Source organism: Longimicrobium sp. (genome assembly GCF_036399935.1).
Lineage (GTDB): Bacteria > Gemmatimonadota > Gemmatimonadetes > Longimicrobiales > Longimicrobiaceae > Longimicrobium.
This window is the reverse complement of the sequence record NZ_DASWMD010000028.1, coordinates 1-56,104: the sequence shown is the minus strand read 5'-3', so window position 1 is coordinate 56,104 and position 56,104 is coordinate 1. Positions and strand designations below refer to the sequence as shown.

Sequence of the window (56,104 nt, the reverse complement as noted above, 5' to 3'; positions counted from 1 at the left end):
CCCATCGTGTACTTCACCAGGTTCCAGCTTTCCTGGTACCCGTTCCATCCCAGGAACCCCTTCACCTTGTTCACCGGGTCCTGCCCCACCAGCGCACGCTGGCACTCGTGGTGTGCATCCGCGTCCCACGTGGCGCAGAAGCGGCCCGTGTCCACGATCCACGGGTGGTCGGGAAGGTGCTCGGCGATGAAGTAGCGGTCGGGGAACTCGGCGCGCAGCCGGTCCATCACGACCCTCAGGTGGTTGCCGTCGATCTGCGTGGTCACGTCGAAGCGCAGCCCGTCCGCCGCGTACTCCTCCAGGTACATCCGGGCGTTCTGGTAGAAGTAGTCCTGCACCTCGGGCTTGTGCCACGCGGGCCCGCGCCCCCAGTGCGTCATCATCCCGCCCTCGAAGTAGATGCCGCCCCCCGGCACCTCGTTGCCGTCCACGACCTCGACGTTGGCGTAGCCGTCGTACTGCCAGAGCACGCTGTCGCCCGGGCCCGCGTGGTTGTAGACGACGTCGAAGATCACGGCCAGCCCCTGCTGGTGCGCCGCGTCGACGAACTGCTTCAGCCCCGCGGGATGCCCGTACGACGACTCGGGCGCAAAGAAGGACGCGGGGTTGTACCCCCACGACCGGTCTGCCTGGAACTCCTGGATGGGGAGCGGCTGGATGCAGTCGAATCCCAGGCCGCGGATGTACGGCAGCTTGCCCTCCACCTCGGCGAGCCCGGGCCGGTCCGTGTTGAGCCCGTCGCCGCGGCCGGCGAAGGTGCCCACGTGCAGCTGGTAGATGATGAAGTTCTCGAACCGGGGCGGAGAAAACTCCGCCCACGGATACGACGTGTTGTCCACGACGATGGAGGCGTTCGGAACCGTGGGATCGTCCCTCGTCAATTGCGAGCTGATCACGTCGCGAGCGGCGGGATCCAGGCGCTCCATCACCTCGCCCCCGGGCCCCACGATGCGAAAGCGGTACAGCTGTCCCGGCTGCACCCCCGCCACCGTGCCGCTCCAGTAGCCGTCCGTCTGCTCCAGGTCCTGCTCCATCGCGTTCGGGCCGTCCGTCCACGCCGACGGACCCTCCTGAACCAGCACGCGCACGCCCTGCGCGTTGGGCGCCCACACGCGGAAGAAGCAGCCGTCCGGAAGGGGCCAGGCGCCGATGCGTTCCTGCAGCTCCATGATGGGTCCGTCGCTCGAAAGGTGAACCGGTGAGATGAAGATGCGTGCGGGGGACGGCCGGGCGGCCGCGTCAGGAACCGCCGGCCGGGAGGGTGAGGGTGAACACGCTTCCCTCCCCCGGCGTGCTGCGGGCCACCAGGTCGCCGCCCATGCCGCGCGCCAGGTCGCGGCTGATGGCCAGCCCCAGCCCCGTGCCCTCGCCGGGTGTGTTCAGCCCGCGGCCCACCTGCACGAAGGGTTCGAAGATGGCCTCCAGCTTGTCTTCGGGGATGCCGATGCCCGTGTCGGCGACGGTGATCTCCGCCACCGAATCGCCGCGGGTGCGCGCGCCGATGGTGATGCGCCCGCCCTCCGGCGTGAAGCGCACCGCGTTGGAAACCACGTTCAGCAGGATCTGCCGCAGCTTCTCGGGGTCGGCGCGCACGACCACGCCGGCATCGCACTCCGTCACCAGCGAATGGCGCTTGGCATGGGCCTGCGGCAGCACCAGCGACTCCACCTCGGCCACGGCGCCGGGCGCGTCCACGTCGCCGATGTCGTAGTGGACGGTGCCCGTTTCCAGCTTGGCGTAGTTCAGCACCTCGTTGATGAGCCCCAGCAGGTGCTGCTGGCTGCGGCGGATGCGCTCCAGGTCCGTCGCCTGCTCCGGCGTCACCGCCCCGCGGATGCCCATCGCCAGCAGCTCGGTGTAGCCGCCGATGGCGTTCAGCGGCGTGCGCAGCTCGTGGCTCATCACGGCCAGGAACTCGCTCTTCGCCCGGTTGGCGGCCTCGGCCTCGGCGCGGGCGCGCTCGGCGTCGCGAAAGAGGCGCGCGTTGTCGACGGCGATGGCCGCCCGGTGCGCCAGGTCTTCGGCCACGCGCAGGTCCGCCTCGTCGTAGCCGCGCCCCGACTCGGTCATGCACAGGGTGAGCACGCCCAGGGTGCGCCCCCGCGCCACCAGCGGCACGGTGATGACGGCGGAGAACTGCAGCAGCCTCATCATGGCCAGGTGCTCCGCGTCCCGGGCCCCGGCCACCAGCATCTCGTCGCTGATGCGGGGCACCATCACGGGCGTGCCGGTCCTCAGCACCGCCGCGCTCCCCTGCTCGCCGGACCAGTCGGTGGGGTACAGCGAGGTGAACTCCTCCGCCAGGGCCAGCTTCGCGGCGTCGCGGTGGAAGATGGCGACGCGCTCCATCTCCGGCGGCCCCTCCGTGCCGGGGTTGGCCAGGATGTCCACCGCGCACCAGTCTCCCAGCGCCGGCACCGCGGCCTGGGCGACGGCGCGCAGGGTGGTCGCGTAGTCCAGCGAGGCCGACAGCGCGCGGCTGGCCTCGGCCAGCAGCGACGCGGCCTCTTCCCGGCGCCTGCGCTCGGTGACGTCCTGGAACACCAGCGACACGCCGTCGGGCGCGGGGTAGATGCGCGCCTCCACCCACCGGCCGATCACCGGACTGAACCCCTCCACCTGGGTGGGTTCGCCCGTCCGGACGGTCTGGTGGATGCCCGCGTACATGGGAGAGCGGTGGGCGTCGGCGAACAGCTCGTCCATCCGGCGCCCCATCACCTCCGCCGCCGTCTTGCCCAGCAGCTGCTCGGCCTGCGGGTTCACGTAGGTGAAGCGCAGCTCGCGGTCGAACGCGGCGAACGGGTCCTGGATGGTTTCCAGGAGCGCGGCCAGCCGCTCGGCGTTGTGAAGCTCCGCCGCGTGAAGGCGGGCGCGCTCCAGCGCCAGGCCGCACTGCTCGCCCAGCGTCGCCAAAAAGGTGCGCGTGGCCTCGTCGAACTGCTGCTGCGCGCGAAAGCTGAACGACAGCGCGGCGACGGCGCGCTCGCCACTGGACACGGGAACGGCCGCGAACGCCTGATACCCGATGCGCACCAGGTCTTCGCTGGCCTTGGGAAAGCGTGCGCGCCACGCATCGGGCGAGTCGATGAGGATGGTTTCGCGCCGCAGCACCGTTTCCGACAGCGGGCGTCCCGGCTCCAGCGGAAAGGTCCGATAGCGCTCCGCCAGCTCCTTGCCGTACCCCGCCGTCCTCACGATCTCGAACTGCCGGCCCTCGGCACGCAGCATGGCAAGCGACGCGGCGTCGGCGCCGGTGGCGGCCAGCCCGCCCTCCAGGATCACGTCGGCCACCGCCTCGGGGCTCACCGCCTGGTTCAGCAGCGCGGTCAGCCGCTGCAGCCGGCGGGCCTGGTCCAGCGTGCGCTCGCGCTCCCGGGCTTCCTCGGCCAGGCGCACGCTCGCCGTCTTCAGCTCGTCGGCCGAGGCTTCCAGCTCCGCCGCCTGCTCTTCGGCGATGCGGCGGGCGACGACCAGGTCGGTGATGTCGACGCCGTGCCCCAGGATGCCGTCCACGCGCCCGTCTGCGTCGCGCAGCGGCTGGTAGACGAAGTTGAAGAACCGCTCCTCGACCGGGCCGTCTGGCGTGATGCGAATCTGCATGGGCAGCTCGATGCCCACGAAGGGCTCGCCGCTGCGGTACACCTCGTCCAGCACGGCGAGAAAGCCCGCCTCCGCCACCTCGGGAACGGCGTCGCGCACGGGCCTGCCCACGATGTCGCGATGGCCCAGCAGGCGCAGGTAGGGCGGGTTGGCGAGCTCGAAGACGTGGTCCGGCCCGCGGACCACGACGATCAGCGCCGGGGCGTTGGCAAAGATCTCCGTCAGGCGCTCGTCATCCACCGCGCGAAAAGGCACCGATACGGGCTCGGCGGCGTCCGCTTCGGTGCCCGGAGTGGAGTCGTGGGAATCGGCCAACGGGATCTCCGGTGCGTCGCGTCGCGTGCGTGAGCCGGTGTGGCTGCACTACGATAGCGCGGAGGTACGCTCAACTTCAATGCTTGTGGCGTGGCAGGCGCCCGGAATCCGGCCGCCGTTACAAGGAGAAGCCCCGCGTCCGGATCCAGGCGCTACGCGGGCCAGGCTTCGGGGTCGTCCAGGACCTCGTATCCGCCGCGCTTCCACGACTGGTCCACCGGCTCGTCGAACCAGACCGGCCGGCCGGCGGACGCCACGTATCCCAGGAGGTCGTTGGCGGGGGTGATGATCATCCCGATGCGCTCGCCGTCGCCAAGGCTCGTGAACAGCTCGCGCGGCACGGCGAAGTCCATCTCACGCGCCGCCTGGCCCTGGACCGTTGCGGCGGCTGGGGCGAGCTCCACCCGCGCATCCACGCCCACGACCAGCATCCACTTGGCGAAGTGGGCGATCTCCACACGATTGCCGGCGTGAGGGCTTCCCTCGTTGGCGTCCCACACCTTTCGCCACATCCGCCGCCCCACCACGCGGCCGATGAACACCTGCGGATTCGCCGTGGCGGCGGGGCGAACGACGACGGCGTAGAACAGCCCCGCGAGCAGGGCCAGGGCCACCGCGATGGGCGGCGAGAAAGGGAGCGCCACCAGCGCCGCGAGCGCGGCCACCAGGGTGGTGCGCCGGTAGCCGGGCACCACGGCAGCCACGCGGGCGCGCGCCTCTGCGGCGATGCTGCTCCACGGCGCGTCGGGGAGCCCGGCGAAGGCGTCCGCCGGGGCCGGCGGGGAGGGCGGATTCATCGCGTCATCGCACGGCGAAATCGCGGCGGACGACCTCGGCGTAGGTCGTCAGCGGGATGGACGGGAAGCGGCGGCCTCGCGCGGCGCCATCGAACGACATGTCGCGCGTGTCCATCACCACGCCCGCCTGCACCTGCCGGGCGAACCCGGGGTTGACCGGCTTCATCAGCACCGAGAGCACGCGCATCATCGGCAGGGGAACGTGGCGCACGGTGCCGCGCGTGCCCGTCTCGCGCTGCGCGATCTCCACGACCTGCCGGAAGGTCAGGTTCTCCGGCCCGCCCACGTCCACCGTCACGCCGTACAGGGACGGGTCGGTGATGGCCAGCTCCACGAACCGCGCCACGTCGTGGATCGAGACGAAGTTGATGGGGTTGCGGCCGCGTCCGAAGATGGTCGTCTTGCCGGTCTTCAGCAGCGGCTCGGCGACCATCCTGGCCCACATCTCCATGAACGCGCTGGCCCGGATGATGGTCCACGCGAGTCCGCTGGCCTTCAGCTCCTCCTCCGCGCGGTGCTTCATCCGGTACAGGCTCATGGGATGGTCCGGCGCCGCGCCCAGGGCCGAGAGCATGACGACGTGCCCGGCGCCCGCGCCCTTTGCGGCCTGCACCAGGTTGCGGTTGCCCAGCCAGTCCACCGCCTCCGGGCTCGTTTTCGTGGAATCCACGAAGCCGTGGACGGCCGAGACGACGGTGCTCACGCCGTCCATGGGGCGCGCCAGCGACCCGGGATCGCGCACGTCGCCCGCGGCCACCTCCACGCCGTCGCGCAACAGGTGCCGCGCCCGGGCCGGGTCGCGCGTCAGCACGCGAACCCGGGCGCCCCGGGCCCGCAGCAGGGGCACCAGGTGGCTCCCAAGCGTGCCGGTTCCCCCGGCGGCCAGGATCGTCCCGTTCATCCGTGCCCCTATGTGGCAGATGGTGTCGCAGAAACGAGCACTGGAGCACAAGGTCGTGCGCGGGCGGGCCGCTGTCCAGCCTCCCGTCGCCGGGCGTATCTTTCCGGGGCGGGTGGGGCGCGGCCCGAAAACCGCCGGCCCTACCGTGCCCCGCGGAGGCGGGACGACTCGACACATCTTCGGGACGAACGATGGAATTTCGGTACGCGGAAGAATCGGACGCGGCTTTCCTGGCCGACATCAACCGCCAGCTGATCGAGGACGAGTGGGACGGCGGAGGGATGTCGCTGCAGCGGCTGGAGGAGCGCATGCTCCGCTGGATCCGCGAAGACGACTACACGGCCGTGCTCTTCCTGGAAGAGGGCGCCACCGTGGCCTATTCCATGGTGAGCGTGGACGAAGACTCGGCGTACATCCGCCACTTCTTCGTGCTCAAGGAGCACCGGGGGAAGGGCGTGGGGCGGCGGGCCATCCAGGTGCTGCTGTCGCGGGTGATCCCCCCGTACGCCCGCGTTACGCTGGACGTGCTGGCCAGCAACCACACCGGCCATGGGTTCTGGCAGTCGCAGGGGTTCCGCGACTACGCCATCCGCATGGAGCTGCTTCCGCGCGAGACGGCGGAGGGCGCGGAGAGCCCGGCCGCGGACTGACGCCCCGGAAGCGGACAGGCGGCCCACCTCTTGCCGCTTCGGAGCCCACTGAAGTACGCGGGTTCCCCGAGACGGTGGAGGTGGCGATGGCAATGGTTCCGTGCCGCGAATGCGGCGGAAGCGTCAGCAGCGAGGCGGCGTTGTGCCCCCACTGCGGAATCCGTGAGCCGGCCGGTGCCGTCGCCGGCCGTCAGGGGCACGACCGGGCGCACGCCGGCCCCGTGCAGGACCCCCGCGACCACGCGCCGGTGCGCCGGCGCGGTGGAAAGACCGGGTGGATGGTCGCCTTCCTGCTCCTGCTGGTGCTCCTGTCGCTGTTCGCCCTCTGGTACACCGACATCGTCAACTTCACCTGACGAGCCGCGGAAGCGCCGCCCGCCCGGCGCTTCCGCCGTCCCTGCACATCCCCCACCTGGAGAATCGATGCGCCGAGCGATGATGGTGCTGTGTTGTGCCACGCTCGCGGGATGCCGGGCCACGGCGCCCGCGCCCGCCGGCCCTCAGGACGCGTTCTGGGCGGCGCTCCAGGGGCTGTGCGGGCGCGCATACGGCGGACGGATGGCCGTAGGCTCCGCGCCCGGCGACACGGCGTTCGCGGGCAAGCCGATGGTGATGCACGTGCGCCGGTGCTCGGAAACCGAGGTGCAGGTTCCCTTTCATGTGGGCGACGACCACTCGCGGACGTGGATCATCACCCGCACCGCCGCCGGGCTGCGGCTGAAGCACGACCACCGCCACGCCGACGGCAGCGAAGACCGCATCACGCAGTACGGCGGCGACACCCGTGGCTCCGGCACGGCATCCACGCAGGAGTTCCATGCCGACGCGCACACCGCCACCCTCATTCCCGCGGCCGTCACCAACGTGTGGACGGTGGAGGTGGTGCCGGGCGCGCGCTTCGCCTACGCCCTGCGTCGCGAAGGCACCGACCGCCGCTTCCGCGTGGAGTTCGACCTCACCCGCCCCGTCCCGCCGCCCCCCGCGCCGTGGGGCCACTCCGACGGCGACCCGGGCCCTGCTGCCGTGTCGGCCCTCCAGCCCGCCGCGCCGAACTGGATCGGGCTTGGCTACTCCGTCCGCCAGGAAGTAAGCGCGCTCGGAGACTTTCGCCATGTGGTCGTCGACACCGTGGCACCGGGTTCTCCAGCCGAACAGGCCGGGTTGGGCAAAGGTGACGTGATCGTCGCCGTGGACGGGCTACCCGGCATCGAGCGAGTGCCGCTCTTCCGAGACGCGTACCCCGGCCGGCGCTACGAGCTTCGCGTGAGGCGCGCGGGCGGTGCCGAAGCCGCGACAGTTCTCGTGGCCGCGCCGCCGCCGTCACCGTGACGAGACGGCAGCGGCTCGTCCCTGCCAAGGTGTACACCGCCTCCGGTCACAGGGCGCGCCACCCCGCCTGAACTCCCGCCACAGCCGGCAGTCCACGAAGGTGGACATCGTGTGGTCGTTGCAGCGAATTCATTCGCCCGAGGTGGCTGCGGCGAACGATGCGGTCACGGCCCTGCGACGGGAAGCTGGATCTCGCGCCATCGCTCCCGGCGCCGCTCCGTGAGCGCCGAGACCCCGCCGGTGATCGCACCCACCTCCGCGGCGACGAGCGTCGAGAACCACACCAGGTTCGCGCCGGACTCCGACTGCAGGTACAGCCCGAACAACGCTCCGGCGACGGCGCCGACCGCGGCGCCCTGCACTCCGCGCTCGAGCACCAGCTTGGTGAGCGGAGGCCGCCCCAGCCCTTCCTCCACGCGAAGGATGTCCCGCACGGGAATGCGGAACAGCACCGCCGTCGCGGGCGACTGCAGGATGACGGTATCCGGCGAGACCGTGACGAGGTTGCCCGCGAACCGCCCGCCCGGCGTTTCCACCCGCAGCAGAACGCCCGCCTGCCGGTCTCGCGACGGCTGCGCCTGGGCTTCGGCACAGACCAGGGACAGCAGGATGGCGGCGGCCATGCGGAAGGTCCAGCGCGCCAGCATCCGACGACGATCGATCGTAGACGACTGCATGCAGGCCACGTATCCCGAGTTCCAAAGCACCGGAGCGGCTGGACGCATCGCGAGAATCCTACCGCGCCGGCGGCACGGCTCGTTCGGAGTGATGCGTCCCCATGCAGGCTCATGGAAATCAGCGACCTGCTGGACGCCCTCAGAGCCTCTCGCAGGGGAGGGCGCGCATCATCATCTCTTCCTGGCGGTACTGCTCCGCCAAGCGCGTTCCGAAGGCGGACCACCACTCCCGGTCCAGCTTTTCCGCCATCACCTCGACCGTCACCACGTCGTCGCGCGCCAGGTCGCCCTCGTCGTCCTTCCACGCGCCGGCCGCGGGCGCGCGCAGGTGAGCCGTCACCCCGCCGAACCGCTCCGTCAACTCCACGCGCAGCGCGTCGAGCCACGCCCGGGGAAACGGGTTGCCGTCGTTGTCGCGCAGCGGAACCAGGATCTGGACCAGGTGCATGGGCGAACTCGGGTGAAATGAGAACGGGGCCCGCATCCACTGGGCCCCGTCCACGATGCGCGAATCGCGCGGCTACTCGCGGATCCGCAGCGACACCGGCGACGAGAGCCCCACCTCGGCGGTGGACCGCACGCGGTTGATCACCTGCTGAAACCAGCTGGGGCTGCGGCGCGCGCCGCCGTTCTCCATCACCATCCGCGCAAGCTCGATCACGTCGGCGTTGCGCATGCGGATGCAGCCGTGGCTTTCGGCCTGGCCCAGCGAATCCTCCTGGTGCGTGCCGTGGATGTAGTAGTCCGGCGCGCGAAAGAAGATCTTCACCCGGCCCATGGGGTTGCGCGGGTCGCCCGGCGCGCGCGCGCGCCGGTTGCGCGCCCAGGCGGCATCGGGCGGAACCCACCGCGGGTTCCAGATCAGCCGCCGGACGTTGAACGCGCCGCGCGGCGTGGGGTGCTCGGGCTTTCCGATCGCCACCGGGTACGTCCGCTCCACCTCGTCGCCGCGCATCACGTACAGCTCGCGCTCGGACAGGTCCACGATCAGTGAGAACGGGCCTGAAGGGGTCCTGCGCTCCTCCGTCTCCGCCCGCGCCGACGTGCTGTCCTCCTGCGCCGCTCCCGCGGGCGCGGCGATCAGGGCAGCCGCCATCGCCAGCGCCAGCGACATTCCCCGGACTCGTGCTCTCAGCATAGATAGCGCTTCTGCAACGGGTTACGAGACACCTTCCGCGCCGCCCCAAGGGAAGGATCGTGCCAAACATCTGAAATTCTCCGCATCGGCCACCATCGTGCCCTCTTCCCCGGCCCTGCCCCGGCCCGTATCCTTCCGCCCCAATCACGCCGATGATCCGCCGGACTCCATCGTTTGGGCCCACGATTCCATGCGCTACGCGCTGATCTCCGACATCCACGCCAACCTCCCCGCGCTGCAGGCCGTCCTCGCGTCCATCGCCGCCCGCGGGGAGGTGGACGCGACGTATCACCTGGGCGACCTCGTGGGATACGCGCCGTGGCCGAACGAGACCGTCGACGCCATCCGTACGGCCGGGATCGCGGGCGTGGCGGGAAACTACGACTCCACCGTGGCGGCGGATTACAAGCACTGCGGCTGCAAGTACGAAGACGCGCGGCAGGAGGAGCTTTCGCACCTGAGCTACGGGTGGACGCGCGAGTACGCGTCGCGGGAGACCAAGGCGTTCCTCGCCGCGCTCCCGTTTCGCCTGGACCTGCGGCCCCATGGCGGCCACGCGCCGGGGCCCCGGGTGATCCTGGTGCACGGCACGCCCACGCTCAACACGCTGTACTGGACGGAGGACCGCCCGGACGACTTCTGCCTGAAGATGGCGGCGCAGGCGGGCGCATCCGCCGGTGACATGATCTGTTTCGGCCACACGCACGTGCCCTGGCACCGCGAGGTGGGCGGCATCCACTTCGTGAACACCGGCTCGGTGGGGCGCCCCAAGGACGGCGACTGGCGCGCGGGCTACGTGGTGCTGACGGTGGATGGCGCGGTGGGCGTGGAGGTGGTGCGCGTGGAGTACGACGTGGAGCGGGCGATGGAGGGCATCCGCCGGAGCGAGCTGCCCGACGACTTTGCCGAATACCTGCGCCGGGGCGGATCGCCGCGGCCCAACACCAACACCGGAGGCGACACGTGACGGACCTGTACAGGCGCGCCGGCGCCGAGGCGCTGGGCACATTCTTTCTCGTCCTGATCGGCCCCGGGGCGGTGATGGTGAATGCGCGCACCGAAGCGCTGGGCCACCCCGGCGTCGCGCTGGCCTTCGCCTTCGTGGTGACCGCGATGGTGTACTCGCTGGGGCACCTTTCGGGTGCGCACATCAACCCGGCGGTAACCATCGGGCTGGCGTCGCGCGGGCGGTTCCCCGCGCGCGAGGTGCTGCCCTACGTGGTGGCGCAGTGCGCGGGCGCCACCCTGGCATCGTTCGCCTCGCGCGCGGCGCTGGGCAGCGTGGGCGACGTGGGCGCCAGCCTTCCCTCGCTGCCGCACGGGGCGGCGTTCGGCGTGGAGTTCCTGCTGTCGTTCGCGCTGATGTTCGTGATCATGGGCGTGGCCACGGACGAGCGCGGCACGGGGGGCGCGGCCGGGCTGGCGATCGGCGTGACGATCGGCTTCTGCGCCATGGTGGGCGGCCCGCTGACGGGGGCGTCGATGAACCCCGCCCGGACGCTGGGGCCGGCGCTGGCGGGAGGGGTATGGGAGGGGCACTGGATCTACTGGATCGCGCCGATCGCGGGGATGCTCGCCGCGGCGTGGGTGTACGATGTGCTCCGCCCGGCGGGGCGCGCGGGCGTGGTGCCGACGGGTGTGCCCCTGGGCACCGAGGGACCGATCGACCAGGGACGGCGCGTGTAGTCGCCCGGATCGATGTCGACGAACGGAAGAGGCGCGGGGGGATGGCTCCCTCCGCGCCTCTTCGCCTTCCCGAGCCGCCTGATCAGATCTCGCCCGCGTCCGAGAGCGCGTGGTGGTCCTTGTACATGCAACGGTCCTGCACCACGCGGATGCCGGCCTCCTGCAGCCGCGCCGCGGCCTCGTCGTTCCGGATGCCGAGCTGCAGCCACACGGCCTTGGGCTTGAGCGCCAGGAGTTCGTCCACGTGCTTCGCCACCTGGTCGGAGCCGCGGAACACCTGCACCAGGTCCGGCGCGGCGGGCAGGTCGCCCAGGCTGGCGACCGCGCCCGGGGAGCCGTCCCGGGCCAGCCTGGGGTTCACGGGAGTGATCTGGTAGCCGTGCGCCGCCAGGTACATCGGCACTCCGTGCGCGGGGGCCATCGCATCGCCGTCGCCCTTCATCCCCAGCACGGCGATGGTCCGGGTGCTCTTGAGGATCTCCACCGCCTCCTGCGGTACCGCTTCCATCCGTCTCTCCGATTGCTGGTCGACCGCCGATTCTCGGCAGCCCGGCGGGCCAGTTCCGTGCCGCGCGGGCGAGCGAAGACACGAGACGCGTTCTCGCAGAAGTCGGCGGGAGCGTGGGCAACTTCGGCGGGCATTGGGGCGTTTCGAACTGCTCTGGCGCATGCCTCGGCGCCCCCCATCCCCAACCCTTCCCCCACAAACTGCGTGGGGGAAGGGCGCCAGTGCCGTGCGGCTGCAAAGACTCGGTGCCAGGGAGGGTTCGCTGCACCGTGGCGTTTCGAACGACTCCGGCGCATGCCTCGGCTGCCCTCTCCCCCCGGCCCCCTCTCCCGCGAGCGGGAGAGGGGGAGAATGCGATCGCACTGCGGCCGGCCTTGGTGCACCGGGCTTTGCGTGCAGTCCGCGAAGGCGGACTTCGGGCCGTCGTTGCCGCGACTTCAGTCGCCCCAGCAGGGCTGGCAGCCTTGAGACGCTAATACGTGATCAGCGAGTGCACGGCATCGTCGCCCAGGCGTTCGCGGCCATGCAGGAAAGCGAGTTCCACCACGAAGGCGAGCTCCACGACGTGCGCTCCGAGCGCGCGGACCAGTGACGCCGCGGCATTCGCGGTACCGCCGGTGGCCAGCAGGTCGTCGACCACCACCACCGACTCGCCGGAGAGCAGCGCGTCGCGGTGGATCTCTAGCGTGTTGGTGCCGTACTCCAGCTCGTACGACTGGCTGATGCGGTCCACCGGCAGCTTCCCCGGCTTGCGCACCGGCACGAACCCCACGCCGAGCGCCACCGCCAGCGGCGCACCGAAGAGGAAGCCGCGTGACTCGATGCCCACCACCGCGTCCACGTTGCGGCCACGGTAGCGCGCGGCGAACGCGTCCACCACGTCCGCCAGGCCGCGCGGGTGCCGCAGCAGGGGCGTGACGTCGCGGAACAGGATGCCGGGAAGGGGAAAGTCGGGAACGTCGCGGATGAGCGCCTTCAGGTGCTCCATGGGCGTGTTTGGTCGCGGGGTGGATGCGCGGCGGTGGCCGAAAATGTAGAAGGGGGCGCGGCCGATGGACAGCCTGAGCGTTGACCCGGGCGGGCACGCGCCCTATCTATCCCGCCAGCGCACCACCGGACCCGGGCACGCCATGCTGTTCTACCGTATCACCGAGGGAATTCGCGTCACCGCGACGCCCTACTACCTGGAGGCGCACTCGGACCCGTCCGAGCCGCGCTTCGTCTTCGCGTACGGCATCCGCATCGAGAACGTGGGCGACCAGCCGGCGCGCCTGCGGTGGCGGCACTGGTACATCCACGACCCCGCCGCGGGCGACAGCGAGGTGCAGGGCGAGGGCGTCGTGGGGCAGGAGCCGCTGATCGCGCCGGGCGGCGTGCACGAATACCAGAGCTTCTGCGTGCTGCGTGGGCCCGAGGGCCACATGGAAGGCTACTACGTGATGGAGCGGCCAGACGGCACCACCTTCCAGGCCGCCGTCCCCCGCTTTCTGCTCAGGAGAAACCAGGCATGATCCGCCGCCTTCCGGCGTTCGCCGCGCTGCTCCTGGCCCTGGCCGCCTGCGAAACCGGCAGCGAAAGGAAGCCGGCCGTCAGCGTGCGCCTGCGCACCACCCCGGCCGACACCCTCGCGCCGGGCGATTCGCTGCACATGAGCGCCTGGGTGATCAACCGAGAGCGCGAGCCGCTGAAGCTGGAGTTCGAAAGCCAGTGCCAGGTGGAGATGTTCGTGTTGACGGAAGACAAATCGATCGTGCACCCGCCCGGTGGCGGCAGCACCTGCATCAGCACGCCGACGTCGCTCGAGGTGCCGGCGAACGACTCCGTGCGCGTGGACGATGCATGGCTGGCGGCGTCGCCCCAGCCGGGCGAGTACGCGGCCTACGCGGTGGTCTCCAGCCATCACGTCACCCGCGGCGAGCGGCGGGACTACAAGCTCAGCCACCGCTCCAACATCGTGACCTTTCGGGTCGGCCGGCCGCCGAGCTGACCCGTCCCGGCGAAACCCACGAAACAACGGCCCGGCGCTCGTGCGCCGGGCCGCTTTCGTTCGCCCACCCGCCTCGGCCGGACGGAATCAGGCGGCGCCGGACTCCAGCGTGGCCTGCAGCTGGATGTCGACGCCGGCGAGCGCCTGCGACACGGGGCACCCCACCTTGGTGGCCTGCGCGATGGTCTGGAACGTCGCGTCGTCGATCCCGTCCACCCGCGCCGTCACCTGCAGCTGCATGATGGTGATCTTGAAGCCCTCGCCCACCTTGTCGATGGTGCAGGCGGCATCGGTGTGCACGCGCGTGGGCGGCGTTCCGTTCTTCTCCAGCCCCAGCGAGAGCGCCATGCTGAAGCACGCCGCCTCGGCCGCGGCAAGCAGCTCCTCGGGGTTGGTCCCCGGCTCGCCCCCGAACCGGGTGCCGAACGAGTACGCGCCGGTGATGGCGCCGCTTTCGCCGCTGAAGCTGCCGTTCCCCTTCTGCAGTCCGCCTTCCCACGTCGCGCCCGCCCTGCGTGTCGGCATCGAGATCTCCCGTTTCGAGGTTTGTCGGTTGTGAAAGCCGCCGGGTGGAAGCACGAACCGGGCCTTCGGCCACGGGTGCGGATGTGGCTACGCAACCCGTTGGCGCGACGAAAGATGCGCCGGAGCGGGCACGCCGTTTGCCACTGCGTGCGGCCCCAACGTCCACGAACCAGGAGGGATGACGATGAGAAAACCGCTGAACGCGCGGGCGCACGGAATGATCGACTACACCACGGTGGCCACGGTCGCCGCGGCGCCGCGGGCCCTGGGCTTTCCGCGCTCGGCCGAGGGGCTGGCGTACGGGCTGGCCGCGGGGTACCTGGGCCTGTCGCTGATGACCGACTATCCGCTCGCGGCCAAGCGCCTGCTGCCCTTCAAGGGCCACGGCGCCGCCGAGGTGGCCATCGGGGCCGCGCTCCCCTTCCTGCCCTGGCTGCTCGGCTTCGCCGACAACCGCCGGGCCCGCAACTTCTTCCTGGGGCTGACGGCGGTGACGGCCGTTTCGGCGGCGCTCACCGACTGGGACGCGCCCGACGCCGACCACGAGTCCGGCGGGACCATGGAAGTGAACCTGGACCGCGACCTCGCCCGCGCCTGAGGGCTCCAGGGGGCGAACGAAGGGCGGGCGCCGCGAGGTGCCCGCCCTTTCTGCCGCCAACGAACAAGAGGCGCCAACCCGCGGGGGCCGGCGCCTCTCGTCGTCGTACCGCCCGTCCGCTACTGGTACTGCACGTAGAGCGGTTCCGGGTACAGCTGGATCAGGTCCCGCGGCGTGGTCAGCGGGCCGCCGCCCTTGGTGTCGTTGTGGTAGAAGTTCTTCCACCCCGTGAACTGCACCGGGTGCCGCAGGATGTAGTCCCGGTACGAGTCGTACTTCAGCCACGGCGCGCCCCAGCCGTCCATGTGCATCACCACCTGCACCTCGGGACGCAGCTGCACGTTCTCGGCGTCGGGCACCATGCCGCGGGTGAAGCGGTGGATGATCAGCACCTTCGGGGGCAGGTTGTGCTGCCGCACCATGTTCGCCAGGTACTCCGAGACGTAGTTGATGTCGCGGGCGTACATCGTCCCGATCTTCCGTCCGGGAACCACCCCTTCGCGCATGTAGAACTCCGGGTCCACCGCCAGGTGCACGTCGGGGTTCTTCAGGATGTACTCGAAGCGCGGCAGGATGTTGCGGATGTCGTCGGTACCCACCTGGATGTCGACGAAGAAGATGCCGTTGATGGACTTGGCCATCTGGTAGATGGAATCCACCGTCTTGTCCCGCGCCTGGATCCGGTACTTGCCCGAGGGGCCCGGGTCGCCCTGCGCCACCACGGCCACCATGTGCAGCCCCGGGATCACCGGCGTGCCGGGGTCGGCCTGCGCCCACGCGTCGGCCTGGCGCCGCAGCCGGGCCAGCATGTCGTCCCGGGGGAACTCGCCCAGGGCGCCCATCTTCTTGGAGCTCGGGTTGCCGTAGTACACGATGATGCGGTTGCACGGCAGGAGCACCCCGTCGCGGAACTCCGGCATCCGCGGATACCACTTCTGCTCCTTGGCGAAGACGGGGTTGCGCCCCGCCCCGGGTGCCTTGGCCGCGGAGTCGGCCTGCATCGCCTGGGCCGCCGAGTCCAGCCGCGCCTGGCGCCGCTGCATGCACTGCTGCGCCTCGGCCGCGCTGTTGCCCATTGCGTACTTGACGGCCGGGCGCGCCGCGGCGCTGTCGTTCCCCGACTTGGCCGCGCCCGTGTCGCCCTTGGCGGCACTCTTTCCTTTTTCCGTCCCGCCACCGCCGTTGTCGCCACCGCACGCGGCAAGCGAACCAACCAGCGCGGCCAGGGCCAGGCTACGCGAAATTCCGTGCTTCAACGTTTCTCTCCTCCGTTCGGGGCCGCCGCCGGGCGCCCGTCGCCATTTCCGAAACCACGACCTCGCCCCGCGAACGGCAAGGGCCGCGCCGCGCCGCCGGACTACTGCCGCACCGGGTGCCCCCGCGCCGCCAAATACCGGCGCGCCTCGGCCAGCGTGTACTCGCCGAAGTGGAAGATCGAGGCCGCCAGCACGGCGTGCGCGCCGGCCGCCAGGGCGCTGTCCAGGTGCTCCAGCGCCCCCGCGCCGCCGGACGCGATCACGGGGATGCGCACCTCGCGGCTGACCGCCTCCAGCAGCGGCAGGTCGTAACCGTCGCGGGTGCCGTCCCGGTCCATGGAGGTCAGCAGGATCTCTCCCGCGCCCAGTTCCTGGGCACGCCGCGCCCACGCCACGGCGTCGATGCCCGTGGGTTTGCGGCCGCCGTGCGTGTACACCTCCCAGCCGCTCTCCGCCTGGCCCGTGGCGGTGCGGCGCGCGTCGACCGCCACCACCACGCACTGCGAGCCGAAGTGGTCGGCCGCGCGCCGCACCAGCTCCGGGTCGGCCAGCGCGGCGGTGTTGACGGCCACCTTGTCGGCGCCGGCGCCCAGGATGGCGTTGAAGTCGGCCACCGAGCGGATGCCGCCGCCCACGGTGAACGGAATGAAGATGCTTTCCGCCGTGCGGCGGATGACGTCGAGCATCGACGCCCGGCCCTCGTGGCTGGCGGTGATGTCCAAAAAGCAGAGCTCGTCCGCGCGCTGCTCGTCGTAGCGGACGGCCTGCTCCACGGGATCGCCCGCGTCGCGCAGCCCCACGAACTGGATTCCCTTCACCACCCGGCCGTCCTTGACGTCCAGGCAGGGGATGATGCGCTTCGCCAGGCTCATCCCAGGATCTCCAGCCGGCGCAGCATCCCCTCCGCCAGCGTGCCGCGATAGACGGACTCCACCGGCCCGCGCAGCACCAGCGACCAGTCGTCGCGAACGTGCACGTGCAGGGTGCCCCCGGGCATCCGCACGGCTACCTGCCGCTCGGACACCATGCCGCGCCTCACCGCCGCCGCGGCCACCGCGCAGGCGCTGGACCCCGACGCCCGCGTCTCGCCCGCCCCGCGCTCCCACACCCACGCCTCCACCCCGTCCGGCTCCATGGGCACGGCGAACTGCACGTTCACGCCGCGCTCGAAGTTCGGGTGGGTGCTGATCTGCGGCGCCCGCCGGCGCAGGTCGTCCAGGTCCAGCTCGTCGGCGAACACCACGCAGTGCGGGTTGCCGATGGACACGGTGTTGATGCGCACCACGTCGCCCGACGCCAGCTCCAGCGGCTCGTCATCCGTCTCCCGGTCGGGCCCGGGAAGGCCCACGTCGGCGCTGCGGAAGGTGGCGGTGCCCATCTCCACCTCCACCGACAGCACGCCGTCGGCCGACACCTGCAGCACCTCCATGCGGACGATGCCGCCGGGGGTCTCGACGGTGAACGGCGCGCGCTCGTCCACCTCGCCCTGCTCCAGCAGGTACGCGGCGAAGATGCGCAGGCCATTGCCGCTCTTTTCGGCTTCGCTGCCGTCGGGGTTGAAGATGCGCACGCCGAAGTCGGCCGCGGACGAGGGGACGCGCGCCAGGATGCCGTCGGAGCCCACCCCCGTGTGCCGGTCGCAGAGCAGGCGCACGGCCGGCGGCGTCAGCTCGAAACCCAGGCCCTCCATCGCCAGGGCGATGTAGTCGTTGCCCAGGCCGTGTCCCTTGAAGAAATCAGTCACGCGTTTCGCCAGACCACGGGTTGATGAGCGGTGCGCCCCACCCGGCGCAGTGCCGCTCGTTGCGGGTGACCAGTGTCAGGTTCAGCACGAGCGCCGTCGCGACAAGCAGGCCATCCGATTCGGGGAGGCCCCGGCCGGTGCGAACCGCGTCCGCGGAAATTCGGCCCCACTCCAGCGCAATCGCTTTATCGACGGAGATCGTCCGATCCTTGTACGTCACCTGGATCTCCTCGTCGAACCAGCTACGGAGTTCCTCCTTCCGCGGCCCCGGACGCAAGAGAATCACGCCCCGTTCGATTTCGCCGAGGGAGATGACGCTGATCGCAAGTTCCTCCGGTTCCTGAGCCGCGATCCACGCCTCCACCCCCAGATCGGAGCGCTTGCGTGTAGGCTCGGAGAGCAGGTTCGTGTCGAGGAGGAAGCGCATGCCTCAGCACTCCGGGCGCCGCATGACGTCGTCCCACTCCTCTTCCGTGATCTCCCCCGTGCGAAAGGCTTGCGCCAGCGGCGAGTTCTTCGCCCGGTTCAGGATCTCCAGACCGGGATATTCGCCCGGGGCCAGATCCTTCTCCCAGGGCAGAGCCCAACGCTGGGACTCTTCATCCCACTCCCACACCCATTGCCGATCGCTGCCTGGCTCGCCTGGGGCTGGCCGCTGCGCCGAGTGGACGGGAACGTCACGGCGCTCCTCCGGAACGACAGGCTCGCGCTTCGCGACTGCTCCGCCGTCCCGCAAGTTCTTGATTCGCGCGAGGAACGACGGCCGCGTCCTCCGCTCGCCAGCAGCAGCCGGCACTGCCTGTGACGCCCGTTTGGCCCTGACGCCCAGCAGGCGATCGTACTCGCTCGCGGCGATCACGACCACGGCGTCCTTGCCGTTCGACAGGCGCTGCGGCTCCTTCGTCAGCGCCAGGCGTACGAGTTCCCGCAATCGATGCTGCGCGTTCTTCAGCTTCCAGGTGTGCATCGGCCTCCTCCCGTGGACGTCGCCCGCTCTTCCTAAGCGGAACGGTAAACGGGATTTACGAGCCGCGCAACGAGCCTGAAGCCGCCACAAGCGCGCACTCCGTACATGCCTGTGGCGCGTTCTACGCGTCCGGGTTCAGAGCCGCGAGAAGTTCCCCAGGATCCGCAGCCCGTCTTCCTGGCTCTTCTCCGGGTGGAACTGGATTCCCCACACGTTGTTGCGCCCCACGATGCTGGCGAAGGCGGCGTCGTACCGGCAGCGGCCCAAAACGGTCTCGCTATCGTCATCCAAAACGGCGAACGAGTGCACGTGGTAGAACCAGCGCGGCTCCGGCCCGGCGACGCCTGCCAGCACGGGATCGGCCTCGGCGCCGCGGATGAATTCCACCGAGTTCCACCCCACGTGCGGCAGCGGCAGGTCCGTCGGAATGCGGCGCACGGTGCCGGACAGCATCCCCAGGCCGCCCACCCCCGGCGCCTCGTCGCTCCCCTCGTACAGCAGCTGCATTCCCACGCAGATGCCGATGAAGGGCCGTCCGGCCGCCACGTGCTCGCGGATGGCGTCGCCCAGCCCTTTCTCCTCCAGCCGCGTCATGCACTGGCCGAAGTGCCCCTGCCCGGGCAGCACCAGGCGGTCGGCCGCGCGCGCCACGGCGGGGTCGTCCGTCATCGATACGTCCGCACCCTCGTGCTCGAACGCCTTGGCGACGGAGCGCAGGTTTCCCGCGCCATAGTCCAGCAGAACGACGTGCGGACGGGTCACAACGCGCCCTTGGTGGAGGGCACCTCGCCCGCGCGGCGCTCGTCGATGCGCGTGGCGGCGTCCAGCGCGCGCGCCGCGGCCTTGAAAGTGGCCTCCACCACGTGGTGCGCGTTGTCGCCGCGCAGCCCGTCCAGGTGCATGGTCAGGCGCGCCTCCATGGCGAATCCGCGCCAGAACTCGGCGGAGAGCGCCGCGTCGAACTGGCCGATCATCGGCTGGTCCATCGGCAGGGGCACGTCGAAGTGCAGGAACGGGCGGCCGGACACGTCCACGACGGCGCGCACCAGCGCCTCGTCCAGCGGGACGGTGGCATCCGCGTAGCGCACGATGCCGCGCTTGTCGCCGAGCGCATCCAGGAAGGCGCCGCCCAGCGCGATCCCCACGTCTTCCACCGTGTGGTGCGCGTCGATGTGAAGGTCGCCCGCGCACTCCACCTCCAGGCTGAACATGCCGTGGCGGGCCAGCGCATCGAGCATGTGGTCGAAGAACCCGATGCCCGTGCGGACGCTGGCTTCGCCCGTCCCGTCCAGGCCGATGCGGACGCGGATCTCCGTTTCGCGCGTTTTCCGGTGGCGCTCTCCCGTGCGGCTCATCCCTGTTCCTCCGTCATGATCGTGCGCACCGCGTGCAGGAACGCATCGTTCTCCGCCGGGGTCCCGGCGTTCACGCGCAGGCACCTGTCGAGCATGGGATACCTGGATACGTCGCGCACCAGGATTCCGTACTCCGCCAGCAGCCGGTCGAACAATTCCGTGTGCGTGACGCGGGGCGACTCCACGCGGAACACCAGGAAGTTGGCGGCGCTGGGATACACGTGCAGGCCGGGGATCGCGCGCAGCGCTTCGTGGATGCGGTCGCGCTCCGCGGCGATCTCGTGCACCAGGGGCGCCAGTTCGCTGCGGCAGCGCAGCACCTCGGCGGCGGCCACTTCGGTGAAGAAGTTGATGTTGTACGGCAGCTTGGCCTTGTGCACCTCCGCGGCGAGAGACGGATGCGCCAGCATGTACCCCGCGCGCAGCCCCGCCATCGCCATCGCCTTGCTGAAGGTGCGCAGAACCACCAGCCGCGGCCGCGCGGCCAGCATGGGGATGGCGTCGAACCCGCCGAACTCCACGTACGCCTGGTCCAGCAGGATCAGCGCATCCGTCTCGTCGTGGATGCGGCGGATCTCGTCTTCTCCGAGTGCGGCGCCGGTGGGATTGTTCGGTGTGCAGAGGACGACGACGGCCGCGTCCGTCTCGCGCGCGGCGCCGATGATGCCCTCCACGTCGAACGACAGGTCGTCCTTCAGGGGAACGGAGGCGACGGTGCCGCCGTTCACCTCCGTCATCAGCCGGTAGAGCGTGAAGGTGGGCTCGGGGATGACCACCGAAACGCCGGGGCCCACGGTGACGGAGAGCACCGCCTGGATCAGCTCGTTGGAGCCGTTGGCCACCAGGATGCCCGTCGACGGCCAGCGGGTGGCCTCGCTGACCGCCTGGATGAAGTTGGAGGCCACAAACGGCGGATAGCGGTTCCAGGGCCGCTCGGCGAGCTGCGCCTGAATGCGCTCCTTGAGCGCCCGCGGCACGTCGTACGGGCTCTCGTTCTGGTTGAGCTTGATGCGCGGCTCGTACGGCTTGAGCGTGTACGCGCCCAGGGACCGGACGGACGGTTTTACGTGCCGCAGCGCCGCGCCGACGTCAGGCGACTCAGTGGGATCGATCATGTCGTTCATCTCGAACTGCCATTCCTTCCTGAAACGACGGCGGGCGCAGTGAGTGCGCCCGCCGTGCCAAGCCGCCCGGACCCTCCGCGCGGCTCAGGGCCGCACGTGGATGATCTGGTCGCGGCGCGTGCCGACCGACACGTACCAGATAGGCGTCTCCGTCAATTCCGAGAGGCGGCGGAGGTACGCCTGCGCCGCCTCGGGCAGGTCTTCCCAGCGGCGCGCGCCGGCCGTGGACGACTGCCATCCCGGGAGCGTCTCGTACACCGGCTCCGCGGCCTCCAGCAACCCCAGGTCGCCGGGAAAGTCGTCCAGCTCCTGCCCTTCGGCGCGGTACGAGACGGCGATCTTCAGCTCGGGGAGCGTGTCGAGCACGTCCAGCTTGGTGACCGCCAGCCCCGTCAGGCCGTTCACGCGGGCGGCGTAGCGCACCACGACGGCGTCGAACCAGCCGCAGCGGCGCGGCCGGCCGGTGGTGGCGCCGTACTCGCCGCCCAGCTCGCGCACCTGCTCCTGCATGGGCGATGGAAACTCGGTGGGCAGGGGCCCTTCGCCCACGCGGGTGGTGTACGCCTTCACCACGCCGATCACGTCGTCCACCATCGTGGGGCCGATGCCCACGCCCAGCGCCGCGCCGCCGGCGGTGGTGTTGGACGAGGTGACGTAGGGATACGTGCCGTGGTCCACGTCCAGCAGCGCGCCCTGGGCGCCTTCCAGCAGCACCTTCTGCCCGGCGCGCAGCGCGTCGTGGATCACCCGCCCGGTATCGACGGAGATGGCCAGCAGCCGCTCGCGGATGGAGCCCACCTCCTCGATCAGCGCCGCCTCGTCCACCCGCTCGTCCGACTGGAACAGCTGCAGCCGCTCGTTGACGCGGGCGGCGGCGCGGCGCAGCGCCTCCCGGGCGCGCGTCCAGTCGCGCAGGTCGGCCAGGCGAATGCCCTGGCGCGCCACCTTGTCCTCGTACGCCGGGCCGATCCCCCGCCCCGTGGTGCCGATCTTCCCCGCGCCGCGGCGCGCCTCGGCGGCACGGTCCAGCACCTTGTGGTAGCTCAGCAGCAGGTGCGCGCGTCCGCTGACGCCCACGCGGCCCTCGGCGTCGATGCCGCGGGCGGTGAGCGCATCCAGCTCGTGGAAGAACTGGAAGGGATCGAACACCACGCCGTTGCCCAGCAGGCACCGCCGGCGCGGGTGAAGGATGCCGGACGGGATCTGGTGAAGGATGAACTCGGCGTCGCCCACGTGCACCGTGTGGCCGGCGTTGCTGCCACCCTGGTAGCGCGCGACGACGTCCACGTCCTCGGCCAGCACGTCGACGATCTTTCCCTTCCCCTCGTCGCCCCACTGCGAGCCGACGATCACCACGCACCGGCTGCCGTTCGGTTCCCTCATCTGCCCAGTCGCCAAGCTTCTGTCCCGTTCAGTCGCACGAAAAACGCGGCCCATCCCGCAAGGGTGGGACCGCGCGTTGACGTATCCTGTGCGCAATCTGCGGAGCGCCCCGGCGGGTGTCAACCGCCGGGATCGTCGTCGATCTCGATGCGCTCACAATCTTCTTCGATGGCTGCCGCGATCTCCCGGGCGACTTCCGGATCCATCGTCCCGGCGAAGCGCAGCAGCGAAGATCCTGGGACGTCACGTAGAGGTTCCTCCGTGCCAGATCCCGCGGTATCGACCACGGGATCGTGCTCGGGGTTCAACTGCGCGTTGGTCACGCCTCGCCCATCATCAGGCCCTCAATGCTGTGCGCCTGCACGATGGGCTCCAGCTCCTCGACCACGCGGCAGGTCAGGTGCTGCTTCACCTCGTCCGGCAGCGCCTCGTAGTACGCGCGGCTGAACTGCAGGTCGTGGCGCTCGGAGTTGTCGGCACCCGGGGCGTCCACGCCCAGCACCAGCACGGGGCGCGACTTCTGGCTGAGGTTGGCGGTGCCGCGATGAATGGTGAGCGCCGATCGCGCCGAGATGTCGCCCATCTTGGGCATCTTCCGCTGCGCCCGTTCCAGGTACCGCGGATACAAAGACTTGGGCGGAAACATGTCGTGCTCGAATCCTTCGGGCGTGTCCCACTGCGTGCCGGGGGCGATCTCGAACGGCCCCATGTCCTCGAACACGTCGACGGTGGTCAGGTTGAACGCCAGCGAGTTCAGGCGGCGCCCCACGAGCGTGTCTTCGGGCGCGGGAAAGTCGCGGTGCCAGGGCTGGTCCTGCGCGCCGGGCCCGGGCACGTCGAACCCGATCTCCACGATCTTGTAGTGCGGCCCCAGCACGGCCGTGCACACGGCCACCACCCACGGATGCGTGACCAGGTCCACGAACCCGCGGATCTTTTCGGGGTGGATCTCCACGTAGTACCGCTTGGGCCCGCGCCCCACCGCGCCGCCGGGGCGCTTAAGAGCATCCTGGAACAGCTCCTCGATATCCTCTCCCAGGTCCTGCACCCATTCGCGGCTGAAGGCGCCCTTGTAGCCGATGATGCCGTCGCCGTACAGGCCGCCCATGATGGCGGAAACGTCGAACTGGGCCTGCACAGGCTGCGGCGCGGGCGGGGCGACGATCGTCTCGGTCACGGGACGCTCCTTGATTGTGGGGCTGGGGACAAGAGGCAGGAGGAAAACTGGTCACGCGGCGCCGCGCGCGCAATCGGCGCGGGGTCAGGGGGCCTGGGGCTGCACCGTGAGGCCGCCGTTGCGCAGGTCCAGGCGCATGGGCGTGCGGACGACCTCGTTGGGACCGGCGGACGGCGAGGGCAGCGTGTGGCGCGTGAACGTCACCACGTGCGGGCCGTGCCACACGGGGTCCGACGCGCCCCACCTGGTGCCGCCGTCCAGGCCCCACTCCAGTTCCAGGTGCGTGTCCGTAACGCGCCAGACCCGGATGTGGTTGGGAGTGTACCCCGCGATCAGGTCCACCGACGCGGTGGCGATCCGCCGCGCGCCGGGTGCCACGGCCGGAAACCCGTGGACCTCCGTCGTCGCGCCGGTCTGCTCGTGGAGCAGCACCACGGCGCCGCCCTCGTAATAACTAACTGCCACGACGTGGTGGCGGATGGAGGGCAGGTATCCGGCGTAGACGTACCGCTTTGCGCTGCCGCTGTCCGAGGTGTCGTTCACCAGTTCCGTCGTCTCGCCGTTGCCCAGGCGGATCGTCAGCCGCTGTCCCCGGCGCCGCACACGGCCACTCGCGTTCGCGATTTCCCGCGCCTCTACCTTGGCCATGCAGACCCGCCGATCGTCCCCGGTGCAGCGCGCGAACGGAGCGTAGGCGGCCGACTCCACGTCGGACGGCTCCGGACGGGCGCAGGCCGCCACGAGAAGAACAGCGAAGGTCGATAGCGTGCGGGTGCGGCGCATCGTTCGAGGCTCAGGTCCGCTTTCGCAGGCACCAGGTGGTCATTGCCCGCAGGTTCTGCACGTTGGTCGTCTTGATCGGCTCCGCGAGCTTCGCGCCGAGGGATTCGGTGCGGGCGAGCAGGCCGGCCTCGTCCATCAGGAACCGCTCGCTGCCGTCCGGCAGGCGATAGCGGCTGGGCGATGAGGACGGCAGTCGCGCCTCTATCCCGATGCTGGTGGCGAGGCGCGCGAAGAAGAGGCTGCCGGGGCGCAGCACCCGCCACATCTCGTTCAGCATCGCGTCGAAGTGCTGCTCGTCCGCGGCGAAGTGCAGCACGGCGCTGCTGATCACCGAGTCCATCTGCTCGTCCCCATACGGCAGCGCATCGACTTCGCCGACCTGGAAGTTGTCCTCGGACAGTGCTGGCGCCAGTTCCGCAGCCATCTGGCGCACCCGGCCGATCGCGCGCTCATCCCGATCGACGCCGAACACCTCATATCCGCTACGGAGGAACGGCACCAGGTTGCGACCGGATCCGTAGCCCGCGTCCAGGACCGTCCGCACGGAGTCGAACGCGCCCTTCAACAGCTGGTCGAACAGGTAGATATCGATCTCTCCCACCGCGGCGCGCAGGGCGGCCGATGGTGGGCTTCCCGCGGAGAAGATCGTCATCGGGCGGTCAGCGTTTGCGAGCCGCTCCATCGCTCGCCCGGCGCCACGTAGACGGGAGACCCGGCCGCCGCGGCCTCTACGCAGAGCATGCGCAGGTGCCCATCCGGCTCCATGTCGGCGAGCTTGGCGGCGGCTTCCGCGCCCGGATTCCACACCACGATGTCGGCAAAGCCGGTGGATGCCACCTCGAGGGTTCGCCCGCCTTCCTGCAGTTCTACCGTCCGGGGTGCGTTCAGGTACACGCGATCCACCTCGCCGTCGATCCGCAACTCCCGCTCGCGGTCCTCGGGCTCCGTCTCGCCCGCGGCCTTGTCGCGGTAGCGCGTTCCCTGCAGGCCGACGACCGCCGCCTCCCGCGCGTCATCGACGCGGAAATAGGTGTGCAGCGCGGCCGTGAACGAGAACGGCTCCGAGCCCGTGTTCGTAACGGCGAACTCCATCGAAATCGCCGCCCCCGCCACGCGGACGGTCAGCTCCGCGACGAACGCGTGCGGCCAGATCGCCCGCGTTTCCGCCGAGTCGGTGAGGCGGAAGGAGGCGACTACGTCCGCGTCCTCACGGTCGACGGAAACCAGCTCCCACGTCGTCAGGCGGGCGAAGCCGTGCTTGGGCAGCGGGCCCTGCGTGGCGAACTGGGGAAAGCTGATCGGCACGCCGCCGCGAATCGCCGTGCCCGCGCGGAACTCCGACCGGCTGCTCAGGAACAGGCGGTCGCCGTCCTCGCCCGCGGGCACCCACGAGGTGACGTGCGCACCGTGCAGGCACACCGTCGCGCGCGCGCCGGCGCCAGCCACGAGAGTCACGATAGGCAGGCCGCCGGGGCCGCTCCGGACGATGCCGTTCGATTGCGAGTTGTCCATCACGGTCGCTTCAAGGTCGTGAGGCGGGCGCCAACCAGCGCCCGCACGATGTCGTCCACGGTATCGAAGAACAGGGCCGGCGATTGGGCGCGCAGGCTCGCGGGGCTGGTGTATCCCCACGCCACCGCGCCGAAGTCGATGCCGGCCGCCCGCGCCGCCTCCGCGTCCCGTATCTCGTCGCCGATGCTGATAGCCTGCGCCGCGGGTATGCCGCTGCGCCGGAGCACCCGCCGGAATCGCGCCCGCTTGCCGAACATCGACGCACCGCACTCCACGTGCGCCATCAGCCCCGCAGACTCAGCGCCCAGCACCCGCCGCACGTTCTCGTACGAGTTGGAGGTGACGACGGCCAGCTCCACGCCCGCATCCGCCAGCGCGTGGAGCATCTCCGGAACGCCCGGGAATGGGCGCAGGGTGTGGATGTCCTTCGCCATCCACGCACGCATGTCGCGGGCGACCAGCGGCAGCCGCCAGGCGGGAAGGCGCAGGTGGGCCATCATCTGCCGCGCGCTGTTTCCGCGCAGCGCCTCCACCTCGTGCTTCTCGATGCGGTTGAACCGGTGCCGGTCCGCGAGGTCGTTGAAGCGCTGGAGGAACCAGGGAAACGAATCGGCCAGCGTGCCGTCGAAGTCGAAGATGGCGAGCCTGTAAGCCGTCACGCGTCGAGATATCTACGGGAGAACCGCGACGTTAGCCGCGAGCCGAGTCGGGCGGGGGGAGCGGGCGGGCGACGCCGTCGTGAACGATCACAGCCTCGCCCTGCATGGCGCGGCGGATGGCCTCTTCGCCCTCGCGCGCCTCGACGCTGCGCAGCGGCAGCGTGACGGTGAAGACCGACCCCTGGCCAGGCTCCGACTCCACGCGGATGGCGCCGCCCAGCAGCCCCAGCAGCTTGCGGACGATGGAAAGCCCCAGCCCCGTGCCGCCGTACTCGCGCGTGGACGACTGGTCCACCTGCCGGAAGTCGTCGAAGATGCTGGCCAGCTCGTCCGGAGGAATGCCGATGCCCGTGTCCGCCACCTGCACCTCTACCCCGCCCTCCAGCTGCCGCGTGCGCACCGACACCACTCCCTCGTGGGTGAACTTGATGGCGTTGGAGAGCAGGTTCAGCACCACCTGCTTCACACGGAAGCGGTCGGTGACCAGGACCGGGAGCGCTTCGGGAACGTCCACCCGCAGCTGGAGCCCCTTGCGGCGGGCCAGCGGCTCCACGCCGTCCGCCAGCTCGCCGATGAGCGAGGCGATGTCCAGCGGCTCCAGGTGAAGCGGCATGCGCCCGGCCTCGATCTTGGCCAGGTCCAGGATGTCGTCCACCAGTTCCAGCAGGTGCTCGCTGGACGAGTGGATGCGCACCAGCGCCTGGTCCTGCCGCGGGGTGAGGTCGCCGTAGATGCGCTCGCGGAGAAGCGAGGTGTAGCCCAGCAGCGCGTTGATGGGCGTGCGCAGCTCGTGGCTCATGCTCGCCAGGAACTCGCTCTTGTGCCGGTACGCGCGCTCCAGCTCCTGGCGCTGCCAGGCGAGCTCCCGGTTCTGCTCCTTGAGCTCGGCCGTCGCTTCGCGGATGGAGTGCTCCAGCCCCGCGTTCACCCGCGCCAGCTCCGTCGCCAGGCGCGCGTTCTCCACCTCGTGCGTGAGGTCGTGGAGGATGGAGACCACCGCCGCCGTGGCCCCGTCGCCGTCGCGAATGCGCCCGGAGATCAGCTCGGCGGGCAGGTCCTGCCGCGACGAGGGCTCGCGCAGGTCCACCCGCGTGACCGCCGCGGCCTCTTCGCCCAGCGCGAACTCCTCGACCGCGGCGAAGAATCGGTCTGCGTTGGCGGCGGCCGCGGCGTCCGGCGCGCCACCCGGGATGGCCTCGGGGCGAAAGAGGCGCTGGGCCTCGCGGTTCATCATCACCACGGCCCCGCGGTGGTCGGTAACCACGACGGGCGCGCCCACGTGCGCCAGGATCAGGTTCAGCTGGTCGCGCTCGCCGCGGGCACGCACCTCGGCCTGCTGGGCCCGGCGCACCTGGTGGCCCAGCTGGTTGGAGGTCTTGCGCAGCTCGGTGACGTCGCGCAGCAGCGACACGGTGGCGTCGCGGGGCACGGCGGCGCCGGCCGGCAACGGCGCCGGCACGGCCTCGAACAGCAGCTCGAGGCCGGTGTCGGGGTCCACCAGCGTCAGCTCCCGCGCCTCCACCATCGGCGGGCGGGGGCGCGCCAGGAAGGAGGTGAACAGAAAGTTGTTCACCTCCACCAACCGCCGCCGCTCGTCCGCGTCGCCCGGGTTGGCGTGAAAGAGCGAGCGCGCGCGCCGGTTCTCCAGCAGGATGCGGTTGCCGCCGTCCGTCACCAGCACCGGGTCGGCCAGGGCGTCGCAGATGGCGGAGAACAGGCCGCTGCGGCGCTCGGCCTCTTCGGCGCGCGCACGGAGCTGCTCGTTCTCCTGGCGCAGGCGCGCCAGCTCGCCGGACAGGGGCTGCCTGGGCAAGTGGAAGGTCAGCGGAGCGCGGAGACCAGCGCCAGCGCGGCGATGGCGACGGCCACGGCCGACTTGGCGGCGACCGCGACCAGGCGGCCCAGGAACGCCCCCCATCCCACCCGCACCGCGGAGCCCAGCTCGGGGTTGCGCCAGTCCTTGGTCAGCGTCAGCTCGAAGATGGCCGCACCCGCGAAGGCGCCCACGAAGGCGCCGATCACGCTGCCGATGACGGGAACGGGAACGCCCGCGATGGCCCCCACGACCCCGCCGATGATGGCGCCCCACCCCGCGCGGCGGCTGCCGCCGTACTTGCGCGCGTACCGGCCGCCCAGCGAAAACTCGATCACCTCGCCGATGGCCGCGAGCACGGCGGCGAAGATGATCGTGGGCCAGCCGATGGTGGCGAAGCCGCTGGTCCAGCCGTACACGCCCAGCGCGGCCACCTGCACCCAGGTGCCGGGAAGCCCGAAGGGAACCAGGACCAGGCCGAAGAGCTGCGCGGCCACGAGAAGGGCGTACGGCATGGGAATCAGAAGTAGGATGGTGACACGCCCGCGGGCGGCGCCGAGCCGGCCGCCGCGGCGCTCGCGGCCGGCCGTCCGCCGGATAGCATGTTCAGCTTCAGCTCGAAGTCGCTGGGATTGGTGGCCGCCGCCTTGGCGACCGCGTAATCCACCTGGTCGCTGGCCACCAGGTCCATCAGGCACTGGTCGAAGGTCTGCATTCCGTACGTCGCCCGGCCCTCGGCGATGTGGTCGGGAATCTCGGCCGTGCGCTCCGGGTCTACGATGCAGTCACGGATCGTGCCGGTGACCACCATCACCTCCGACGCCAGCACCCGGCCCTTGCCGTCCTTCTTGGGCAGCAGGCGCTGCGAGATCACCGCCTGCAGCTGCTCGGCCAGGCGCAGCCTCACCATCTTCTGCTCCTCGGGGGGGAACGTCGCCATCAATCGGCTGATGGTGGACGCCGAGTCGCGCGTGTGCACCGTGCTGATCACCAGGTGCCCCGTCTCGGCCGACTTCAGCGCGATGTCGATGGACTCGGTGTCGCGCATCTCGCCGATCAGGATGACGTCGGGGTCCTGCCGCAGCGCCGCGCGGAGGCCCACGCGAAAGCTGTCGGTGTCGATGCCCACCTCGCGCTGCGTGATGGAGCAGTTCACGTCGCGGTGAAGGAACTCGATGGGGTTCTCGAGCGTGACGATGTGGCGGCGCATGTTCTGGTTCATGAAGCCCAGCATGGCCGCCTGCGTGCTGCTCTTTCCCGATCCCGTCACGCCCGTCACCAGCACCATTCCCCGTTCCAGCGCCGAGATGTCCTGGACGACGGAGGGAAGCCCCAGCTGCTCGATGGTGGGGATCTCGAACGGGATCACCCGCATGACGATCATGAAGCTGCCGCGCTGCCGCAGGATGTTCACGCGGAAACGCCCCACGCCCGGCAGCCCCCACGAGCAGTCGTAGTCCTGCAGCTCGTCCAACTGCTCGCGGTCGCGCTCGTGCGGAATGAGCTTCACGGCGATGGCGCGCGTCTGCTCCGGCGTCAGCCGCTGCTTGGTGAGCGGAATGAGCTGCCCGTTGATGCGGGCGCGGAACACGTCTCCCGCCTTGATGTGAAGGTCGCTCGCCCCGCGCTGCACGGCGGCGCTGATGATGTTTTCCACGCTAATATCCCGCCCGCTTGTCGACGGTGTTGCGAAGGGTCTCGCCCCGCAGGTACCGCCGCAGGTTTTCGACGATGAGGTCCGCTTGGCGCCGCCAGAACCGGGGCGACGCACCCGAAACATGGGGTGTCACCAGCACGTTGGGAAGGTGCCACAGGGGCGACGAATCCGGCAGCGGCTCGCGGGCGAACACGTCCAGCCCCGCCCCGCGCAACCGCCCGCCGCGCAGCGCATCCACCAGCGCCTCCTCGTCCATCACGCCGCCGCGGGCGACGTTGATCACCACCGCGCCGTCGGGAAGCATCGCCAGCTCCCGCGCACCGACCAGCCCGCGCGTTTCCTCCGTCTGCGGCACGCAGAGCACCAGGTAATCGGCGCGGGGGAGCAGCCGGTCCAGCGCGCCCTCTCCCGAAAGCACGTCGACGCCCTCCGGCCCCTCCGTGCCGCTGCGCCGCGTGGCGAGCGTGGTCATCCCAAGCGCCACCGTGCGCCGGGCCACCGCTTGGCCGATGCCCCCCAGCCCGACGACGCCCACGGTCTGCTCGGCCAGCTCGCGGCCAACCGGATCCGCGCCTTCGAACGGCTCCTTGTTCCAGCGGCGCTCGGCCTGGGCGCGGACGGCGACGTCCAGGCCGCGGGCGAAATGGAGGATCATGGCCAGCACCGTATCGGCCATCGGTTCGGCGTAGATGCCGGCCGCGTTCGTCAGCACCACGTCCGACTCCCGCATGGCCGCGTGCAGCGAGGCCCCCACCCCCGCCGACGCACTGTGCGCCCAGCGAAGCCGGCCCTCGGGCGGCGCCGTGGCTGCCTCGAAGAGCGGGGCCGGCACGCCGAACCCCAGGTAGATCTCGGCTCCGCGTACCGCCTCCAGCGCCTCGGTGGAATCCGCCCCGCCGTCGCCCCGCCCATCGCCGGGCTCGTCCACCACAACCACCTCCCACCCCTCCGGCATCTCGGCACAGATTTCGTCGAGCGCCCAGTCCGGGATGGAGTACAGCGGCCGCTGCTCACCAAGATGTACGACGAGACGGCGGGGGTTTGTTTCAGGCACGGCGGATCACGTGGATGCGGCGTAAACGCAAGGGACGCCGGAACATGGCTCCGGCGTCCCGCCAGGTCAACCTGGCCCCGCACGCTGACGATGTCATCCTGAAGGAGCGGCCACGCCCAACCCGCCCGAACACCGAACACGGCAGCGACTGAAGGATCCGCCACACACGCTGCGTGATGCCGACTGGCAGAGGCGACAACGATGGGTGGTAGTCCCTGCGGCGGGTTCACCCGCTCCTGGAGGGGTGCACGCCGGGTTCTCGGCGCGCTCCGATCACTGTGTGGCGGATCCCTCGGTCGCTGCGGTCGATGGTGTGGCCGGCTCGTGCTCCGTTCAGCCGAGGCCCAAGACGTCGCGCATGGAGTAGGCGCCGGGCTCGCGGCCGGCGAGCCAGCGGGCGGCGCGCAGGGCGCCTTCGGCGAACAAAGCGCGGTCCTGGGCCACGTGCCCCAGTTCGATCCGCTCGCGCTCGCCGATGAACATCACCGAGTGCTCGCCCACGATGTCGCCGCCGCGGACGGCGTGGAAGCCTACCTCGCCCCGCGGACGCTCGCCGGGACGCCCGCCGCGGCCGTCCACGCGCACGTCGGCCAGCGCCACGCCGCGGCCGAGCGCGACGGACTCCCCCAGGGCCAGCGCGGTGCCGCTGGGCGCATCCACCTTGCGGCGGTGGTGCGCCTCCACGATCTCCACGTCGTAGTCGTCGCCCAGGACGGCGGCCGCGCGCTCAGCCAGGGCCAGCAGCAGGTTCACCCCCACGCTGAAGTTGGCGGCCTGCAGCACGGGAGATCGCTGGGCCTGGCGCGTAAGCAGGGCCTGCTCCTCGGGCGTCAGTCCCGTCGTGCCGACGACGAGCGCCACGCCGCCCAGCGCGTCGCCGTGCATCTCCAGCAGCCGCCGCAGCAGTTCCGGCGACGAGAAGTCGATCACCACGTCGGCGTCGCGCATCCACGCGCCGGCCGTCTCCGGCGTCGCCACCACCGGGCAGCCGATGTCGCACCCGCTCTCCGGCACCCGCCCGATCCCCCCCACCAGCCGCATCCCGCGATCCTCCGCCATCAGCCGCGCGAGCGTGGTCCCCATCCGCCCCGTCGCGCCGCTGAGCACCACCCGCACCGCATCCGCCATCAGCGGCCCTCCAGCAGCCCCAGGCCTCGCATCGCCCCCTCCAGCTCCTTCAGCACCGCGTCCGACGGCGGGACGAGGGGAAGCCGCGGATCGCCGACGTCGAATCCCAGCATCCCCACGCCCGCCTTGACCGGCATGGGATTGGCCTCGCGGAAGAGCGCCGCGATCAGCGGAAGGAAGCGGAGCTGGATGGCGCACGCCTCGGCGGGGTTGCCCTCCAGGAACGCCTTGGCCATCCGCGAGGTGTCGCGCGGAGCCACGTTGGCTAGGACGGAGATCACGCCCTTGCCGCCCAGCGACATCAGCGGCACCACCTGGTCGTCGTTGCCGCTGTACAGGGCGATGCGATCCGCCACCCGCCGCGCGAGCTCCGCCACCTGGCTGATGTCGCCGCTCGCTTCCTTGACGCCCACCAGCCGCTCGTCATGCGCCAGCTCCTCCACCGTCTCCGGCAGCAGGTTGCACGCGGTGCGGCCGGGAACGTTGTAGGCGATGGTGGGCAGGTCGCCTGCGTCCATCACCTTGCGGAAGTGCGCGGCGATCCCGCGCTGCGGCGGCTTGTTGTAGGGTGGCGGCGCGACGAGCAGGCCGTCGGCCCCGGCTTCGCGCGCGTTCGCGGCGATCCGGGCGACGACGGCCGTGTCGCTGCCGCCGCACCCCGCGATCACCGGAATGCGCCGGTCGCCCGCGCGCACCTCGTCCATCACCACCTCCACCGACCGGCGCTGCTCGTCGACGGACATGGTGGTGGCCTCACCGGTGCTGCCGTTGACGATCAGCGCATCGGTGCCCTCGCGCAGGTGAAAGCGCACCAGTTCGCGCAGCACGGCCTCGTTCACGGCCCCATCCGCGCCGAAGGGCGTGACCAGCGCCACGCCCGACCCGGTGAACAGGCTCCTTCCGGTGGATTCCGTCATCCGGATCGTCAGATGTTGTTGAGGTCCATGATGTCGCCCGGCAGCACGTCGCCCTCGGCATCGTCGGGGTCCAGGTCGCGCTCGGTGCTGTCGCGGAAGTCGTCGGCCGCCTCGTCGCCCACGTTGTCGTGGAACGAGCGGAACACGGTGCCGCCGCACTTTGCGCACGCCATCCCCTCGGCGGGCTGCTCGTTCTCGAAGAAGTAGTCCTTGCCACACGTCTCACAGACCAGCGTCAGCACGGTGGTTCCGTGGGGCGTGTCGCCGGCCGGGTTGTCGCGCGGCTGGTCGGTGGCGCCTGCGTACTGGGCAGGTCCGGCGTCGGTGCCGGAATCGTAGCGGCCCTCGGGATTGGTCGGGTTGGAATCGGACATCGTTTCTCCTCGGTGGAAATCGGGTCCGGCGCGAGGGTGCACAACGTGTACCGGCACGGGAGGCCCGATCTACAGCTGTGTCCCGCAGTACCTGCAGTACGTCGCGTCAGGCTCGTGGCGGTCTACGCCGCACCCCGGGCAGGGGCGGCGCACGGCGCTGGAGCGCGATGCACGGTCCAGCTCCAGCGTCACGATCCCCGTGGGGACGGCGATGATGCCGTAGCCCATGATCATCAGGGTAGCCGCCAGCGCCTTGCCCAGCGGGCCCTGCGGCGCGATGTCGCCGTAACCGACGGTGGTGAGCGTAACGATGGCCCAGTAGACGCTCTGCGGGATGCTGGTGAACCCGGCGGCGGGGCCTTCGATCAGGTACATCAGCGAACCCACGATTACCGACAGCGTGAGCACCGCGCTGACGAACACGGTGATTTTGTAGCGGCTGGCCCGCAGCGCGGCCGAGAGCACGGCGCCCTGCTCCACGTATTCGGCCAGCTTGAGGATGCGGAACACGCGCAGCACCCGCAGCACGCGCAGCACCACCAGGAATCGCCCCGGCGGAAAGACGACGCTCAGCCAGGTGGGGAGCACCGAGAGCAGGTCCACCACGCCGTAGAAGCTTCGCGCGTACGCAAGCGGCCGGGGCGAGGTCCACAGCCGCAGCAGGTACTCGATCGTGAACAGCACGGTGAAGAACCACTCGGCGACGTACAGGATGTCGCCGTACCGGGCCGCGATGGATTCCACGCTGTCCAGCATCACCACCACGATGCTCAGCACGATGGCGGCGATCACCACCACGTCGAACGCGCGCTCGGCGGGGTCGTCGTGCTGAAACACGATGTCGTGCAGCCGCTGGCGAAGGTGCTGCATGGCTCCGGGAATGGATGGCTACGGCACGCGGAGAAGGCCGCCTATGAAGCGGGTGGCGGCGTCCATCACCAGACCCGGATGCTGCACGTGCGGCGCGTGCCCGCAGTCCGCGATGCGCAGCACGTCGACGGGGCCACCGGACAGGCGCTGGATGGATTCCACCTGCGCCCACGTGCCGTACTCGTCGGCTTCGCCCTGGATCACCAGCGCGGGGACGCGGATGGACGGCAGCAGGTGTTCGATGTTCCACGCGCGGAAATCCGGATCCAGCCACACGCCGTTCCATCCCCAGAACGCCACGTCCACGTGCTGGTGATGGCGGGCCAGCCGCTCGCGCAGGTCCGTCGACCGATACGCGTCCCCGATCTGTGCGATACTGTCGACACTCACGTCCTCCACGAACACGTGCGGCGCCTCCAGCACCAGCCCGGCGACGATGTCCGACGGATGGCTCCCGGCGTGGATCAGGGCGATGGACGCGCCGTCGCTGTGGCCGAAGAGGACAGCGCGCCGGACGTTCGCCGCGCGGAGCACCTCGTCCAGCACCTCCGCCTCGCGGTGCATGAACTCCACGGGACGCGGCAGAACGACGGGCTCGGACCGGCCGTAGCCCGCGCGGGAGTAGACCAGCGCACCGCATCCGGTCACCTCCGTCAACGCCTGCGGAAACCCGCGCCAGGTGGAGACCGATCCCAGTCCCTCGTGCAGGAACACGATCGTGGGTGCCTCGTCCGGTCCCGGCCCGATCCACCGGCACTCCAGCCGCACGCCGCCGATCGTCAACAAGTCCGCTCCGTCGGCGATCGGACCCATCGTCAGCGGTGCGGGCCGAACCCGGTCGCCGCCATCAGCGCAGTCCGACGGCCTTCCACACGCGCTCGACGACGGGACCCGCCACCTCGCGGGCCCGCCGCGCGCCCTCGGCCAGCACCTCGTCCACGTAGCCGGGGCGCGCCAGGATCTCCTCGCGGCGCTGGCGCATGGGCGCGTAGAACTCCCATATCGCCTCGAACAGCCGCTGCTTGAAGTGGCCGTAGCCCACGCCGCCGGCGCGGAACTCGTCCTTCATCTGCTGCACCTGCTCGGCCGTGGCGAACAGGCGGTACAGGGCGACGATGGTGGACGCGTCCGGGTCCTTGGGATCTTCCAGCGGCGTGGAATCGGTGACGATCTGCATCACCCGTTTCCGCAACGCCTTTTCGGGCATGAAGATGTCGATGGTGTTGCCGTAGCTCTTGCTCATCTTCTGCCCGTCCAGCCCCGGCACGACGGCGACGTCTTCGGCGATCTGGGCCTCCGGCAGCTTCAGTGTGCCCTCGCCGAACGCCTCGTTGATCTTGATGGCGATGTCGCGCGTGGCCTCCAGGTGCTGCTTCTGGTCCTTGCCCACGGGCACGCGGTCCGCCTCGTACGCCAGGATGTCCGCGGCCTGCAGGATGGGATAGGTGAACAGCCCCACGTTCGACGAGATGCCGCGCTGCGTCTTTTCCTTGTACGCCACCATGCGCTCCATCAGCCCCATCGGCGTGACGGTGGAGAGAATCCACATCAGCTCCGCGTGATACGCCACGTCCGACTGGCGCCACATGGTCGTGCGCTCGGGGTCCAGCCCGCACGCCAGCAGGTCTACCGCCGCGGCGCGGACGTTCTCGCGCAGCGCGTTGGCGTCCGTGAGCGACGTGAGCGCGTGGAGGTCTGCCAGGAACAGGAACACTTCGCCGCGACCCTGCAGGTCCAGGATGGGCTTGATGGCCCCGAAGTAGTTGCCGATGTGAAGGATGCCCGAAGGCTGAAGCCCCGTCAGAATGCGCATTTCTCGCGATCGATTGATGTGCCGGGGAGCGGCGTCCGTCGTTCTCTTCCTGTTCCCCATTCCCTATTCCCTCCCCCAGCACTAACCTGTCCCCTCGCCGTTCGTCCGGCAAGCAACCCGTGCCCCGCCTCCCGTGCCCGACACCACGCCCGATCCCCTCGCCGGCCTGCGCGCCGAAGCCGACCCGCGCGACCCGCGTGCGCCCACGCTGCTGCGCCCGTGGGACGGCCAGGAGGCGATGGAGGGCCGCGCCGTCGTGATCGGCGTTCCGTACGACGGCGGCATCCCGTCGCGCCCCGGCGCCCGTTTCGGGCCCAAGGCCATTCGCGAGGCGCTGTCCTCGTTCGGTACGTTCGATGGCGACCGGCACGTGTCCCCCGCCATCGACTTGGGCGACGTATCCGTCCCCACGATGAACGGCTCCGATGCGCACCGGGCGATCGAGGAAGCCGCGCGCCAGGTGTTCGCGTCCGGCGCTCGGCCTGTCTTTCTGGGCGGGGACCACGGCATCACGGGTTCGATCATCCGCGGCCTGGCCGCCGCGCGACCGGACATCGCGCTCGCCCTGATGACGGTGGATGCGCACCTGGACGTGCGCGAGTACGACGACGAGGCACACCTTTCCAGCGGCACCCCGTTCCGCCGGGCGCTGGAGACGGGCATCGTGGAAGGCGCCCGCGTGGCGATGATCGGTATCCGCCGGTTCGCCAACTCGCAGTACTACCTGGACTTCGCCGCCGGCCGGGGCATCCATCTGACGACGATGGACGAGGTGGAGACGCACGGAGCCACCAAGGTCGCCAAGGCCGCCCTCTACCGCGCCACCAGCGGGGCGAACGCGCTGTACCTGAGCATCGACATGGACGCCTGCGACGCCGCGTTCGCGCCCGGGGTGAGCGCGGCGGGCATTGGCGGGCTGACGGCGCGCGAGATGATCGAGATCGTCCGCACCGCGTGCACCGACCCGCGGCTGATCGGCGCGGATATCATGGAAACTTCGCCGCCGTACGACCAGGACGGGCGCACCGCCAAGCTCGCCGCGCGCCTGCTGCTGGAACTCCTGGCCGCCCGCCCCTGACCGGAGCCACGCGTGGACCTGCGCATCATCGCCGTCCCCTACGACACCGCGATCCGCGACTGGCGGATGGGCGCCGGCCCCGATCGGCTGCTCGATTGCGGGCTGGAGAACCACCTGCGCGCGGCGGGGCATCGCGTTACCATCGAGCACATCGAGCTCCCGCCCGACGAGCCGACATCGGAGATCAGCACCGCCTTCGAGCTCGCCGCCCGCCTGCGCGACCGCGTCCATGCCGCACGCTCCGCGGGCGAGCTGCCGATCGTCCTTTCGGGCAACTGCGGCACCGCGCTGGGCACGCTCGCCGCGCTGGCCGACGCCGAGCCGGGCGTGGTCTGGCTGGATGCGCACGGCGACCTGAACACGCCCGAGACCACGGGCAGCGGCTTCCTGGACGGGATGTCGCTCGCAACCGCGACCGGCCGCTGCTGGGCTCGCCTCGCCAGCGCGATTCCCGGCTTCCGCCCCATCCCCGATGACCGCGTGGTGCTGATCGGTGCCCGCGATCTGGACGAGGGCGAAACGGAAGTGATTGGCGCGTCAGCGATTACGCACCTTTCGCCGAGGCAAGTCGATGAGGGCCTGTCCTCCGCGCTGGACTCCCTGCGGCAGCGCACGCCGACGATCTACCTGCACATCGACCTCGACGTGCTCGATCCGTCCGTGGCCCGCGCGAACACCTACGCGGCGGAAGGCGGGCTCTCGCTGGCGCAGGTGGAAGCGGTGGTCCAGGCAGTCGCCGCCCGCTTCGACCTCGGTGCGATCGCCCTCACCGCGTACGACCCGTCGTGCGATCCCGGACGCGGGGTGCCCCGCGCCGCATTCGCGCTGCTGGACGCGCTCTGGCCCTCACAGAGCCGATCCTAACCGTCGAGCGCGCAACGATTTGTCATCCTGAGGCGCAGGCGCGCCGCACCAGCCCGCAGCACAACCTCCGCGCGCCGAAGGATCTACTCTCCCCCAGCACGAAGCCGGGGCGCGGCAGCGTCCACGACCCCCCGCCCGCGCTCAACCCACAAACGCCGAGTCGCCCCGGCGCCATGAAGGCGACCGGGGCGACTCACTACCTGCAGCGTGGAACCAGAGCTTACTGGTTCTGCTGCAGCACCTGCTGGCGGTACTCCTCGCTCGCGAAGATCGCGACCTCCACGCGGCGGTTTTGCGCGCGGCCGGACTCGGTGCTGTTGTCGGCCACCGGCTCCGCCTCGCCGCGGCCTTCCACGCGAACGTCACCCGCCGGAATGCCCTGCGCGACCAGGAACTGGCGCGCAGCCTCGGCGCGGCGGTACGACAGGCGCATGTTGTAGTCGTCGGCGCCCTGCGCGTCGGTGTGGCCCACGATCAGCACTTCGGTGCCCGGATAGTTGCGCAGGCTCGTGGCTAGGCGGCGCAGGTTCTCGCGGCCGGCGGGGAGCACCTGGTCGCTGTCGAACGGGTACAGCACGCCCGACTCGAAGGTCACCGCGATGCCCTCGCCCACGCGCTCGACTTCCGCGCCCTCCAGCGAATTGTCCAGCTCCGCCGCCTGGCGGTCCATCCGGCGCCCGATCACCGCGCCCGCCGCACCCCCCAGCACCGCGCCGATGATGGCGCCGCGGGCCGTGTTGCCCGACTGCCGCCCGATCACCGCGCCGATGGCGCCGCCCGCGCCGGCACCCGCCGCCGCGCCGCGCTCGGTGTTGTTCATCGACGCGCACCCGGCCGACGTGCCCAGGGTGGTCACGGCGAGCGCAACCGTAAGAGAACGCTTGAACTTGGTCATGTCCGTCTCCTCAACGTGTGAAATCAGTCCTGCCAGCCCGGCCTCTCGGCGAGCGTGCCATCCCCATTTGCAAGCACGGTGCCCGGGAGGCGCTCCACGCGCGGCGGCGGCCCGCAAACCGCGCAGACGCTGGAGAATCCGGCCATCATGAGCCGCCCGCGAGTGCAAAGTGGTCCGACCCTTGCGCAGCCCTGAGCCGCCCGATCGTCCTCAACATAAGACACCACAACGACTTGGCGACCTCTACAACGACCAGCACGCGTCGGTTGGAAGACGTGCTTGCGCGCGACTTCGAGCTTTCGGAGTTCCGCCCCGGCCAGGAAGAGACGATCCGCGCCGTCCTTGACGGCCGCGACGCGCTCGTGGTGCTGCCCACGGGCGCCGGCAAGTCGCTGATCTACCAGCTTCCGGCGCTGATGCTGCCCGGGCTTACCATCGTGGTCAGCCCGCTGATCGCGCTGATGAAGGACCAGACGGACAAGCTCGACGAACTGGGCGTGGACGCGTGGACCATCAACTCGGCGCAATCCACGGCGGACAAGCGGGCGGCGGAGGCGGCGGTGGAGGGTGGCGAGGGGAAGATCCTGTACCTGACCCCCGAGCGCTTCCGCAACCGCGAGTTCTTCGAGGTGCTGATGGAGCGCGAGATCTCGCTGTTCGTGGTGGACGAGGCGCACTGCGTCAGCCAGTGGGGGCACGACTTCCGGCCGGACTACATGATGCTGGGCGCCATCGCCGAACGCCTGGGCCGCCCGCCGGTAATGGCGCTGACGGCCACCGCGTCGCCCGAGGTGCGTGACGACATCGCGCGTCAGCTCAAGATGCGCGACCCGTTCACCTGGGTGGGCGAGCTGATGCGCCCCAACCTGTTCCTGGAAGTGCAGCCGACCGTCAACGAGTCGGAAAAGGACGCCGCGCTGGAGCAGATCCTCCGGCGGGCCGAGGGAACGGGGATCGTCTACGTGGCGACGGTCAAGGAGGCCGAGCGCATCTACGAGGAGTTCGGCCGCAAGCACGACCTGGCGCTGTACCACGGCAAGCTGGGCGCAAAGGAGCGGCACGAGGCGCAGGACCGCTTCATGGGCGGCAAGGTGAAGGCGGTCGTCGCGACGAACGCCTTCGGGCTGGGCATCGACAAGCGCGACATCCGCTTCATCGTGCACTACCACTTCACCGGCTCCATCGAATCGTACTACCAGGAAGCCGGGCGGGCGGGGCGCGATGGGCAGCCCTCGCGCTGCGTGATCCTGTACCGCGAAGAAGACAAGGGCGTGCAGGGCTACTTCCTGGGCGGCAAGTATCCCGACCTGGACGAGGCCATCTCGGTGGCGCGCATCGTCAACCGCATGCCGATGGAGGAGAAGCGCCCGCTGGACGAGATCGCCGACATGGCCGAGGTGGCGCGTCGCAAGGCACGCATCGTCCTTACGCTGCTCAAGCGGCACGGGATGATGCGCGAGCACCGCGGCGGCGTGTGGGAGCGCCTGGTGCCCGACGTGGCCGCGGCCGACCTCAGCCAGGAGCTGCTGGATTACGAGCAGCGGCGCGAGACGGACCGCAAGAAGCTGGAGCAGATGGTACGGTACTGCCGCACGGCGCACTGCCGCACGAAGATGATCATGGACTACTTCGGCGAGGAGCGCGCGGAGGACTGGAGGTGCGGGCACTGCGACAACGACGCGGCCGGAAAGGCGAATGGCACGTCCGCCAAGCGCGAGGCAACGCCCGAGGGCTTCGACTTCTCCGACATCTCCACGCCGGAGCCAGCGGAGGAGATGCTCGGGCCGGGAGACGAGGTGCGCCACGAAACGTACGGAGAGGGCCTGGTCCTGGCGCTCTCCGGCGAAAAGGCGGAGGTGGACTTCGCCGGCCACGGCACGCGGATGATCCGCCTCGACTTCCTCACCCGCATCGAGTGAAGGAAGGGCGTCTCACGGAGGGCACGGAGTAACTGCGGAGGCGCGCCCCGCTCCTCCTTTGTGTCCTCCGTGTGAGGCCCGCAGTTTACGCAGCTTTGGACAACCGCGGCATCCGCCCGTCACGAATCGCGATCCCCTCCAGCCGAAGCAGCGCCATCTTCATCTCCATCCCGCCCGCGTAGCCCGTCAGGCATCCATCCGATCCGACCACACGATGGCAAGGGATGACGATGGGGATGGGATTCGTGGCGTTCGCCCGGCCCACGGCGCGCGCGCTCCCTGCCCGGCCCAGGCGCACGGCCAGCGCACCGTACCCGGCCGTCACGCCGAAGCCGATGCCGCGCAACTCCCGCCACACCTGCTGCTGAAAAGCCGATCCCGCCGGGGCGAGCGGAAGATCGAAATCCGTCCGCTCACCCGCGAAGTACTCCCGCATCTGGGCCGCCACGGGCGCGCACCGCTGCGCATCCCACACGGCGTCCGCGGGCACACGCTGATGTGCGAACAGCAGGTGAGTGAGCGCGCCGCTCTCGTGTACGACGGCGGTGAGCGGACCTACGGGCGTGTCGATGGATGATGCGTACGTGGTCATTGCGGGTCTCCCAGGCTGGCCCAGAGATGAAAGGTCGCAAGGCTGCGGAACGGGGCGAAGGGCGCCATCAACTCCTCCATCTCTGCCCCGCCCGGCCGGTGGTCGAGCGAAAAGAAGCGTGTCAGGGCGGCGGAAAGCCCCGCGTCGCCCACCGCGACGCAGTCCGCGAAGCCGAAGCCGCGCATCATCAGGTAGCGCACGGACCAGGGCCCCAGGCCGCGAACGTCGAGCAGGCGCCGCTCCAGCGTGGTCGCCATCTCGCGCTCGGCGGCATCCAGCCGCAGCCCGCCCCCGGCAATCAGGCGCGCCGTATCGATCACGTACTCCGCCTTGCGGCGCGAGAAGCGGCGGGCGGTCAGGTCCGCGTAGTCCAGCTGGGCGACGGCTTCGGGCGTGGGGTGCGCACGGAGGCCCGCGCCCACCGGCGTGCCGGCCAACTCGGCGACCACCGTCCGCAGCGCGTAGGCGAACGGCAGATTCACCTGCTGCCCGACGATGGTCCACACCAGGCACTCCCACGCGTCCGCCGTCTGCGGGATGCGCAGCCCGCGCCGGCCCTCCACCAGCCGCGCCAGGTCCGCCCGGCGCGCCACCAGCCGCTCGAAGCCCGACGGGTCGCCCGCCAGCCCGAGAAGCCGGGCCGCGGCCGCGTGAGCCCCCCGCATCTCCCCCGCCCCGGGTCGGTCGATCTCCTCCACCCGGCACTGCACCGCATCCCCTACGAACCGCAGGCGAAGGACGGCGGGCGCATCGCCCAGCATCAACCCCTTCACCAGCTCGTCGCCCTCCACGCGCTCCAGCACGCTGTCGGGATCGCGCCCGTGGGAGCGCAGCACCACGTCCGTGCGGAACCCGGGCGGCAGCGCGATCGAGAACTCTGCGGACGAGCCAAGCGCGCGGTAGTCGCCCGGCGTAAGCCCCGTCTGCCGGCGGAAATTATCGTGGAAGGTGGAGAGGCTCTCGAAGCCCGCCGCGTACGCCGCCTCGCTGATGGACCGGCCGTCGGCCAAGGCGCCGCACGCGGCATCCACTCGTTCGCGCACCAGGAACGCGGCCGGGCTCAGGTGAAAGTGCCTGCGGAACAGGGCGTTCAGCTTGGTCGCGCCGATGCCGGAGGCGGAGACGAGCGCCGCCGCGTCCGCGAAGTCGGCCGGGCGGCGGCGGACGTCGGCGGCAAGCGTTTCCAGCAGGTGCAGGTCGGGATCGTAGCGGTCGTAGAAATTGTCGGGCCTGCAGCGGCGGCACGGGCGCAGGCCGGCGGAGCGCGCCTCGTCCTGCGTGGTGAAGAAACGCACGTTCTGCGGCAGCGGCTTGCGCGCGGTGCACGAGGGAAGGCAGTAGATGCCCGTGGTCAGCACGCCGGTGATGAACCGGCCGTTGCTGTCGTGGTCCCGAGCGTAGAACCGCTCCAGCATGTCCTCGTGCGTCATGATCATGGCAGGATAATACGTCGCCCCGCGCGATCCGTCGTCCGGATCTCGCCGTTGGAATTTGGGAACCACGAGAATCTTGACTGGCGTTTGAAGCGGACGCTAATTGCGGCCCCCGGGAGGCCCCTCCCCCAGCCCCTCCCCGCACAAACTACGTGCGGAGAGGGGAGCAAAAAACACGGATCGAGAGCGGTGAAGATGACCGAGAGGCGAATCCGGCGAATCCGTCAGCCGATTCTGACGGCAGCCAAGGAGCACCGGCAGAAAGCGACCCCGGCGGAAGCACATCTCTGGGAAGCGTTACGAGGGCAGCAGATGCGCGGCGTTCCGTTCCGCCGCCAGCACCCGGTCGAGCGGTTCATCCTTGATTTCTACTGCCCCCGGGAGAAGCTGTGCGTCGAACTCGACGGTCCCGTTCACGATGGGCAGCAGGATTACGATGCGGCTCGCACCGAAGCGCTAGGACGCTTGAAAATCCGAGTACTCCGCTTCCGCAACGAGGAGGTGCTGCAAGACCTTCCGTCTGTTCTCCGGCGCATCGAAGCTGCCCTGGACGCATCCTGAAAAGCAGTTCTCCCCCTCTCCGCACGCAGTTTGTGCGGGGAGGGGGCCGGGGGGAGGGGCAACCCGCAGAATGCGCCGCACTCCCGCCTTCCGCCTCGTCCCCTTTCCTGGGGCTCACCCGCCTAACGCGCCCCCGCCCGCCGCAGCGCCCGCCCCGGCCGCTCGCCCGTGACGGCGCCGCCACGAATCACAGGCACGCCATTCACGATTACGTGCACGATCCCCACGCTCGTCTGCACCGGCTCCTCGAACGTGGCGCGGTCGCAGACGGTGTTGGGGTCGAAGACGGTCAGGTCCGCGAACATCCCCTCCTTCAGCACCCCGCGGTCGTCCAGCCCCACGCGCGCCGCGGGCAGTGACGTGAAGCGGCGGATGGCGTCCGGCAGCGTGATCACGTTCCGCTCGCGCACGTACCGGCAGAGGATGCGCGGGAACGAGCCGTACGCACGCGGATGCGGCTTCCCCGTCACCGTGCTGTCCGCCGCCCGCGCCCCCGCGTCGATCCCCACCATCATCCAGGGCTGGCGCATCCCGTACTCGATGTCCTCCTCCGACATCGAGAAGTAGATCGCCGAAGTGTTCGCCCGGTCCGCCAGCAGGATGTCGAACAGCGCGTCCACCACCTCCTGCCCGCGCGCCTCCGCCACCTCGCTCAGCCGCATCCCCTGGTAGCGCCGCAGGCTGTCGGTGCTCACCCCGGCGATCATCACCCCCGACGGCCCACCGGCGGACGTACCGATACGCCAGTCGGTTCCGCCGCCGGTAAGCTCTTCGCGAAGGCGTGCGCGGGTCGTGGGATCGGCCAGGCGGGCCAGCAAGGAGTCGGTGCCGCCCGCGTGTGCCCAGTTGGGGATGGTGGCGTCGAGCCCGGTGCCGCTGGCGGGGTACGGGTACTGGTCGGCGGTCACGTCCACGCCCCGCGCGCGGGCCGCCTCGATGGCCGCCACGGCCGGCACCATCTTCCCCCAGTTCGCCCGGCCCGACGCCTTCAGATGGTGGATCTGCACCCAGGTGCCGCCCTCCTCCCCGATGCGGATGGCCTCGTTCACCGCCTCCACCAGCCGCTCGCCCTCCGAGCGGATGTGCGAGGCGTATCCGCCGCCATACCGGGCCGCCACCCGGGCCAGCTCGATCACCTCCTCCGTGGTGGCGAACGAGGCGGGCGTGTAGATCAGCCCCGACGACAGCCCCATGGCGCCGTCCTCCATGGCCGCGGCCACGTGCGCGCGCATGGTGTCCAGCTCGGCCGCGGTGGGCGCGCGATTGACGTCGCCCATGGCGTAGCGCCGCACCGAGCCCACGGTGACGAACGTCCCCAGGTTGATGGCCGGGCGCGCCCGCTCCAGCGCGGCGAAGTAGCCGTCCAGGTCGCTCCAGGGCACCGAGTCGCGCCCCAGCTCGCGCAGGGTGTTCGCGTTCACCGGCACCACGCTGGTCACCTCGCCCGTGATCTCGCTGGTGATCCCCTGCGTGATCTTGCTGATGGCGCGCCCGTCGCGGAGCAGCGGGTACTCGCTGTGCCCAAGCATGTCGATCCATCCGGGCGAGACCACGAGGCCGGTCGCGTCGATGGTGTCGCGCGCCTGCGCCGCCCGCAGCTGCCCCACCGCCGCGATCCTGTCGCCCCGCAGCGCCACGTCGCCCCGGTACCACGGACTCCCGGTGCCGTCGATGATCATCCCGTTTCGGATCAGCACGTCGTACGGCGCCTCGGCGGCCGGCGCGGGAGCGGCGGACGGCGCCGTTCCGGTGCAGGCGGAAACGGCGGCGGCGAGCGCGGCCAGCAGGAGCGAACGTTGCTGTATCTTCATGGCGGCCGGTTTGGATAGAGGAAGGGCACGACGGTGTCAGGCGTCCGTGCCGTGGCGGATACTGGACGTTCTTGACAGCAGCCACCGAAACGTGCATCGTTGGGGGTAACCTGTGGACGAGCAAGGGAAAAGGAAAGTGACCACTGCTACCCAACGGGCCCGCATCGCGCCCCAGATGTCGTTCGGGATCCGCCGCCACGTGCCTCAGGAAAACTACGGGTGCTTCCTGGCTCGCGAGGCGCCCCACATCCTCGAATGGCTGATCAGGGAGGGCGAGGAGGTGCGCCGCCTCTTTGGTCCGCCGATCGAGCCGCCGCGCTACACCAAGATCTCGCTTCACCTTGAGCCACGGTAAAAGCCGGCGGCCTGCACCGTCTGCACCGGACCAATCCGATGACCCGCGTCAGGTGATCCTGCGCGAGGAATTCCGCGGGGATCTGGAATTCTGGATCACCAGCCAGCCCCGGATTGCACTCCGGATCATGAAGCTCATCGAAGACGTCGTCCGAGACCCGTTCGGCGGCATTGGCAAACCCGAGGTCCTCAAGCACGATCATCTCAAACGCTGGTCGCGCCGGATCACCGATGAACATCGGCTGGTCTACGAGATCACCAGCCTGGGACCAGCGTTCTACCAAGCCCGATATCACTACGGCCGCTGATCGTGTGCGAAAGCGGGACGGGAGGGAGCGAAAAACGGCCCCGGGCATCGCTGCCCGGGGCCGTTCTCCATCAGTTCACCGCCGGCGATCAGGCCTGGACGACGGCCGTCTCGCCGGCCGCAACCACCGCGGCCGGGGCCGGGGCGCTCGCGGGCGCGTCGTCCGCCCCGAACGACACGTCCTCGTACCGGTAGATGCCGGTACCGGCCGGGATCAGGTGGCCGATGATGATGTTTTCCTTCAGCCCCTGCAGGTCGTCGCGCGCGCCGCGGATAGCGGCGTCGGTCAGAACCCGCGTGGTCTCCTGGAACGAAGCCGCCGAGATGAACGACTGCGTGGTCAGCGACGCCTTGGTGATGCCCAGCAGCAGCGGCTCCGACGTGGCCGGCGTGCCCCCGCTGGTCATGACCTTGGTGTTGGTGTCGACGAACTCGGTGCGGTCCACCGTTTCGCCTTCCAGGAACTCGGTGGTGCCAGGCTCCAGGATGCGCACCTTCTGCAGCATCTGGCGCACGATCACGCCGATGTGCTTGTCGTTGATCTTCACGCCCTGCAGGCGATACACCTCCTGCACCTCGTTCAGCAGGTATTCCTGCACGGCCTGCGGCCCCTTGATCCGCAGGATGTCGTGCGGGTTCACCGGGCCCTCCGACAGGCGGTCGCCGGCGCGCACCGAGTCGCCCTCGTGCACGCGCAGGTGCTTGCCCACCGGCACCTCGTACACCCGCTCGTTCCCCGTCTCCGGGATCACCAGCACCTCGCGCTTGCCGCGCTTGATGTCGCCGAAGCGAACGGTGCCGTCCACCTCGGTGATCACCGCCGGGTCCTTGGGCTTGCGCGCCTCGAACAGCTCGGCGATGCGCGGAAGGCCGCCGGTGATGTCGCGGGTCTTGTACGCCTCGCGGGCCAGCTTGGCCAGCGCGGCACCCGGCTGAATGACCTCGCCGTCGCGCACCGTGAGTTGCGCGCCCACGGGCACGATGAACTCGCGCACCTTTACGCCGTTCGGGTCGATGATCTCGATCATCGGGTGCAGCTTCTTGCTGCGGTCCTCGATGATCACCATCTGCCGGCGCCCGGTGGACTCGTCGAGCTCCTCGCGTACCGACTCGTCCTCTACGATGTCGATGAAGCGCAGGGTGCCGCCGAAGTCGGCCACGATGGGCTCGGAGTACGGGTCCCACGCGAACAGCGTGTCGCCCACGGCCACCTTCTGGCTGTCTTCCACCGAGATGGTGGCGCCGTACGGCACCGCCAGCCGGCTGCGGATGGCCCCCTCGGCCGACCGCATGATGATCTCGCCTTCGCGGCTGGTGACGATGCGCGCGCCCTCGGGCGTCGTCACCGTGACGATGCGTTCGAACTGGGCCACGCCCTCGACTTTGCTCTTGCGCCCGGTGGTGGCCGCGATGCGGGCCGCCGTGCCGCCGATGTGGAAGGTGCGCAGCGTCAGCTGCGTGCCCGGCTCCCCGATGGACTGCGCGGCCAGAATGCCCACCGCCTCGCCCGGGTCCACGATGCCCATCGTGGCCAGGTTGCGGCCGTAGCACTTCACGCACAGCCCGCGGCGGCTTTCGCAGGTGAGCACGCTGCGGATCTTCACCGACTGGATGCCCACCAGCTCGATCTCGTCGGCCGCGTCCTCGTCGATCAGCTCGCCCGCGGCCACCAGCAGGTCGCCGTCGATCGGGTCGTAGATGTCGTCGTTGGCCACCGAACCGACGATGCGGTCCTTCAGCGGCTCCACCACGTCCTCGCCCTCCTTGAGCGCCGCCACCTCCAGCCCGAGGACCGTGCCGCAGTCCTCTTCGCTGATGGTGACGTCCTGGGCCACGTCCACCAGGCGGCGGGTCAGGTATCCCGCGTCCGCCGTCTTCAGCGCCGTGTCGGCCAGGCCCTTGCGGGCGCCGTGCGTGGAGATGAAGTACTCCAGCACCGTCAGCCCCTCGCGGAAGTTCGACTTGATCGGCGACTCGATGATCTCGCCGATGCCGCCGGTCAGCTTCTTCTGCGGCTTGGCCATCAGGCCGCGCATGCCGGCCAGCTGGCGCATCTGGTCACGCGAGCCGCGGGCGCCCGAGTTCATCATCATGAACACCGGGTTGAAGCCGCCACGGTCCGCCGCCAGGCGGTTCACCATGGCGTCGGCCACGTCGTTGTTGGCGTGCGTCCAGGTGTCGATGACCTTGTTGTAGCGCTCGCCGTTGCTGATGACGCCGTTGTTGTACGCGCGGGTGAAGCGCGCCACGTCGTCCTCGGCCTCACGAAGGATCTCGTCCTTCTCGCCGGGGATCTTCATGTCCTCGATGCCCACCGACACGCCGGCCAGCGTGGCGTACCGGAAGCCGAAGGCCTTCAGGTTGTCCAGGAACACCACCGTCGTCGCCAACCCCACCGTGCGGTAGGCGCTGAAGATGATGTCGCCCTGCTCCTTCTTGCCCATCGTCTTGTTCCAGTAGCCCATGGCGGGCGGAACCGACGAGTTGAAGATGATGCGCCCGGGGGTGGTGGGCACCCACTCCTTGACCATCCCCTCGCCCGGCTCCTTCTCGGACTCGGGGCGCGGGTCGGTGAAGAAGTACACCGTCGAGTGATAGCCCACGCGGCGGTGCGCCAGCGCCATTTCCACCTCGGCCACCGAGCCGAAGCGCGGAAGCACGATGGACTGGTCGCGCTCGGCCGGGGGCTTGGCGATCTCGGCCTGGTCCGCCACCACCTTGTCGCGGAAGTCGGCCTGGTCCTTGGTCAGCCAGTAGCACCCGATGACGATGTCCTGCGAAGGCGCCGCCACCGGCCGCCCGTTGCTGGGCAGCAGGATGTTGTTCGACGACAGCATCAGCACGCGGGCCTCAAGCTGCGCCTCGAACGAAAGCGGCACGTGCACCGCCATCTGGTCGCCGTCGAAGTCGGCGTTGAAGGCCGCGCAGACGAGCGGGTGAATGCGGATGGCCTTGCCCTCCACCAGCACCGGCTCGAACGCCTGGATGCCCAGGCGGTGAAGCGTGGGCGCGCGGTTCAGCAGCACGGGGTGGTCGCGGATGATGTCCTCGAGCACCTCGTACACCCGCGGATCGTCGCGCTCCACGATCTTCTTGGCGCGCTTCACCGTCTCGGCCTCGCCCCGCTTTTCCAGCTCGTGGATGATGAACGGCTTGAAGAGCTCCACCGCCATGGCCTTGGGCAGGCCGCACTGGTGAAGCTTCAGCTCCGGGCCCACCACGATCACCGAACGGCCCGAGTAGTCCACACGCTTGCCCAGCAGGTTCTGCCGGAAGCGGCCCTGCTTGCCCTTGAGCATGTCGCTCAGGGACTTCAGCGGGCGCTTGCCGCGGCCGCGGATGGCCTTGCTGCGGCGCCCGTTGTCGAACAGCGCGTCCACCGCCTCCTGCAGCATGCGCTTCTCGTTCCGGAGGATCACCTCGGGAGCGCGCATCTCCATCAGCTTCTTCAACCGGTTGTTGCGGTTGATGACGCGGCGGTACAGGTCGTTCAGGTCCGACGTGGCGAAGCGGCCGCCGTCCAGCGGCACCAGCGGGCGAAGGTCGGGCGGGATCACGGGGATCACGTCCAGGATCATCCACTGCGGCTTGTTGCGCTCCGAGGGCGTGGCCCCCGAGCCGCGGATGGCGTCGATCACCTTGAGCCGCTTCAGCACCATCTTCTTGCGGTGCTGGCTGGTCTCGTTGGCCACCTGCGCGCGCAGGCTCTCGGCCAGCGAGTCCACGTCGATCTGGCCCAGCAGGTTGCGGATGGCCGGCGCGCCGATGTCGGCGGCGAAGTCGGCGTCGCCTTCCTCGCGCGCCTTCTCGCGCAGCGCGATGAACTCGTCCTCGTCGAGCACCTGGCTGTGCTTGACGTCCTGGGCGCCCGGGGTGGTCACCGCGTAGGCGGCGTAGTAGATCACCTTTTCCAGGTCGCGCAGCGTCATTCCCAGCAGGTAGCCCATCTGGCTGGGAAGCGTCTTGAACATCCAGATGTGGGCGACCGGCACGGCCAGCTCGATGTGGCCCATGCGCTCGCGCCGCACCTTGCTGAGCGTCACCTCGACGCCGCACTTGTCGCAGACGTGCCCGCGGTAGCGGATGCGCTTGAACTTGCCGCAGTGGCACTCCCAGTCCTTGACGGGACCGAAGATGCGCTCGCAGAACAGGCCGTCGCGCTCGGGCTTGAACGAGCGGTAGTTGATGGTCTCCGGCTTGGTCACCTCGCCGAAGCTCCAGCCTCGGATCTCCTCCGGAGAGGCGATCTTCACCTGGATGAAGTTGAAGTCCTGAGACCGGGTCTCGCGGACGCGGGGGAAGTCGATCATGTTCGTGATCCCCTTACTATCGGTTTAAGGCCCGGCATTTCGGGCGCTCGACTGAACAACAGTGCGTTAGTGCGTTAGTGCGTCAGTGCGTCAGTGCGTGAGCGCGGCTTTTCAGTTCCGCACTCACGCACTCACGCACTCCCGCACTAACTTCCGAGCGTTACCGAAATGCCCAGCGCCTGAAGCTCCTTCACCAGCACGTTGAACGACTCGGGCAGCCCCGGCTCGGGCAGGTTCTCGCCCTTGACGATGGCCTCGTACACCCGGCTGCGGCCGTTCACGTCGTCAGACTTCACCGTCAGGATTTCCTGCAGCGTGTGCGCGGCGCCGTACGCCTCCAGCGCCCACACCTCCATCTCGCCGAAGCGCTGTCCGCCGAACTGCGCCTTGCCGGCCAGCGGCTGCTGCGTCACCAGCGAGTACGGCCCGATGGACCGCGCGTGGATCTTGTCGTCCACCAGGTGGCTGAGCTTCAGCATGTAGATGGTGCCCACCGTCACCGGGCTTTCGAACTGCGCGCCCGAACGGCCGTCGCGCAGCTTCACCTTGCCGCCGGGGGTCAGCCCCGCCGTCAGCATGTGCTCCTCGAGCGCCGCCGTCAGCCCCTCGCCCTTCTTGGAGGCGGCCAGCGCGGCGGCGGCCGGGAAGGCCTCCTCCACGCTCTGCTGCCGGGCCTCGGCCAGCTCGCGGCTGGCGGAAACGAGGTACGCCGCGAGGGAGTTCAGCTTCTCGGTGAGCAGCGCCGGGGTTTCCGGCGCGCCCACCATCCAGTCGATCGCCCGGCCGATGCCCATCTCGGGGCGGGCCCGCTCCTGCGCCAGGGCCTCGTGCGCCTGCACCGTCTCGGCGATGCTGCGCGCGTCGTCCACGTCGAAGGTGGGCGGCATGGCGCTCAGCACGCCCAGAGACTGCCGCGCCCAGGTGGCGCCCGCCAGGCGGATCAGCGTGCCGATCTCGTCTTCGGACGCACCCTGGAACACCGGCGTCTTGGCCTCGAAGCCCAGGACGCGCGCCGCCCACCCCAGGTGGGTTTCCAGGATCTGCCCCACGTTCATGCGGCTGGGCACGCCCAGCGGGTTCAGGCACACGTCCACCGGGGTGCCGTCCGGCAGGAACGGCATGTCCTCTTCCGGCACGATGCGGGCGATGATGCCCTTGTTGCCGTGGCGGCCGGCCATCTTGTCGCCCACCGAGATCTTGCGCTTCTCGGCCAGGTACACCTTCACCAGCTGCACCACGCCCGGGGGCAGCTCGTCGGGCTGGAAGATCTTGTCGATCTGGCCCTCGGTGCGCTGGCGCACCCGCTCGATCCGGCGCTTGCTCTCGTCGATCAGGCGGCGGAGCTGCTCGTTGGTCGGGCGGTCCGTCACCTTGAGGGTGGTGAGGTCGATGTCGTTGAAGTCCAGCGAATCGACCACCTCGTCCGTCAGCTGCGTCCCCTCGTTGAAGAAGGGCTCCACCGTCCCCTTCTTCAGGAACAGGGCGACCTCGCGGCCGCGGATCAGCTCGCGGATCTCCTCGTCGCGCGCCTCGCCGATGCGCTGGATCTCCGTGCGCTCGAAGGCGCGCAGCTCGCCGATCTTCTGCCCCCGCTCCTTTTCGAGGATGGGGTCGTCGATGCGGCGGCTGAAGATCTTCACGTCGATCACGGTGCCCTCCACGCCGGGCGGCACCTTGAGCGACGAATCCTTTACGTCCTTGGCCTTCTCGCCGAAGATGGCCGTCAGCAGCTTTTCTTCGGGAGAAAGCTCGGTCTCGCCCTTCGGCGTGATCTTGCCCACCAGGATGTCGCCGGCCTTCACCCGGGCCCCGATGCGCACGACGCCGCGCTCGTCCAGGTCCACCAGCGACTCTTCGGCCACGTTGGGAATTTCCCGCGTGATCTCTTCCATCCCGCGCTTGGTGTCGCGCACCTGGAGCTCCAGCTCCTGGATGTGGATGGAGGTGTACACGTCGTCCTTCACCAGCTTCTCGGACAGCACGATGGCGTCCTCGAAGTTGTGTCCGTACCAGGGCATGAACGCCACCAGCAGGTTGCGGCCCAGGGCCAGCTCGCCGCCGTCGGTCGAGGGGCCGTCGGCCAGCACGGCGCCCTTTTCCACCACCATCCCCTTGCGGACGATGGGGCGCTGGTTGAGCGCGGTGTCCTGGTTGGTGCGCCAGTACTTCTTCATCCGGTAGCGGTCGAACTGCGCCAGGCGGCGCAGCGGCTCCGCGGCCGACCCCACGCCCTCCATCCCGGCATCCACCAGGATGTGGTCGGCGGTCACCTCCATCACCGTTCCGCCGCGCCGGGCCACCACCACGGCGCCCGAGTCGCGCGCGATCACCTCTTCCAGCCCCGTGCCCACCACCGGCGCGTGCGGGAACAGCAGCGGCACCGCCTGGCGCTGCATGTTCGAGCCCATGAGCGCGCGGTTGGCGTCGTCGTGCTCCAGGAACGGGATCAGGGCCGCGGCCACCGACACCAGCTGGTCGGGCGCCACGTCCATGTAGTCGATCTCCTCCGGCCGCAGCAGGGGGAAGTCACCCCGCTCGCGGCACAGGACGAACTCGTTGTTGAAGGTGAAGCCCGGCGTCAGGGGGGCGTTCGCCTGCGCGATGCGGGCCGTTTCTTCCTCGTTGGCCGACAGCCACGCGCTGATCCGCGTGACCACGGGGGTCACGTGCGTCGTGCGGCCGCTGGCGCCCAGGACGGCGCGACCCACCTCGCCCTCGGCCGGCAGCGCCGGCACGCCCGAGGTGTAGTCGATCGCCACCTCGTCGGGGGTGTCGCCCCACTCCTGCACCTCGAGCCCGGTCATCTGCCGCTCGTTCAGCGCCTCGACCACCTCGGCCGTCAGCACCGTGCCGGGCACGGCCAATACGGCGGCCGTGGTGGGCTGGAAGACGCGCACGGAGAGCGACATGGGGTTGCGGATGGCCTCAGGGGCCACGCCGCGCGCCGCCGCGCCCGCCCGGCGGCTGACCACGCGCACCAGGTTCACCGGCTGGGCGGCGATGCGCTCGGCCAGCTCTTCGGTGATGCGCTCGCCACGCTTCGCCAGCACGGGAAGCCCCGCGAACTCCTGCTCCCAGCCGGTCTGGGCGATCTCGCCGGCCAGCATCCGCGGGAACAGCGTGCTCCAGTCGAACACGTCCTCGGCCAGCTCGGCGCCCACCACCATGGCGCGGAAGATCTCGCGGCCGCGTACGGCGTCGATGGTCTCGCCCTTCTTGCCGAACACCTTGGCGCGGTCGCCCAGCACCAGGCGCACGGCCTCTTCCAGCTTGGCCTGCGCCGGGTACTTCACGATGGCGCGCACCACCTTGCGGTAGGGCGTCTCGATGAAGCCCAGGTCGTTGATCCGGGCGTACGTCGTCAGCGAGTTGATCAGGCCGATGTTCGGGCCTTCCGGCGTTTCGATCGGGCACATGCGCCCGTAGTGCGAGTAGTGCACGTCTCGCACTTCGAAGCCGGCGCGCTCACGGGTAAGGCCGCCCGGCCCCAGCGCGCTGAGACGGCGCTTGTGCGTCATCTCGGCCAGGGGGTTGGTCTGGTCCATGAACTGGCTGAGCTGGCTGGATCCGAAGAACTGCTGGATCACCGCCGACACCGTGCGCGCGTTCACCAGGTCGTCGATGTTGATCTTGTCGGGGTCCGACACGATCGACATGCGCTCACGGACCAGCCGCGCCATGCGGCTGAGGCCCACGCTGAACTGGTTGGCGATCAGCTCGCCCACCGAACGCACCCGGCGGTTGCCCAGGTGGTCGATGTCGTCCGTTTCGCCGCGCCCCTCGTGAAGCTCGATCAGCTGCCAGAGGATGGCCAGCACGTCCTGCGCGGTGAGCGCCGTCATGCCCGCGGGCGGCACCGTGTAGCCCAGCGACTCGAAGGCCGGGGCCAGCCGCTGGTTGATCTTGTAGCGGCCCACGCGGCCCAGGTCGTAGCGCTTGTTCAGCGCCTCTTCCGTGTACTCCGAGTAGTCGGTGCTGGCCGCGGCCGTGCCGTTGCCGCTTCCCGTCAGCTCGCCGGTGACGACGAGCGAGGTGCGCGGCTGGAAGAGCAGCCGCCAGACGGCGACGTACACCTGCACCACGCGGTTCAGCTCGTACACCAGCACGCGGCTGGGCTTGCCGGCCTTTTCGGTGCGGTCGTCGCGGAAGCTTTCCCACACGTAGCGGATGCCGCGCTCCTGGGCGAAGCGCAGCATGCGCTCCTCCACCGAGCGCTGCCCCTCGCGCGACATGGGGTCTACCGGCTGCGAACCGCGCTCCGCCCACGCCGCCAGGAAGTCGGCGACGTGCATGATGGTGTCGCCCTCGGCCAGGAACTCTTCCTCGGTCCACGTGTCGGGGGCCGGGGCCGTGCCCGGGCGCACCAGGTTGTGGATGGCGAAGAGCGAGTCGAGCGTGCCGCGCGTGGGGTCCTTGGCCAGCGTGGCCCGAAGCGCCGAGCCGCTCTGGCTGGTCGCCCGGTACGTGGCCACCGACTCGATGCCGGCGCGCAGCATGCGCCCCAGCGTGTCGCCGTTGATCTCGTCACCGGCGCGCGCCACCAGCGCCGAGGCCACCACGGGAAGCGTGGTGACGCCGGCCTCGCGGAGCGACGCGTACAGCTCGGGGGTCACGCGGCGGCCGCGCTCGTACACCTCGCCCGTCGAGGGAAGCACGATGTCGCGGTACAGCACGGGGCCGTTGGGGCCCAGCACGGCCGGGTCGGGCACGTCCTCGGCCAAAAAGCCGTGGAACACCTCGCCGCGGCGGCCGCTTCCCGTGGCCTGCTCCAGCGTGTTCAGCGCGACGGTGTCGCGCTTCAGGAACACGCCCAGGATGTCGGCGTCGCGGCTGAAGCCCACCGCGCGCAGCAGCGCCGTGGCGGGGAACTTCTTCTTCTTGTCGATGTGCACCGCCACCACGTCGTGGATGTCGAGGGTGAACTCCACCCACGACCCGCGGAACGGGATGATGCGCGCGCTGAACAGCTTGCTCCCGTTGGGGTGGGTGTTCTCCTCGAACACCACGCCCGGCGAACGGTGCAGCTGGCTGACGATGACGCGCTCGGCGCCGTTGATGATGAAGGTGCCCAGGGGGGTCAGGACCGGCAGGTCCCCCAGGTACACTTCCTTTTCGATGATGTCCTTGGGACGGCGCTCGTCGCCCACGTCCTCCCACACCACCAGCCGGAGCGTCGCCTTGAGCGGAGCCGCGTACGTCATGTCGCGCTCCATGCACTCCTCCATGTCGTACTTGGGCTCGCCCAGCGAGTACCGTACGAATTCCAGGGAGAAGTTCCCGTTGACGTCGGAGATGGGGAAGATCTCGTTGAAGACGCGCTCCAGCCCCACGTCCTCGCGCTCACGCGCGGCGGCGTCGGTCTGGAGAAGCGTGTCGAACGCCCTCAGCTGCACGTCGAGGAGGTTGGGATGCTCCATCCCCGACGTCAGCTTGGCGAATGAGACGATCGGTTTGTTCAGCGTTGCCAAGTGGGTCTCCCTCTCAGCGTGCGTGGATTCGGAAAAGCGCAAACGACCCCGACCGAATGCGATTCGGCGGGGCGGCGTACCGTCCGTCGGAATTTGATTGTAGTCCTGCTCTGTGCCATGTGCCGCCGCGCTGGAGTAACCGGTGAAGGAAGCCGGTGCGGCCCAATGGCCGCGCCGGCTTCGCGGTCCGGCGCGCGGAGCCCCGGGGGGGTCCG

At 69.9% G+C, this 56,104-nt stretch carries 55 protein-coding genes (1 of these 55 cut by a window edge); 14 read left to right on the top strand and 41 right to left on the bottom strand.

What is annotated here, in order from left to right; translation table 11 throughout:
• The 4 genes from VGB24_RS09930 to VGB24_RS09915 form a co-directional block, all read right to left on the bottom strand.
• Positions 1-1,169, bottom strand: partial view of an alpha-amylase family glycosyl hydrolase gene (locus VGB24_RS09930; RefSeq protein WP_331072787.1) — the 5' portion only. The gene continues 667 nt to the left of window position 1, outside the view; only the first 1,169 of its 1,836 coding nucleotides appear in the window; its start codon is at positions 1,167-1,169; its stop codon lies off the left edge, out of view.
• A gap of 70 nt (positions 1,170-1,239) precedes the next feature.
• Positions 1,240-3,915: an ATP-binding protein gene (locus VGB24_RS09925; RefSeq protein ID WP_331072786.1), complete on the bottom strand. Its 2,676-nt coding sequence runs from the start codon at positions 3,913-3,915 to the stop codon at positions 1,240-1,242.
• A gap of 152 nt (positions 3,916-4,067) precedes the next feature.
• A complete protein-coding gene (locus VGB24_RS09920) occupies positions 4,068-4,712 on the bottom strand; it encodes a hypothetical protein (RefSeq protein WP_331072785.1) in 645 nt (214 codons plus the stop codon).
• A 4-nt stretch (positions 4,713-4,716) separates the two neighbouring features.
• Positions 4,717-5,613 carry an SDR family oxidoreductase gene (locus tag VGB24_RS09915; RefSeq protein WP_331072784.1) on the bottom strand — a complete coding sequence of 299 codons (897 nt, stop codon included), beginning with the start codon at positions 5,611-5,613 and terminating at the stop codon, positions 4,717-4,719.
• A 191-nt stretch (positions 5,614-5,804) separates the two neighbouring features.
• On the opposite strand from VGB24_RS09915, the gene VGB24_RS09910 reads away from it, so the two are divergent.
• From VGB24_RS09910 to VGB24_RS09900, 3 genes are all read left to right on the top strand, one after another.
• Positions 5,805-6,263, top strand: a complete 459-nt coding sequence (locus VGB24_RS09910; RefSeq protein ID WP_331072783.1) for a GNAT family N-acetyltransferase — start codon at positions 5,805-5,807, stop codon at positions 6,261-6,263.
• A gap of 86 nt (positions 6,264-6,349) precedes the next feature.
• A complete protein-coding gene (locus VGB24_RS09905; protein WP_331072782.1) occupies positions 6,350-6,619 on the top strand; it encodes a hypothetical protein in 270 nt (89 codons plus the stop codon).
• Positions 6,620-6,686: 67 nt separating this feature from the next.
• Positions 6,687-7,592 carry a PDZ domain-containing protein gene (locus VGB24_RS09900; RefSeq protein WP_331072781.1) on the top strand — a complete coding sequence of 302 codons (906 nt, stop codon included), beginning with the start codon at positions 6,687-6,689 and terminating at the stop codon, positions 7,590-7,592.
• 164 nt (positions 7,593-7,756) lie between these two features.
• Here VGB24_RS09900 and VGB24_RS09895 read toward each other — a convergent pair whose 3' ends face one another.
• From VGB24_RS09895 to VGB24_RS09885, 3 genes are all read right to left on the bottom strand, one after another.
• Positions 7,757-8,317: a hypothetical protein gene (locus VGB24_RS09895; RefSeq protein WP_331072780.1), complete on the bottom strand. Its 561-nt coding sequence runs from the start codon at positions 8,315-8,317 to the stop codon at positions 7,757-7,759.
• Positions 8,318-8,408: 91 nt separating this feature from the next.
• Positions 8,409-8,717 carry a hypothetical protein gene (locus VGB24_RS09890; protein WP_331072779.1) on the bottom strand — a complete coding sequence of 103 codons (309 nt, stop codon included), beginning with the start codon at positions 8,715-8,717 and terminating at the stop codon, positions 8,409-8,411.
• A gap of 72 nt (positions 8,718-8,789) precedes the next feature.
• The gene (locus tag VGB24_RS09885) at positions 8,790-9,383 is read right to left on the bottom strand and encodes a L,D-transpeptidase (protein WP_331072778.1); all 594 of its coding nucleotides are present in this window, start codon (positions 9,381-9,383) and stop codon (positions 8,790-8,792) included.
• A 214-nt stretch (positions 9,384-9,597) separates the two neighbouring features.
• Here VGB24_RS09885 and VGB24_RS09880 point away from each other — a divergent pair, with 214 nt between their 5' ends.
• Both VGB24_RS09880 and VGB24_RS09875 read left to right on the top strand, forming a co-directional pair.
• Positions 9,598-10,374, top strand: coding sequence for a metallophosphoesterase family protein (locus VGB24_RS09880; protein ID WP_331072777.1), 777 nt, complete (start codon positions 9,598-9,600; stop codon positions 10,372-10,374).
• Entirely contained in the window at positions 10,371-11,093 is a 723-nt protein-coding gene (locus VGB24_RS09875; protein WP_331072776.1) for an MIP family channel protein, read from the top strand. The genes VGB24_RS09880 and VGB24_RS09875 overlap by 4 nt, the downstream gene beginning before the upstream one ends.
• Before the next feature lie 82 nt (positions 11,094-11,175).
• Here VGB24_RS09875 and VGB24_RS09870 read toward each other — a convergent pair whose 3' ends face one another.
• On the bottom strand, positions 11,176-11,601 hold the full coding sequence (locus VGB24_RS09870; RefSeq protein WP_331072775.1) for a CoA-binding protein: 426 nt from the start codon (positions 11,599-11,601) through the stop codon (positions 11,176-11,178).
• Between the two features lie 472 nt (positions 11,602-12,073).
• Positions 12,074-12,589 (bottom strand): adenine phosphoribosyltransferase, encoded by a 516-nt coding sequence (locus VGB24_RS09865; protein WP_331072774.1) that lies wholly within the window; start codon positions 12,587-12,589, stop codon positions 12,074-12,076.
• Between the two features lie 64 nt (positions 12,590-12,653).
• Here VGB24_RS09865 and apaG point away from each other — a divergent pair, with 64 nt between their 5' ends.
• Positions 12,654-13,112: a Co2+/Mg2+ efflux protein ApaG gene (gene apaG / locus VGB24_RS09860; protein WP_331072773.1), complete on the top strand. Its 459-nt coding sequence runs from the start codon at positions 12,654-12,656 to the stop codon at positions 13,110-13,112.
• On the top strand, positions 13,109-13,588 hold the full coding sequence (locus tag VGB24_RS09855; RefSeq protein WP_331072772.1) for a BsuPI-related putative proteinase inhibitor: 480 nt from the start codon (positions 13,109-13,111) through the stop codon (positions 13,586-13,588). Before apaG ends, VGB24_RS09855 begins: the two co-directional genes overlap by 4 nt.
• A gap of 87 nt (positions 13,589-13,675) precedes the next feature.
• Here VGB24_RS09855 and VGB24_RS09850 read toward each other — a convergent pair whose 3' ends face one another.
• Positions 13,676-14,113: an OsmC family peroxiredoxin gene (locus VGB24_RS09850; protein ID WP_331072771.1), complete on the bottom strand. Its 438-nt coding sequence runs from the start codon at positions 14,111-14,113 to the stop codon at positions 13,676-13,678.
• Between the two features lie 184 nt (positions 14,114-14,297).
• Here VGB24_RS09850 and VGB24_RS09845 point away from each other — a divergent pair, with 184 nt between their 5' ends.
• Complete coding sequence (locus VGB24_RS09845; protein WP_331072770.1) at positions 14,298-14,711, top strand: hypothetical protein; 414 nt, start codon at positions 14,298-14,300, stop codon at positions 14,709-14,711.
• A gap of 119 nt (positions 14,712-14,830) precedes the next feature.
• Here the strand turns inward: VGB24_RS09845 and VGB24_RS09840 are convergent, their stop codons facing one another.
• From VGB24_RS09840 to trpS, 25 genes are all read right to left on the bottom strand, one after another.
• Positions 14,831-15,967, bottom strand: coding sequence for a hypothetical protein (locus VGB24_RS09840; protein ID WP_331072769.1), 1,137 nt, complete (start codon positions 15,965-15,967; stop codon positions 14,831-14,833).
• A 101-nt stretch (positions 15,968-16,068) separates the two neighbouring features.
• Positions 16,069-16,839, bottom strand: a complete 771-nt coding sequence (hisF, locus tag VGB24_RS09835) for an imidazole glycerol phosphate synthase subunit HisF (RefSeq protein ID WP_331072768.1) — start codon at positions 16,837-16,839, stop codon at positions 16,069-16,071.
• Entirely contained in the window at positions 16,836-17,711 is an 876-nt protein-coding gene (gene dapF / locus VGB24_RS09830) for a diaminopimelate epimerase (protein WP_331072767.1), read from the bottom strand. The genes hisF and dapF overlap by 4 nt, the downstream gene beginning before the upstream one ends.
• On the bottom strand, positions 17,704-18,138 hold the full coding sequence (locus tag VGB24_RS09825; protein WP_331072766.1) for a type II toxin-antitoxin system VapC family toxin: 435 nt from the start codon (positions 18,136-18,138) through the stop codon (positions 17,704-17,706). The genes dapF and VGB24_RS09825 overlap by 8 nt, the downstream gene beginning before the upstream one ends.
• 3 nt (positions 18,139-18,141) lie before the next feature.
• On the bottom strand, positions 18,142-18,678 hold the full coding sequence (locus tag VGB24_RS09820) for a hypothetical protein (protein ID WP_331072765.1): 537 nt from the start codon (positions 18,676-18,678) through the stop codon (positions 18,142-18,144).
• A gap of 135 nt (positions 18,679-18,813) precedes the next feature.
• Complete coding sequence (gene hisH / locus VGB24_RS09815) at positions 18,814-19,440, bottom strand: imidazole glycerol phosphate synthase subunit HisH (protein WP_331072764.1); 627 nt, start codon at positions 19,438-19,440, stop codon at positions 18,814-18,816.
• Positions 19,437-20,033 carry an imidazoleglycerol-phosphate dehydratase HisB gene (hisB, locus tag VGB24_RS09810; RefSeq protein ID WP_331072763.1) on the bottom strand — a complete coding sequence of 199 codons (597 nt, stop codon included), beginning with the start codon at positions 20,031-20,033 and terminating at the stop codon, positions 19,437-19,439. Before hisB ends, hisH begins: the two co-directional genes overlap by 4 nt.
• Positions 20,030-21,148, bottom strand: coding sequence for a histidinol-phosphate transaminase (hisC, locus tag VGB24_RS09805; RefSeq protein WP_331072762.1), 1,119 nt, complete (start codon positions 21,146-21,148; stop codon positions 20,030-20,032). The genes hisB and hisC overlap by 4 nt, the downstream gene beginning before the upstream one ends.
• Positions 21,149-21,241: 93 nt before the next feature.
• On the bottom strand, positions 21,242-22,540 hold the full coding sequence (locus VGB24_RS09800) for an adenylosuccinate synthase (protein WP_331072761.1): 1,299 nt from the start codon (positions 22,538-22,540) through the stop codon (positions 21,242-21,244).
• 119 nt (positions 22,541-22,659) lie between these two features.
• Positions 22,660-22,863, bottom strand: a complete 204-nt coding sequence (locus VGB24_RS09795; protein ID WP_331072760.1) for a hypothetical protein — start codon at positions 22,861-22,863, stop codon at positions 22,660-22,662.
• Positions 22,860-23,648 (bottom strand): phytanoyl-CoA dioxygenase family protein, encoded by a 789-nt coding sequence (locus VGB24_RS09790; RefSeq protein WP_349263913.1) that lies wholly within the window; start codon positions 23,646-23,648, stop codon positions 22,860-22,862. The genes VGB24_RS09795 and VGB24_RS09790 overlap by 4 nt, the downstream gene beginning before the upstream one ends.
• A gap of 153 nt (positions 23,649-23,801) precedes the next feature.
• The gene (locus tag VGB24_RS09785) at positions 23,802-24,500 is read right to left on the bottom strand and encodes a hypothetical protein (RefSeq protein ID WP_331072758.1); all 699 of its coding nucleotides are present in this window, start codon (positions 24,498-24,500) and stop codon (positions 23,802-23,804) included.
• Positions 24,501-24,510: 10 nt separating this feature from the next.
• Positions 24,511-25,152, bottom strand: a complete 642-nt coding sequence (locus VGB24_RS09780; protein WP_331072757.1) for a class I SAM-dependent methyltransferase — start codon at positions 25,150-25,152, stop codon at positions 24,511-24,513.
• Complete coding sequence (locus VGB24_RS09775; RefSeq protein ID WP_331072791.1) at positions 25,149-26,012, bottom strand: D-hexose-6-phosphate mutarotase; 864 nt, start codon at positions 26,010-26,012, stop codon at positions 25,149-25,151. Before VGB24_RS09775 ends, VGB24_RS09780 begins: the two co-directional genes overlap by 4 nt.
• Positions 26,012-26,671 (bottom strand): HAD hydrolase-like protein, encoded by a 660-nt coding sequence (locus VGB24_RS09770; protein ID WP_331072756.1) that lies wholly within the window; start codon positions 26,669-26,671, stop codon positions 26,012-26,014. The genes VGB24_RS09775 and VGB24_RS09770 overlap by 1 nt, the downstream gene beginning before the upstream one ends.
• Positions 26,672-26,702: 31 nt before the next feature.
• The gene (locus VGB24_RS09765; protein ID WP_331072755.1) at positions 26,703-28,484 is read right to left on the bottom strand and encodes a sensor histidine kinase; all 1,782 of its coding nucleotides are present in this window, start codon (positions 28,482-28,484) and stop codon (positions 26,703-26,705) included.
• 8 nt (positions 28,485-28,492) lie between these two features.
• On the bottom strand, positions 28,493-28,999 hold the full coding sequence (locus VGB24_RS09760; protein WP_331072754.1) for a DUF456 domain-containing protein: 507 nt from the start codon (positions 28,997-28,999) through the stop codon (positions 28,493-28,495).
• A 5-nt stretch (positions 29,000-29,004) separates the two neighbouring features.
• The gene (locus tag VGB24_RS09755) at positions 29,005-30,141 is read right to left on the bottom strand and encodes a PilT/PilU family type 4a pilus ATPase (protein WP_331072753.1); all 1,137 of its coding nucleotides are present in this window, start codon (positions 30,139-30,141) and stop codon (positions 29,005-29,007) included.
• Position 30,142: 1 nt separating this feature from the next.
• Positions 30,143-31,195 carry a D-2-hydroxyacid dehydrogenase gene (locus VGB24_RS09750; protein ID WP_331072752.1) on the bottom strand — a complete coding sequence of 351 codons (1,053 nt, stop codon included), beginning with the start codon at positions 31,193-31,195 and terminating at the stop codon, positions 30,143-30,145.
• A 333-nt stretch (positions 31,196-31,528) separates the two neighbouring features.
• Positions 31,529-32,323 carry a 4-hydroxy-tetrahydrodipicolinate reductase gene (gene dapB / locus VGB24_RS09745; RefSeq protein ID WP_331072751.1) on the bottom strand — a complete coding sequence of 265 codons (795 nt, stop codon included), beginning with the start codon at positions 32,321-32,323 and terminating at the stop codon, positions 31,529-31,531.
• Positions 32,323-33,240: a 4-hydroxy-tetrahydrodipicolinate synthase gene (gene dapA / locus VGB24_RS09740; RefSeq protein WP_331072750.1), complete on the bottom strand. Its 918-nt coding sequence runs from the start codon at positions 33,238-33,240 to the stop codon at positions 32,323-32,325. Before dapA ends, dapB begins: the two co-directional genes overlap by 1 nt.
• 8 nt (positions 33,241-33,248) lie before the next feature.
• Entirely contained in the window at positions 33,249-33,614 is a 366-nt protein-coding gene (locus VGB24_RS09735; protein ID WP_331072749.1) for a hypothetical protein, read from the bottom strand.
• 69 nt (positions 33,615-33,683) lie between these two features.
• Positions 33,684-34,484 carry an ion transporter gene (locus VGB24_RS09730; RefSeq protein WP_331072748.1) on the bottom strand — a complete coding sequence of 267 codons (801 nt, stop codon included), beginning with the start codon at positions 34,482-34,484 and terminating at the stop codon, positions 33,684-33,686.
• Between the two features lie 18 nt (positions 34,485-34,502).
• Entirely contained in the window at positions 34,503-35,297 is a 795-nt protein-coding gene (locus tag VGB24_RS09725) for an alpha/beta hydrolase (RefSeq protein ID WP_331072747.1), read from the bottom strand.
• A gap of 34 nt (positions 35,298-35,331) precedes the next feature.
• On the bottom strand, positions 35,332-36,297 hold the full coding sequence (trpS, locus tag VGB24_RS09720; RefSeq protein ID WP_331072746.1) for a tryptophan--tRNA ligase: 966 nt from the start codon (positions 36,295-36,297) through the stop codon (positions 35,332-35,334).
• A gap of 133 nt (positions 36,298-36,430) precedes the next feature.
• Between trpS and hutG the strand changes: the two genes are divergently transcribed.
• Both hutG and VGB24_RS09710 read left to right on the top strand, forming a co-directional pair.
• Positions 36,431-37,375: a formimidoylglutamase gene (gene hutG, locus VGB24_RS09715; protein ID WP_331072745.1), complete on the top strand. Its 945-nt coding sequence runs from the start codon at positions 36,431-36,433 to the stop codon at positions 37,373-37,375.
• A 12-nt stretch (positions 37,376-37,387) separates the two neighbouring features.
• A complete protein-coding gene (locus VGB24_RS09710; RefSeq protein WP_331072744.1) occupies positions 37,388-38,239 on the top strand; it encodes an arginase family protein in 852 nt (283 codons plus the stop codon).
• 220 nt (positions 38,240-38,459) lie between these two features.
• On the opposite strand, the gene VGB24_RS09705 is transcribed toward VGB24_RS09710, so the two are convergent.
• Entirely contained in the window at positions 38,460-39,134 is a 675-nt protein-coding gene (locus VGB24_RS09705; protein ID WP_331072743.1) for an OmpA family protein, read from the bottom strand.
• A 275-nt stretch (positions 39,135-39,409) separates the two neighbouring features.
• On the opposite strand from VGB24_RS09705, the gene VGB24_RS09700 reads away from it, so the two are divergent.
• On the top strand, positions 39,410-41,053 hold the full coding sequence (locus VGB24_RS09700) for an ATP-dependent DNA helicase RecQ (protein WP_331072790.1): 1,644 nt from the start codon (positions 39,410-39,412) through the stop codon (positions 41,051-41,053).
• An 85-nt stretch (positions 41,054-41,138) separates the two neighbouring features.
• On the opposite strand, the gene VGB24_RS09695 is transcribed toward VGB24_RS09700, so the two are convergent.
• Positions 41,139-41,645: a methylated-DNA--[protein]-cysteine S-methyltransferase gene (locus VGB24_RS09695; RefSeq protein WP_331072742.1), complete on the bottom strand. Its 507-nt coding sequence runs from the start codon at positions 41,643-41,645 to the stop codon at positions 41,139-41,141.
• Entirely contained in the window at positions 41,642-43,081 is a 1,440-nt protein-coding gene (locus tag VGB24_RS09690) for a DNA-3-methyladenine glycosylase 2 family protein (protein ID WP_331072741.1), read from the bottom strand. The genes VGB24_RS09695 and VGB24_RS09690 overlap by 4 nt, the downstream gene beginning before the upstream one ends.
• Before the next feature lie 192 nt (positions 43,082-43,273).
• Here VGB24_RS09690 and VGB24_RS09685 point away from each other — a divergent pair, with 192 nt between their 5' ends.
• Positions 43,274-43,639, top strand: coding sequence for an endonuclease domain-containing protein (locus tag VGB24_RS09685; protein WP_331072789.1), 366 nt, complete (start codon positions 43,274-43,276; stop codon positions 43,637-43,639).
• A gap of 122 nt (positions 43,640-43,761) precedes the next feature.
• Here VGB24_RS09685 and VGB24_RS09680 read toward each other — a convergent pair whose 3' ends face one another.
• Positions 43,762-45,450, bottom strand: a complete 1,689-nt coding sequence (locus tag VGB24_RS09680) for a D-aminoacylase (RefSeq protein ID WP_331072740.1) — start codon at positions 45,448-45,450, stop codon at positions 43,762-43,764.
• A gap of 136 nt (positions 45,451-45,586) precedes the next feature.
• Between VGB24_RS09680 and VGB24_RS09675 the strand changes: the two genes are divergently transcribed.
• Positions 45,587-45,805: a hypothetical protein gene (locus tag VGB24_RS09675; protein WP_331072739.1), complete on the top strand. Its 219-nt coding sequence runs from the start codon at positions 45,587-45,589 to the stop codon at positions 45,803-45,805.
• A 52-nt stretch (positions 45,806-45,857) separates the two neighbouring features.
• On the top strand, positions 45,858-46,112 hold the full coding sequence (locus VGB24_RS09670) for a Txe/YoeB family addiction module toxin (RefSeq protein WP_331072738.1): 255 nt from the start codon (positions 45,858-45,860) through the stop codon (positions 46,110-46,112).
• Between the two features lie 88 nt (positions 46,113-46,200).
• Here the strand turns inward: VGB24_RS09670 and rpoC are convergent, their stop codons facing one another.
• Together rpoC and VGB24_RS09660 are read right to left on the bottom strand one after the other, a co-directional pair.
• Positions 46,201-50,421 (bottom strand): DNA-directed RNA polymerase subunit beta', encoded by a 4,221-nt coding sequence (rpoC, locus tag VGB24_RS09665; protein ID WP_331072737.1) that lies wholly within the window; start codon positions 50,419-50,421, stop codon positions 46,201-46,203.
• Between the two features lie 146 nt (positions 50,422-50,567).
• The gene (locus tag VGB24_RS09660) at positions 50,568-55,838 is read right to left on the bottom strand and encodes a DNA-directed RNA polymerase subunit beta (RefSeq protein ID WP_414676722.1); all 5,271 of its coding nucleotides are present in this window, start codon (positions 55,836-55,838) and stop codon (positions 50,568-50,570) included.
• Positions 55,839-56,104: the final 266 nt, after the last annotated feature.

Coding starts and splice junctions, on each gene's coding strand:
- VGB24_RS09920 (WP_331072785.1), bottom strand. CDS start 4,712: ATGAATCCGCCCTCCCCGCCGGCCCCGGCGGACGCCTTCGCCGGGCTC.
- VGB24_RS09915 (WP_331072784.1), bottom strand. CDS start 5,613: ATGAACGGGACGATCCTGGCCGCCGGGGGAACCGGCACGCTTGGGAGC.
- VGB24_RS09910 (WP_331072783.1), top strand. CDS start 5,805: ATGGAATTTCGGTACGCGGAAGAATCGGACGCGGCTTTCCTGGCCGAC.
- VGB24_RS09905 (WP_331072782.1), top strand. CDS start 6,350: ATGGCAATGGTTCCGTGCCGCGAATGCGGCGGAAGCGTCAGCAGCGAG.
- VGB24_RS09900 (WP_331072781.1), top strand. CDS start 6,687: ATGCGCCGAGCGATGATGGTGCTGTGTTGTGCCACGCTCGCGGGATGC.
- VGB24_RS09895 (WP_331072780.1), bottom strand. CDS start 8,317: ATGCGTCCAGCCGCTCCGGTGCTTTGGAACTCGGGATACGTGGCCTGC.
- VGB24_RS09890 (WP_331072779.1), bottom strand. CDS start 8,717: ATGCACCTGGTCCAGATCCTGGTTCCGCTGCGCGACAACGACGGCAAC.
- VGB24_RS09885 (WP_331072778.1), bottom strand. CDS start 9,383: ATGTCGCTGGCGCTGGCGATGGCGGCTGCCCTGATCGCCGCGCCCGCG.
- VGB24_RS09880 (WP_331072777.1), top strand. CDS start 9,598: ATGCGCTACGCGCTGATCTCCGACATCCACGCCAACCTCCCCGCGCTG.
- VGB24_RS09870 (WP_331072775.1), bottom strand. CDS start 11,601: ATGGAAGCGGTACCGCAGGAGGCGGTGGAGATCCTCAAGAGCACCCGG.
- VGB24_RS09865 (WP_331072774.1), bottom strand. CDS start 12,589: ATGGAGCACCTGAAGGCGCTCATCCGCGACGTTCCCGACTTTCCCCTT.
- apaG (WP_331072773.1), top strand. CDS start 12,654: ATGGACAGCCTGAGCGTTGACCCGGGCGGGCACGCGCCCTATCTATCC.
- VGB24_RS09855 (WP_331072772.1), top strand. CDS start 13,109: ATGATCCGCCGCCTTCCGGCGTTCGCCGCGCTGCTCCTGGCCCTGGCC.
- VGB24_RS09850 (WP_331072771.1), bottom strand. CDS start 14,113: ATGCCGACACGCAGGGCGGGCGCGACGTGGGAAGGCGGACTGCAGAAG.
- VGB24_RS09845 (WP_331072770.1), top strand. CDS start 14,298: ATGAGAAAACCGCTGAACGCGCGGGCGCACGGAATGATCGACTACACC.
- hisF (WP_331072768.1), bottom strand. CDS start 16,839: ATGAGCCTGGCGAAGCGCATCATCCCCTGCCTGGACGTCAAGGACGGC.
- VGB24_RS09825 (WP_331072766.1), bottom strand. CDS start 18,138: ATGCGCTTCCTCCTCGACACGAACCTGCTCTCCGAGCCTACACGCAAG.
- VGB24_RS09820 (WP_331072765.1), bottom strand. CDS start 18,678: ATGCACACCTGGAAGCTGAAGAACGCGCAGCATCGATTGCGGGAACTC.
- hisB (WP_331072763.1), bottom strand. CDS start 20,033: ATGAGCCGCACGGGAGAGCGCCACCGGAAAACGCGCGAAACGGAGATC.
- hisC (WP_331072762.1), bottom strand. CDS start 21,148: ATGATCGATCCCACTGAGTCGCCTGACGTCGGCGCGGCGCTGCGGCAC.
- VGB24_RS09800 (WP_331072761.1), bottom strand. CDS start 22,540: ATGAGGGAACCGAACGGCAGCCGGTGCGTGGTGATCGTCGGCTCGCAG.
- VGB24_RS09790 (WP_349263913.1), bottom strand. CDS start 23,648: ATGGGCGGCCTGTACGGCGACGGCATCATCGGCTACAAGGGCGCCTTC.
- VGB24_RS09785 (WP_331072758.1), bottom strand. CDS start 24,500: ATGCGCCGCACCCGCACGCTATCGACCTTCGCTGTTCTTCTCGTGGCG.
- VGB24_RS09780 (WP_331072757.1), bottom strand. CDS start 25,152: ATGACGATCTTCTCCGCGGGAAGCCCACCATCGGCCGCCCTGCGCGCC.
- VGB24_RS09775 (WP_331072791.1), bottom strand. CDS start 26,012: ATGGACAACTCGCAATCGAACGGCATCGTCCGGAGCGGCCCCGGCGGC.
- VGB24_RS09760 (WP_331072754.1), bottom strand. CDS start 28,999: ATGCCGTACGCCCTTCTCGTGGCCGCGCAGCTCTTCGGCCTGGTCCTG.
- dapB (WP_331072751.1), bottom strand. CDS start 32,323: ATGGCGGATGCGGTGCGGGTGGTGCTCAGCGGCGCGACGGGGCGGATG.
- dapA (WP_331072750.1), bottom strand. CDS start 33,240: ATGACGGAATCCACCGGAAGGAGCCTGTTCACCGGGTCGGGCGTGGCG.
- VGB24_RS09735 (WP_331072749.1), bottom strand. CDS start 33,614: ATGTCCGATTCCAACCCGACCAATCCCGAGGGCCGCTACGATTCCGGC.
- VGB24_RS09730 (WP_331072748.1), bottom strand. CDS start 34,484: ATGCAGCACCTTCGCCAGCGGCTGCACGACATCGTGTTTCAGCACGAC.
- VGB24_RS09725 (WP_331072747.1), bottom strand. CDS start 35,297: ATGGGTCCGATCGCCGACGGAGCGGACTTGTTGACGATCGGCGGCGTG.
- trpS (WP_331072746.1), bottom strand. CDS start 36,297: ATGCGCATTCTGACGGGGCTTCAGCCTTCGGGCATCCTTCACATCGGC.
- VGB24_RS09705 (WP_331072743.1), bottom strand. CDS start 39,134: ATGACCAAGTTCAAGCGTTCTCTTACGGTTGCGCTCGCCGTGACCACC.
- VGB24_RS09695 (WP_331072742.1), bottom strand. CDS start 41,645: ATGACCACGTACGCATCATCCATCGACACGCCCGTAGGTCCGCTCACC.
- VGB24_RS09690 (WP_331072741.1), bottom strand. CDS start 43,081: ATGATCATGACGCACGAGGACATGCTGGAGCGGTTCTACGCTCGGGAC.
- VGB24_RS09685 (WP_331072789.1), top strand. CDS start 43,274: ATGACCGAGAGGCGAATCCGGCGAATCCGTCAGCCGATTCTGACGGCA.
- VGB24_RS09680 (WP_331072740.1), bottom strand. CDS start 45,450: ATGAAGATACAGCAACGTTCGCTCCTGCTGGCCGCGCTCGCCGCCGCC.
- rpoC (WP_331072737.1), bottom strand. CDS start 50,421: ATGATCGACTTCCCCCGCGTCCGCGAGACCCGGTCTCAGGACTTCAAC.
- VGB24_RS09660 (WP_414676722.1), bottom strand. CDS start 55,838: ATGGAGCATCCCAACCTCCTCGACGTGCAGCTGAGGGCGTTCGACACG.